The organism is Rosenbergiella metrosideri (assembly GCF_022602565.1).
Taxonomy (GTDB): domain Bacteria; phylum Pseudomonadota; class Gammaproteobacteria; order Enterobacterales; family Enterobacteriaceae; genus Rosenbergiella; species Rosenbergiella metrosideri.
This window is the reverse complement of record NZ_JALBCV010000014.1, coordinates 1-57,671: the sequence shown is the minus strand read 5'-3', so window position 1 is coordinate 57,671 and position 57,671 is coordinate 1. Positions and strand designations below refer to the sequence as shown.

Here is a 57,671-nt window from a genome sequence, read left to right as displayed (position 1 = left end):
GAAGTTGTGGAGCAATGCACATCGCCTGTATAAAGGCCTTGCTGACCTTGGCTACAAGCTTGGTGAGCGAGTAAGCCCAGTCGTCCCTGTAATGATTGACTCTAAAGAAGCGGGACTTGAGATGTGGCGAGCTTTGGTCGAGAAGGGGGTCTATGTCAATCTGGTCCTACCACCTGCCGCACCTTTCGGTATGACGCTATTGCGTTGTAGCGTCAATGCAGCACACAGTGATGAGCAAATCGATGCCATGATTCGTGCTTTTGCAGAACTGAAAGCGTAACACGTTGCCGTAATTCTAAAGGCTTAGAATTACGGCAGTTTTATTCCCTCAGTGGTTTCCTGCCTCTTGTGCCACCAAATCGTGAAGTAATTGGATCACATGGCTTACCTCTGCATCCGTCATCGGACCGTCTTTCTGCCAGCGTACCTTACCTTGTTTATCCGTCACTATGATTGTTGATGATGCCGCGGGGAGTTGCCAAAGCGCTTTTCCTCTGCCGTCATTGTCGATAACAAATTGCGCCCAAGGGTACTTGCGCTGATTTTTCTCAATTTTTCCCTGTACAAATAACCCTGTCCCGAATAATTCATCATCCGCATTCACTATTGTCACTGGCTGAAAGTAAGCCGTAGGCAATTGTGCCGCCTTGACTGCTTTAATCATGTCGCCATTTTGCTTCTTGGCAGAACTTCGGCCGGCAATATATTGAATGATTCGTACTTTACCTAACAGCTGTTGGCTGGCCCAAGGTTGATAGGTAATCGTATCGCCATTAAGGATCAGTTGACCTTTATCCGCTACCGATAAAGGTTTGACAGGTTGGCCAATAATAAAATTATTAGCCATTGCGAGGGTAGGGAGCAATGATAGTAATACCGCGACAAATTGACGAGTCATCTTTCTATCCTCTTAGAGAGCCTAATAGGTAATACTCATTATGAGACTCTGACAATTTTCCCTACCAGTTGTTCCAGATATTCCCGGATATGGCTATCTAGAGGCGTAGGCGTTTCATATTCGCGAGCGCCTGACAGTTTATCTGCCACCATGTCATCATGCTTATCCCCCATCAGGCCATTAATATTGGCAAGAAAACGTGAAATGGCATAAACACGAGGCGTATTATTTTCAATAGAGCGCTGTGTATCGAAAAAAGAGACCTGCTGGCTGACAATCTTTCTTATATCGTGGAATTCAGTGCCGGTTACCGTGGGTTTATTAAGCATATCTGCCAATTGACTCATTTGTTGTGAGACGTAGCGTTGGTAACCGGCTTCGTTATCTACCTGTAGATGGTTAAGAGAGCGTTTAACCCAGTTCCAGACTGGACGACTTAATAATAACCGCAGGATTTTACCGTAATGCTGGACGCTTTTTTTATCACCATTCTTAAAGCCATCTTGCAAATGACCTAAGTAGACAGTGGTCGCTTTGAATATTTTCTCAGCGTCGTGGTGACGACTATACAGCCGTTGTGCAAAGCGCAAATGTTTGTAACGTGCACGAATATATTTATATTGTTTACGTTGAGCTTCGGTAAGATCTTGACCGGCTAAAAGTTGCTTGATTAACCCTAGCAACTCTTGGCGAGTGAAGCCTTCCTCCCACAACTGTAAACATAATGCATAATAATCCCGAATATTTTGCTGCGAAGTACCGAGTTCTATCGCGGGTAAATCCGTGGTTTCATTATTAATAACATCGTCTTCGTCGATCGCTAAAAATAAACGATCAACGACCTCTTGAGGATATTTCTTCCAACTCATACTATTCATTTATGCTGTCTCAAGCGGTTTATGATAAATCAGCGAATGTCGCCGACGATAAGCTAAGAGTGTTGGGAAGAGGGTAAGAACAACTTCTGACGATTGCCCGATTAAATACGCAACAGCAGCCCCCTCTACGCCATAGAGGTGGGATAATAACATTAATAAGAGGATATACGATCCCGCAGCAATAATTTGTACGCCTAAATAAACGCGTTGTTTACCCGCCATTAAGAGTAATGACTCTTGGGGGAAGCCCATCATGGAAATAACAATTGCCCCTAACATAATCTGTATCAGGCCGTAAGCTTCCAGATATTTTTGGCCAAAGACAAAAGCAATCACGGACCCTCCTGCTGCGTAAACAATCAACGCAATAATTAAGCCCAATCCTCCTGCAAATAGAGAAGAACGGATCCCTAATAGCCAGGGTTTAGCTGTTCGTGGATCGAGACGCATAATTTCTGGATAAAAACTTTTCTCCAACAATTTAGCGGGCGTTCCGGTTGCATCGAAGAACGTCATAGCGATTTTGAAAAGTCCTGCTGCGCTAGGTCCGATAAAAATCCCAACTAGTAGCGTGCTACAAGAGTTTTGCGCAGCCCAAATAGAGTGAGCGAAGTTGGTTGTCCAGACGAAATTCCAACATCCCGGAATTCGTTTACTCGCTTTAAAGAGGGAAGGTCGCAATGCATTATGCAAGTTATGTCTTTTAAGCTCTTGACGAGCAAACCACCAGAAGAGTGATCCCCCAAAGAGGTTAGCGAGGTACCAAGAGACAACGAAGCCCGCAAAGCCTAGGTTAGCGAAATATGAAATAAGGCTACCAATAGCGATCAATAAAGGTTTGACGGCCTGTTGAATAGCGATAAGGTCGAATCTATCTAAGGTCCTTAAGATACCCGTTGGGGTAGAGGAGGCCATCGACGGTATCAGCGTACAGTAGAGTAGTGCGAGCTTAAAAGAGGTTGCATCCAAGCCTAAGGAGTCTGATAAGAAAGGAAGCAGCAGCATACCGCCGGCGATCGCTACGACGCTACTAGCAATATCCAGCCCAAATGAGAAAGAGACGACATCACGCAGACGCTGTTGATGACCATTGGTATGTGCGGGAGCACCATATTGTACGACAAACTGCCAGGTTTGAAACTTCACAAAATCGCTGATGGCTTTGGTATAAGACTGAATGACGACCAAGGTCCCAAACATGTGGGGGGTCATGCCTTTACCTGCACAGGAGAGGGCTAAGAGTCCGAGTAGTGCACTGACTACATTTCCTGAGAGTAAATAGACGCTGTTTCGAAGAATAGTGCGGAAAGCACCGTCTGAAAACCAATTTTTCATTAAGACCAACTCTAAGACAGTATTAAATAGCGATTAGGTATGGCTTCTTCAGGCCAATCTAACAAGGTGGATTATTCGCAACGCTGATGGCGGAGGGATCCCAATTGGAAATGAAGGCGTGATGCATGCCTTTTTACCATGCACTTAAGTATTATTTCAGTGTCATAAAGACCTTGTTGCTTCAATTTCGACTGCAGCATGATAAAGCATTCACGGAGTATTGTTAAGCTTCCCTATTGTTGATCAGGGCGGCAGCGGCCCAGAGAGCCTCTATTGAGGCTGGGAACGTAAGAAAAAGGTAAGCGGAAAATCAACGCCGTCTATCGATCATTTTTTATTCTTGTAACAGTATAATTCTTAAGTTAGACGGCTCATTGATTCGCTATGTGTTAACATCCATGGATCCGTCAACCTTTCCTCAAGCTAGAGGGCTGAGGAGAGGCGAATAGAAAATTACTCGTAATAAGAGCGTACTGCGGGGTTAAGTTAGGTTATGTATCTGTTTGAGCGTTATGTCATGAAAGAAACGCGCAACGTCGTCTTGATGATTGTCGGTTTCTTAATCTTTATATTCACTATTTATTCCGCTCAACGTTACCTCACTGACGCGGCGAATGGTACTCTCGCGCTTAAAGCGGTGTTTGTTATTGTCTTTTATAAGGCTTTAATTGCGTTAGAGATGCTACTGCCGATCGGGCTCTACGTAGCCACGGCCATTTCATTAGGACAACTTTATAGTGATTCGGAGATCACCGCAGCACAGGCGGCAGGTATCTCGCCATTACGCCTCTATCGCGGCATTCTATTACTTGCGATACCCGTCGGAACCGCTTGTGCATTACTTTCTATGTATGGCAGACCCTGGGCTTACGCGCATATCGATCAATTGATGCAGCAATCGCAATCTAGTTTCGATGTCAGCCACTTACAAGCCAATAAATTTAATATCGAGGATAATGGCACCATGGTTCACGCCCAGACCATTACGCCAACCGATAATCATATCCAGAATACGTTTATCTACACCACTGATAAAGGTGTGACGAAAGTGTTCCGCTCGGAAGTAGGGAGCATCGATAATACTCGCCCGCAGGCTCCTATTGCTCACCTACAATCTGGTTCAGCCTATACCTTCGAACACGGCTCGAATAACGATAGCCAACAAACTTATCGTAATTTAGCGATTAATTTAAAGCCAGCGGCTGATGACGAAGAAGTTCGGAGTAAAGCGAAATCGATGAAGATGTTGGACCAGTCGCATGACTTATCTGATATTGCCGAGCGACAATGGCGTCAGACGCGTGGACTCAATGCGGTATTGATGACTCTACTGGCAATCCCGCTGAGTCGGGTCAGGCCACGTCAGGGCCGTTTTTCAGTACTGCTGCCGCTTGCCTTAGTATTTATTGTGATCTTTTTCGCCGGCAATATCTGTCGGACTCTGGTGAGTAACGGGATGCTACCGCCGATTATCGGGGTATGGTTAGTGTCTTGGGTTATGCTAGTTGGCATCCTTTACTTCTGGGTCAAAGACTCTTCACTATTAAAGAAGTGGTTTAAATGAATATCTTCTCGCGTTATTTAATTCGCCATTTATTTATCGGTTATTTGGCGGCGGCGCTCCTGCTTGTTCCGCTCTTCACGCTGTTTGATTTTATCTCAGAATTGGAAGATGTCTCGGCGACTTATAGTTGGGGTCAAGCGTTATGGGTCGTTACCTTACTTATCCCTCGCTGCCTCGTTAACTTAAGCCCGTTTATCGCCCTATTGGGGGGGATTGTTGGCTTGGGGAATATGTCAAAAAATATGGAGCTCACGGCTATACGTTGTGCGGGCTTCTCCATTTTTCGCATAGCGATAGTGGTACTTATTTCTGGCGTGATGTTCACGGCGTCCTTGGCAGTGGTTGACGAGTGGGTCGCTTCCCCATTACAGCAGCAAGCACAAGTGCGTAAAGAGACGGCTTTAGCAGAAAGCCAAGACAGCGACCCTGAAACCAAGACAATCTGGGGTCAGCAAGGTGAAGAGTTCGTTCGCATCGATCACCTCGATAGAAATGGGCAGCCACAAAATATTGAGATCTTCGACTATAACCGTGATTTAACGCTTAACAATTATCTGTTTGCCGAGTCGGCGACATACGGTGAGGACAACACTTGGGCCTTGCATAATGTGAAGCACACCCAATGGCAAGGCGACAGTCAGTCAACCGAACAGCAAGCGACAATGGCTTGGCATTCCATCTTTAACAGTAATAACTTAAAGCAGCTCCAACTATCGAGTGATAGCTATTCCATTCCGCAACTAAAAAATTATATTCACTATTTAAAGGAGACTGCGCAGCCTTCAATGGAGTACCGTTCTGCGTTGTGGCAAAAGCTGGGACGACCTATTTTAGTCTTAGCGATGGTGTTGCTCATTATCCCCTTCACTTTCGTGAACGCCCGAGATTCGGGAATGGGTAACCGGTTATCCTTAGGGGTCATTATTGGACTGGTCACTTATATCATTTATCAGATATGTATTAACTTGGGATTAATATTCTCAATCACTCCGATAATCGCCGTGGTTGTGCCCCCTATCCTGATGTTGGTGACATCAATGGCTTTAGTCTATCGTTTCAACAAAAAGAAATAAGCGAAGACTGTTAGCCAGGAGCTGGAGTTTATACTGTGTCGCCTCACTGTATTAGGTAGTGAGGCTCTTTTTAGTAATGTCAGTTATCCCTTCATTTTTACTCGAATATCGAATTCTTAACCACTCTGTAGCTTCATTTGCTCAATGCATAGCGGTGATTGACGAAACTGACCAAGTTCTCCGCTGATCACCTTCCTCGATAATAACTGTACCGAAAAGGTCTTTACCTCCACCGTCATCATGACCGTTTTTTAGTGAACTGGCTTGCTAGTCTGCTTGTAGTATCATCTTGTGAAGTATTAATGACGCTAGCGTGAATAGCTTATCGCACAATTAAAGCCATTTTATTAAGGATTCCATTAAAACCGGCTAGTTAAACAAATAGAGAAAGGTGAGTACCTTGTCAGCCATCGATAACACTGACATTGATGTCATGTCTACCGTCTCATTATCCTTTCAGGTTTAGATCAAAATGCCGAACTGCTGATAGAAATCGAACTCTACAGGCTTTTGATACTCTAGGCGCCTATTTATCCACTCAAACCGGGATAGTGATAGATAATTGTGCTGCGGAACTCTTCCCAACTTAGGCAGTCAATATTGCAGAAAAGTAAACTATCTCTCGTTTCCTTTAAATAAAATCATAATTCCCTTTCTGCCAAAAATAAATCGCATCACGCTTCAAGTTGCTTATTTATAAGTAATAAATAGTACATTCCAATTTGGAAAATCTGTTTTTACTGATACTAGGTTGACCGTTTTTTTATATTTGAATATATTGCAATTCATTTTTAGATAAATGTCAGGAATAAAATAAATGAAGTTTTACCTTAAGGATTTTTGGATTTTTATTTCCATCGCAGAAACCAAAAGCCTTTCGAAGACCGCATCGCAAATGGGAATGAGTGTTTCATCAATAAGCAAGAGACTAACGCGTCTCGAAAGTTATTTGCAAATAACCTTATTTGAACGAACCACACGTAGTATCAAATTGTCACCTATGGGAGAAATTGCTTATGAGAAGTCGCTATTAATTACTGAGGAATTTCAACGATTCATTGATGAGTTGAAGTCATCAAAATCAACGCTGAAGATATCTACACCTCATCGGTTTATTGAGTCATTCTTGATTGATTGGTGTTATGAGTACTGTAAAAATAAAAGGAGTATTGATATATCAGTCATCGAGTCAAAAGAAAACATGGATAGTTTGGATATTGATGAGCTATTTATTACAAATAGAAAGTCAGGTTATCCGTTGGCAATACATAGGCAACTTCACCCAGTGAAAAGAGTTATTTGCTGTCGTGCCGATATGGAGAATGTTACTGATATTAAAGTGCCTGATGATTTAAGAAAACTTCCAACTATATATTTTATAGCGAACGAAGGTGAGCATGATATTGAATTAGTAAAAAAGGGAGATTCTTATACCTTCGCTAATGATGGATTACACCTATCGTCAATAGAGGAATCATTAAAGATGGTTTTAGACAAGGGATGCGTGCTTGTGGGTATTCCTTTAATTCATGTTCGTCAATTAGTGAAAATGAATAAAATTAAAGTGATATTGAGCGAGTGGGAAATGAAAGAACTTAACTATTATCTGGTGTGGAAGGATAGACCTTACTTTAAGAATGAGCTTGCGGAATTTCTAAAGTATATAGAATATAAATGGAAAGAGGAATGTGGAGTTTATTAGTACGTGTTTAATAGAGTGGTTATGAATTTCATTAAATGATTTTACCTTTCGTCTTTAGTGTTTTTCTTTTCAGGAAAAACTAATTTTCCATAATAGGACTTTTATTAGAAGTTGGTATTGAGTATATTACTGTAAAACACACTACTTCAAGTCCATTTTCTATGATCAGTAAAGTTATTAACTCTATGGGATACTGAAAAAGATCCGTTACCGACTTAGTAGTCGTAATGTATTTTTATTTGCTAGCGGTTCTGCATTCGTAAATGGTCTCTTGCTCATCAATATTAGTTTTGACAACCTTGTGCAATGCTATTGGTTATTTTACGTCATCACTCGATATTGTTATTGAGTAGTTAATAATTTTAATTTTGGTAGTGTCAACAGAATATAGATTTTTTTGATGAGTTAACGTGACGGAAGTAGAGCACGCGATTTATCGCGTACTCTCAATAACTTCCTAATAATTAATAATTTGGCGCTATTATTTTAAATAAAAGGTTTCAATATGAAATTAAATAGGCTATTGGCAACAATTGCTTTCACTTGTCTTTTTCTTGTACAGGTCAATTCGGCTTCATGTGCGATGTATATCTATCCTATGGAGGTAGCGATAGGTATGAAAGGGGTTTCACAGATAAAAGTTATCTCTCAAGATAATGATGTTCAGTTTATTAAAGTCAATTTGAAAAAAATTGTTCAACCTGGCACAGCTCAGGAACATGAGGAAAGTAGCGATAATACAAGTGCAGCGGGGCTTGTGATCACTCCTGAGAAAATTGCCCTTGCTGCCTCAAGCCAGAGGGTAGTAAGGCTTGTTTCAATCTTTCCGCCGAAAAAAGAAACAACCTGGCGAGCTTACTTTGAAAGTGTCAATGAAGCTAATTTGATTCCCTTACCAGGGAGTGACAGAAATTTATCTAAAACAGCAAATCTTGGCGTCAATGTTGTGTGGGGCGCACTTATTCATGTTGCGCCAGAAAAGGTCATCACGAGTCTGAAAATAGTCGACGAAACTGGAAAGGTGTCTAACGAGGGGACAATCAGGATTGCAATTGATGAATTAGGCATTTGCGATAAATCAGGCGAGTGCCAGTGGAAAAAGATATCCTCTACTGTATATCCAGATACAGTCGTTACTCTTAAGGGAATCTCTTTCGATAAGAATAAAGAATACCACATAAAATATAATAATTGGATAACAGGAAAGAATGAAGAGCTAACACTAGCTAAATAAATAATAGGGTAGAAATTCGATCTCCTTACAATGAAAATTTCATATTATTGAAACGTTATTTTTCATTATAGGGAGAGAACAAAATTAATATGACTATCGTCATACTATATCACCATTTTTAAATGGTGTACTTTCGAACGCCCTAAAAAGGGCATAACATTAATGGAATGTAACATGAAAAATAAAATTAAAGCTATTTCTATTGTCAGTGTTCTTGTAGCAGCATTTAGTGTGAGTGCTGCACAGCGAGATATTACTGTTAATGCTGAAATAGATCCAACAGTTGATATTACACTTGCCGATGGTTCACCTTTACCGACAACGGCAACGATGCAGTATCTTCCAGGAAAAGGGTTAGCTGATTATTCGCAGCAAGTCAAACTCTGGTCTAACACCACTGACAGGGATCTCCTTGTGAGTTTGGTCAATACTCCATCACTTACAGATAATAATGGTACTAATGCTATTCCATTAAAAGTGACACTTAATGGGAATGCGTTATCCACTACATCAAAGACACTGACTTTCGCAAGTACATTTCCGAATGGTGTCGCAAATGGATCTTCAGTAATGCCCCTGGTTATCTCCCAGGAAAATCCTAACGCGATCACTACATCAGGAAGTTACTCTGGTGTTGTAAGTATCGTGGTTGCTCAGGCTGCCGCCGCTAACCCATAACATCTATGTATGGCAGGGGGATCCCTGCCATTAGAAAATGCTTGTATTAGGCTAATAATGAATAGACGATTTCTACTGTTTTCTTTATTTGTAAGCATTTTGTCATTCTCTACATCGATATGTGCATCTCTTCGTATTCCTAAGGGATTTGAAGAACTCGCAGAGGGACAAACGATTCTTAGTGATGTCTCTATTTATGGCGAATCTTTGGGGATTTTCAAAATCTCAGTGGATCTTGAAAATATCCATTTCATTGAACCTAATAAAATAATCAATGCAATTTTAAAAAAGTATCCAGACAGTCATAATCTTAAGGGGATGTTGTCGAAATACTTTGATGGGACTTTTCATCGGAATAGTCAATTATCTTGTAGCAGTAATGGTGATCAGCCAGGTTGTGATTTTATAGATACAGATAATGTCGATATTATTTATGATGAGGACAATGCTAGAGTTAATGTTTTTATTTCAGATAAGTACATTACATCACAAATAAAAGACAAAACATATTATGCAGTCAATGCTGAGAGCCATAATGCTTTCATTCATCAGCAAAATATAAACTTTGTTGCGGATAAAAATTATCAATCCGCATCAATTCAAGGGAATGGAACTTTAGGGATAATTGAGGATGGTTATTTAAATGTCGATTGGAGTTTTCAAGGGCAACGTTCAAAAAGTAAGAGAAAAAATGATATATTTGTTAACAATGCTTACGTTAGGAGGGATTTATTTAAAAGATTCTATCTGCAAGCTGGCATCATGGATTCAAAAGATATTTTTAGTAATATTGGCGGTAATATTAATCTCAGCCAGCTACCATTGGGTAAAATACGCGGGTTTAGAGCGGGTTCCACGCTTGCTTGGGTCAATGTTAATAAAGTAAATACGGGAACTCCTATAAATATATTTCTCTCTCATGAAGCAAGAGTCGATGCTTATAGGGGAGAACAGTTACTTTCATCATTTTATTTAAAAGCGGGCGCTCAAGCACTGGATACCCGGTCGTTACCACAAGGAAGCTATACTATAAGTTTGAAGGTTTACGAAAACAACCAATTGGTGAGAACTGAGACCGTTCCTTATACTGGCTTAGGAGAACTGACCTCTAGGACATTACAGTGGTTCATTCAAGGTGGGGTACCAGACAATGAAGGCTATGTAGGAAGTAAAACTGATAAACATCAGGATGATAAAGTATTCCAGGCTGGAATAAGGTTACCTGTGATGAACAATGTAGCGCTTACTTCAGGCGTAGCTTATTTCAATTCAGCGAATTTCTGGGAAAGTGCTGTTGATTGGTCACACGGATTCGACATGGGATGGGTTGATGGTGTGATGACCTCAAGGGTGAGTTATTTGCACGGTAGTGAAGGATCTCGAGGTACCATTCAGCAGCTCAATTACAATGATGGATTTTCACTTAGTTTTTATCGTAGCGAGATGAAAGCGACTGACTGTGATAATCAGGGAGTTAACCGATACAGTATCAACGGTTGTTATAAAAGTACTAACATCATGTTATCTGTACCGTTAGACAACTGGTATGCCACACTGGGCTTCTCAACAAGTATGAATAAGGGCCGTTATATCACGCGTCAAGATATGGTCGATTACGACCCAAATTATTCTTTTGGGGTACCATGGGAGACCGTTTATCAGTCTTATTCAAAAAGTAGTACTTGGCAGGCGGGGCTTACCCGAACCGCAAACATCAGTGGTCTAAATATCACGACAAGTCTTAATGCTTTTTTACGTAATGATAGTTCCTATAATGCTCAGGATAAGGGCATGTTTGTAACACTATCGTTATCGACTAATACTCACGATATTGAAGGCAACCGCGGGACTTTCTCGGCCAGTTCGAATGTACAAACGAGTAAGAGAGCAGGTAATGCGATTAGCTATAATATTGCATCCAGCCAGTATAGTGATGATACAGGCGAAAATGAGAAAGGTATTTCAATAAATGGTATCAATACAGATACGATTACCTCTTCACTGTATGGACGAGCAGGCGGGCAGTATGGCGCAGGGGCAGTGACTATTAGTGATACTCTTAATAAAACAGGAGGGGGGAATATTATCAATGGAAGTGGTAATTATAGTTCCTCTTTTATTTTGGATAGGGAGGGGCTAACAGTTGGTCGTTGGGGAGATGGTACGGCATCTTCAGCGATAACAATAAATGTTAATCAAGGCGATACTTCAGATAGTTCGAAGGTTAATGTCTCGGTGGATACGAGTGGTCAAAGCGAGGTCAAAGGAAATAGTCGAGCATTATTTACAGTTCCTGGTTACCGTGAAAGTCAGGTCAATGTTGATGAATCAACGTTAGCTAGTGGTGGTGTCAGCAGTGAAATAAAATCGGGTACAGGCGTAAGAAAAATTTTCATGACGCCAGGGAAAGTTTATAACCGCGATGTGAAGATCGAATCACATTATACCTGGATGGCTCATCTTCTTGATGAGACAGGAAACGCCGTTGAGGAGGTTATCCCACTCAATGTCATATCGTGGGCTCCCCTAGGCAATGGTTTAGTGACCTTTGAAACGACACAAAAAATGAAAATGCTTTATGTCATGAAAAACAATGCTTATTTGCAATGCGGAATGAAGGTCAGCAAGATGAGGGACGTTATTCGGTATGTTGGAGAAACGACGTGCAAAAGTATCAATTTTGCCAGTTTGCCTTCTGCAGAAAAAAAGCAGGCTACTATCATGACAGCAAAAGCAAAGAGCAATACAAGCTTGACCGTTATGAACAATTAGTCCTCTGCTATAGATTTATTTCATATTGTATGAAGGGGAGAGCAGAATAATAATTGGTAAGTCTAAATTATGAATGTCATGGTCGATGACCATCGTAAAGATATAATTAAAAATATGTCGGAGATGAATGATTCAATTGATAAGGATATCAAATCATCACTCCGGGGATGTCCTTTAAGTTAAAGTGGTGGGAGGTCAATGTTTTGAGGGGAAATACGAAGCATTATTCATTATTTTTGGAGTGCGGTAGGGTAGTTAAAATAATAAACCTTATTTTTTTGGTATTGTTTTTTTTATTTTCATATAAAGTTGAAGCATCTCAGTATGTTGCAAGTATAAAGTATGATCTATCTGCTGTGCCTCAAAAATGGCAAGAAGGTGATTTTATAACAAGATATCCTGTTTCTCAATATAGACTGATCAGTTGTAATTCTACAAGTGATACAGAAAATGGAGCATGCCCCGTAGAAGGTGTCTACGGTCCTAGAATTTCGCGCTCATCCCCTCTCAGTACTTGGGGGCAAATTAAGTTAGCGATGCATGAGAAAAATACGCATCAGAACATAGTTGTGAATATTGCAGCACTTCGTTGGAGTCTTGGGTGTGTTGATAGATACCCATGGGATATTGCTGAATGTCAACTTTCTCAATATGATCCAGCGATTAAAGTTGGTTTGGATGGGGAAACCCTAAAAAATATTCCAGTAGGGATTTGGGAAGGTAACCTTGTATTGAATCAGCGTGACTATAAGTTTCCCAGTAATATTGTTGAAAAGATCTATTGGAAACTTACGGTGGAGGTGACTGACTCTTCAAAACAAATGATATATTTTCCTGCGTTTCCAACTTCTGATCCGCATGTTGATTTAAACTTAACTTATCGACCAGGAAGTAGGAGCAATGACAGTGTAAGTGGGACTGCTAGCCTCGATATGTGTCTATACGATGGTGGGACCTCAGCAAAAATGGTACAATTACAATTCCTAGATGATAGTAGAAGTTTAATAGGTAAAGATCCTGAATTATTTTCAGTTTACCGGGATGGCGCTGATAAAAATAAAATTGACAATACTATCAATTATAAGCTTCAAGTACTCAACCCGACAACTGGAGTTCTTGATCAGGTGTCAAATGGGAAAGCTTTCGTTTGGAAAGGTGCCAACGCAAGAAATATTCAACGAAATGTAGTTCTACCAGGTATACCAGGAGTATCACTCTGCTTACCCGCACCTTTAAAGTTTATCACGCCAGTATTTGATTACTCTGGCAAAAATGCAGGCCATTATACTGGGGTATTAAAAGTAATCTATTCGATTTCTACACACTAGAAAACATTTCGAAAGTATAATCTCCATTCAAAATAGAAAGGATTGTTTTTTGAATGGACTTAACTAAATAAAGTTTGTCCTCTTGTTGGTAATATTGTCCTGGAGGGGTTGTAATGTCTGCAAAGTTATTTTATTCATTGGTCTAACTAATCGTTTTTTTCAAACATATCCTCTTTGGTTTGATTGGGGATTTATTTTATAAGTCTGCTTTATAAAAGGGCAAGTAAATTGATGCGTGAATTATTTATTTTGGCTTAGACTATAATTAATCTACAGGTCGTCGGATATAATAATTTAGCGGTTGCTTACATTAATCAAAATTTATTTACTACTTTTTTGCTGGCTATTGAATGTCTGTAATCGCTTAATTGATAAAATAAGATTTTTTGACCTTTGTGATTTAAGGGGGGGGTGAAAATTAATAACTATAAGCCAATAAAATCCTTACCGCGCCCCCCTTACTTTCATTGCTACCTGATAATAATATAGGAATTATTCATCAGTATACTTTATTCAATTCTCGACATCACCTCGCAATCCATTGTTTCTCAATATAATCACGAAAAGCAATAAACAGCGGTGAGTAAATTTTTCTAGGCCGCCAAACTAAGTAAACGGGGACTTGCTCTAATGCCCATTCTGGCATCAATATGACAAGTTTAGCCTGTTTTGCATAATCAGATTTCAGCCAGCCCGGTGTGCCCAGTGTAATTCCTTTTCCCTCAATGCATAAATTGATCAAAGATAAATGATTATTCGAAGAAAGGGCGCTGTTATTGATATTATCAATCTCGTAACATTCTTCTCCTTTACTGAATTTAAATGTGGTGCCGAATCCGTTATGGCGTAAATTGAAGATATTGTGCTGTGAAAGGTCATTAGGGTGAAGAGGACGGCCGTAATTATCGATATATTCTTGAGTAGCAATCAGGGCAACTTTTAGCCCTGGTAACTCTCGATAAACAATGTTCTCATTTTCAGGTTTGCCGCTACGTAAGATAAGATTATCGAGATCTGGCACATCTTGGCTAAGCTCTGAGCTTTCTCTTGCATCTAATTGAATTTGAGTCCCTGGCCACATTTCCATAAACTCTTGCGCCCAGCGATTGGCTAAAAATTCAGCAAGGATTACAGGGACACTTAATTTTAACATCCCCCTTATCTGTTTTTGAGGGTTTCTTAGCTCTTCGAGTAACTCTTGAAATAACTCTGTAATCTCTAACGCTTTATTGTAGGCTAATCTTCCAGCAATCGTCAGTTCAATGCCGTGAGTGTCGCGCACTAGCAGATTTGTGCATGTGTAATCTTCAAGCTTGGAGATAATTTTACTGACGGCTCCAGCGGTCATATTCAATTCTTTGGCTGCAACGGAGAGACTTCCAGCATCAACCGTTCTAATAAAAACAAGCCAATCGCGTAAACCTTTATTTTTAGGACTATCCATTTGGGACGTTTCTTGTTAAGAACAGGTTCTACTAATGATAGTTAAATTTATATAATATTTCATAATCGTATATCCCTATAGTAAGCATCATGTCAGCAGTAGATACGCGAATGACTCTTCGCTACCGTGAAGGGGGCAGCGTTCACCTGCTGTGGAATGATCAAATCGTGATAACTTTGAGTGACGACTCTGGCAGAAAAATTGATGAAGCTTGTGGTGAATACGACAATCGTCTCGTTATATTGCGAACTGTCAAGCCATCTAGATGGGGAGGGCTGGCTAAGGACTTATCAGTCAACGGGCTTAACGGGAGACGCCAAACCCGGCTGGTATCCTATTCTATTACTTCCCCTAAGACGAGATACGTTGATTTAAGTTGAGTTTAAAAGAGAGTGCTCCGACCACTAGCATTAGCAACATAATAAGAGAGAAAGAGCTCGATAATGAGCTTAAATGTGCAATGTAACCGATAATAGCCGGCCCGCTTAACACGCCAAGATAGCCCAAGGTAGTCATTGCAGGGACAGCCACTGCTTGTGGCATCACTTTTTGTTCGCCCACAACGGAGAACATTATGGGGACAATATTGGCACAGCCAGCCCCTATCAACGCATAACCACTTAGAGAGAGGTACCAAAGTGGGATAAAAGTCACCATTGCCAGTCCTAATGCAGCGGTTATCGCACCGATGACAACGACCTTAAAACGCCCGATATGTTTAATAACTTTATCCCCCGTTAGCCGAGCAAGTGTCATTGCCACGGCAAAACAGGTATAGCCCAATCCACCCAAGGTCTCTGGCATTCCAGTAACTTGCGTGAGATAAACAGCACTCCAGTCCAATACCGTCCCTTCAGTCAAAAATACCGAAAAACAAACAATACCAAGCAATAATACAATACCACGAGGCATAGCAAAGGCTGGGCCTGCTTTTGGATTGGCATAAGGCAATATGCCTGGATAGCTTAAGAGAGTGAGAATTCCTACACAGAGTATGATGACGAAGGTGGCGAGCATTACTGGAATTCCGAATGCTAAGAGAAACGTCATCATTCCCGCCCCAGCGATGCCTCCGATGCTGTAAAATCCATGAAAGCCAGACATTAAGGGAATAGAGGACTCTTTTTCAACCAGGATCGCTTGAATATTCATTGCACAGTCAGTCATACCGACGCCGATGCCAAAGATGAGCAAAACCAGCCCCAATAGAATAGGCTGAGTGATTACCGACAAGAGCGGGACTATTAATATAATCAAGCCAATGGCGGCAATAATCACCTTACGACAACCAAACCGACTGGTGAGTGCTCCAGTCGTTGGCATGGTGATGAGTGCGCCAATACCTAAACATAGTAATAGTGAACCGAGAGTCGCATCACTAATGCTAGTGTTAGCTCGAGCATAGGGGACGATAACCGCCCACGTCGCTGTCACGAATCCTGATATAAAAAAGACTAAACGTGTTGCTAGTTGTGAGGAGTTCCCTCGTTTTTCCTTGGCCATATGACATCCTATTCCGTCGTGTATGATGCGTTGAGCTTAATACTGAATTCACGAAGTGTAAAAAAGTGATCAGTTACCGAGGTGAGAAACAACGGGATGATTATCATTATCAGTACCAAGATTTCTTAAGCCTTTAGACTATTTTTCTACGTTAGAATGCGCATTGCTCGACAGATTGGGTTACAGGACAGGAAAAGCTGCGCTGAGCTTGCACATTGGACGAAAGCGACGCCTTAAGCCGGGAAGTGTTCACGGAAGAATGAATCGTTATCTGAAGAATGAGTAGCCAAAAAAGTGATCGTCCCCAGAGAGGTGCAAAAGTAAAATTTACTCTTGCACCCGGTAATCAATAGAATACTGATAAAATCATCGAGACAAGTCTGAGTCAGTAGCATAGAGGTTGCCAACTGTGGGAATGAGTGACAACCTCTTTACAATAAGATGATATCTGAATATTTGGTATCATAATTTTTCAGTACTTGAATAATTTTATTTAGCCGTTGTCTATTAACGGTGCGTGTTTTTCTTAAAATATTCCTACGATGAGTATAGGTAGTGCTTTTTTTACAGTTCATTATTTGAGAAATTGTAGAGATACTATTCCCTTTTGCTAACAGCTTAATTATTTTCATTTCATGGAAGGTGAGTTGTTCAAGCTCTGTTGGTAGGATAGCTTTCATTTTATTAAGATGGATAAATTCCCTTCTACTTCGTTGTGCAATTTTAAGGATATAAGATAGCAACGTCTTTATTTCGGATAGAAGAAGGTTTTTTGTACAGAAAATAATGATTATGGGAAATGGAGGGTGTTCAGATTTTTTTTCTTTATAATCAATTACTGCCACCCCCTTATGAAATGATATAATTTTGTCTTGTTCTGTCGTTGCGTCGACTTGCTTACCGAAATAATTATCTCGCTTTTTTTTTACGTCATTAATGAGACAGGTCATTCCCAGGTTATAAAATTGATTTTCTGTACAAACTGAAATGGCTGGCATAGGTATCTCCTTATATCAAATCAGTGGGTAAGAACAAAGCAGGCGATCGGGCCTGCAATGTTCGCGCTATAGTTGTTAAGCGACAACGAATTGCTATCGATATGTAGGGTTTTAGTTTGATATATTTACGTTGTATAAAATATTGAATTAATATCGAATAACACTTCTAATCATTAACCCATCTGTGGCGTAAAACTATTAATCACCTGCACATAATGTTTTCGCTGATATTCCGTGAATTGATCTTCAGATACTAGAGTGAAGATTATCAATTCCCGATTAAACGGATTGTGCACAGTATCTTCTGGCAGACGCATTATCGATTGAATTTGTTTTTTGGTCTTTCCTTCATACAGATAGCGGTTAGCCACCTGAACAATCGGGATTTTTGCGGGGCCAATTTCATGTTCGAGTAACTTTCCTTCAATGTTGAAACCAGGAAGTTTATGACGTAGCGTTTCCATTTCCTCTTCACACCAGGCGGTAACGTCTTTTCCTTCAGGTAGCAACACACGGTTGATGACGATTTGATACTCTTTCCCTTCATCGTCGCGAAACATCAGTAAATTGACACTTCTGTCCAACACTGGACGAGGAGTTAAAAAGTTACCTTCGTACATGTGATATTCGTAGAGGCTATTACTCATAGGGTCGTAAACTCCTTAGCTATTTCTGCAGAGGGCAGGATGATGACGTCTACTCGACGGTTTTCCTGGCGCCCCTGCACATTGTCGTTAGGGGCGATTGGCTCATCTGCACCTGCACTTTGGGTAATCAATAGGGAGGGATCGATGCCGTGCTCTGTCAGCCACTGTGCTACCGCCTCGGCGCGCCGAGCCGCTATTATGTCATTCACTCGCTTACTCCCGGAGTTGTCTGCGTGTCCAGTGATCACAATTTTCTGCTGTGGATGAGAGCGAATGAGTTCTATTATCGGTGCTAGCTGACGGCTAGCCTGAGGTAATAACGTTGAACTACCGGAGTCGAATAGATGATCGTGCCACTGCGGCGTACTATAGATCGGTAGCGTTGACAGGAGGGCTATACGCTGATTGATTGCAGTAAGAGATTTGGCGCAGGGTGATAGCCCCCACAGGCGTATTTCGGGGACCTCGGTACAGGGTGACCAGCCTGTGTAAAGTGCCTGCAGTTGCGCAATACGTCTTTGTAATCTTACAGCAGAAAGGTTGTCTAACGGTTCCAGAATATGCTGTATCTTAAGGCGAAACGCTTGTTGTTGCCGATGAATTGAAAGAGTGGTGATGAGGAGCGAAGCCGCCAGTATTATCGTGACTAGTAACTGGCTCCATCGTAGAGCATTGACCCTTTTTTCCACGCGAGGCCGTTCGCGCTGATAACTAGGCGCTGATTTCAGTTCGATCATTGGAAGTGAAGGTTCAGCGGTGCGCGTACTCAACGCAGGTAACAGTCCATAGCGCTGGGCTAACCAAGACGACCATGCGCCATGGCGATGGAACCCACTACTGCAATCACACAGCAACAGTTGGTTTAGCCGCAGCGAAGTAGGAAAAAATATGCGTGTCAAACACTGGGTGATCCCGCTCTTTGTCAACCAGGCAAACAGCTGTTTACCTAGGACGGCGCGTTGGACATCTTGCGGGGTAGCGGGTGGCGTGCTATCGATTTGCGCACTGAGCTGACTCAGGGCTTTTTCAGGACTCAATGCCTGCTGGGGATCAATCGCGAGGTTACCCAGCCAGGTTTCCGTAACGTGTTGGCTTTCGCAGCCGACACGACTGAGACGGGCGTAGACAGCAAGTACCGCTGGTAAAGAATAGTGTGTAAGAACCGTAGTGAACTCTTGTTCCCATTGAGAAATCTTTATTTTTATCTGTTCAGCACTATCTTCAGCATCTGGAAGGAGAGGAAAAAATACTACGGCACGCGCCTTGGGTGAAACTTGTCCGATCTTCTTAAGGCGTAGCGCAAGCGTTTTAGCATCGTTCGCTAGAAGCCATACGAGTGTGTGATTGAATCGACTGTCATCCCCGTTACCATATTGTCTAAACCACTTTGCAGCATAGGGCCCCACGATCAGCATAACCGGTTTCTCCACTGCGGCCAATCTTGGTAAGAGGGGAGGAGTGTCCGTATTAGGAGGTTTCGCGAGTATGCTATAGCCATGTAGGCTGACTAGAATGAGGGCCAATAAGATCATCACCGGCATTACAAGCCATTCCTTTTGTAAAGCGGGCAGTAGCGACAGTGCAAAGCAAAGTAGAAAAGCTGAAGTGATGACGAATAGAGAGAAGCGTAGCCAAATCCTGCGCATGGAAAATCCTTAATAAAGATAGAAATAACAGCTAAGCCAGACCGCAAAAAGACAGGTGAGGATAGGAATGAACGCCTTAGCGGTCCAAAACACATCGTGCCAGAGCAAAGTGCTTTTATGATCTGTCGTGGCAATGTCGTCCTGTGAAAGCGTCGCAGGGGAAGATGACGAGTCTGCGGCGATAAGAGGATGTTGACCGGAGCCCCTTGGCGTTTGCGGGTAGGGAAATGAAGACAGACAAAATAGTTTACCTACCGCTACGGTGAGTTCCCCTCGGGTCTGCTGAGCCAGCAGGTCAGCATGTTGCTCGGTAAAAAAGCAATCATCACCCGGGCCGTAGAATAAAAGCTCAAGCTCATAACCTTGCCAGCTCAATCCCTCCTGCTGCAGATTCCGCTGGGTAGTGAGATCGAGGGCATGACAGCTTAAACGACACAGGGCATCGATAACATCGTCACTATATCCCTTTTGCTTTAAGTCAGTGCACAAGAGGTCGATACGCACTTTCAGTTGATACTGATATTCCATCAATGAGGGAATAATGGCGGGGAGTGAAACCAGCGCGCAGGTGGCAATAATTTCGTCGAAAATCGTTAAATATTTCACCAGCTTTTCTCCAGTACATCATCCCACTCGTACCGGTCAGTAAAGGCGCAGATACGGACTGTTTGGGCATCGGCACAGCTCAGCGTATCAAAGCGTAGCTTAAGCTGTCTGGATTGCTGACCATCATTGGTGAAGAGTTGGCAAAAGGCTGCTGGAGAATAGCGACGTAACATTATTGGGCGCTTCGCCTGGCTATAGACCCCAACGTGCCACCACACAACGTCATTACGCGTTAGGTTGATTTCATCTTGGCTCAACATGAGGGTTTTATTATGAAAGAAACGTAAACTTTGCACCCATTTCTGATGGTCGTCGGGAAGATCCTCGAACCAGCTGACTTTCTCTGTTCCCCATACATCCGGATGAACACGCTGCCCAATAAGGTCGATACCAATTCGGTACTGAAACTCCAGCAGCGAACGTTGACGTCCCAGCCCCCATGGTTGGGAAAAGGTTTCTGCAGCGTCTGTGTTGAGCAGGCGTCGAACGTGCAACGTCGACGCTTGATTGCGTTGCCACCAGACGGTATCAATCAGCCCTTTTTCTTTCGCTTCGTTTGAGTGATCATCCCATACTTTCGGTGCATTTTGGCGTTGGTAATAATGCCAGAGGATAATCCGATGTACCGTCCAGACGTCGTAACCATGCGTCCAGGCACGCATTGCACGATTGAACTCTTCCCCGATAAAGAAAATAGCTGGATCATTAGGGACACGGGTGACGAAGTGACCGTCAGCAAAAATAAAACCGCCAGCAATATAGCCGCTCCGAGTGGGGGCGTCGGCTTTAAATTGGGTAGAATGTTGAGCGACGATACCTTCTTTACTGAAATCGTTGAAGACCAGACGCGATAGATAATCTTTGCGATCTTCGTCGTGACCTGGCGTGTAAGCTGGAGGGTAGCAGGAAAGCACAGGTTTTGAACTCTGACTACGCAAGCTTTCAAGCATGGTGATCATCGCCGTATCCCAGCCAATGATAAAGCGGCAGTGCGAGTCAATCTGTAGTAAATAGCGTTCTTGTTGATAACATTGGTCTACTTGATAGCGTGCCCAGCACGCACCCTCACTTTTTAAATAGTTAACAGCGATAACCTTGAGCAATACCCCCCTGTAGCGGAATTGATAAAACTGCTCTGATTGACTCACCAATGTTAGCCCGGCATTGAGGAAGGATTGGATATCGCCGTTGTCCTGCCAGCAGATCACAATGTGTAAATTCTCTGGCTTCTCCGCGCCGTGAATCAGACTATGCAAGGTGGGGCACAGCTCTGGGTCACGGTAGCTGGCGATATTCACGAATATAGTACTATCTGAAGTTTTCATCCGTTTATTGACTGCTTTGACGAGGGTTAATTGATCTGGAAAGTAATTTCAGCATGAGCGGTAAAATCCCCCACTGCGGGTAAAAGGGTGGGGGAGGCGCGTAATAACGTGGCACTCCAGTTGAATTGTGCAGCGTTGTTGTTTTGGACGCTGTACTTAGATTCAGAGGACGTACCATCCACGTTCATTGTCTTACCTTGACTGTCGGTAATCCCAATCTTGAGCCTGTCTGTATTGCCTGCGGCATCGGTTACAGTAATGTACTTGTTATCCGATGTACGCTGGCGAGCATTGATACTTGCGATGGCATTGTAAGTACCGAAATCGGTCTGGCACTGAAGTGTGAAATGTAGGTCACGTTTGATGCCATTGTTGAGCGTGGTTTCTGTAATGCTGCCGAATGGCACATCTTTTATGGATTGGTCGGTTTTACATACAGGCGTACTTACAATAGTCACCCCGCCGAGATTAACGGTAAAAGCTCTGTTATCACCTGGGGTGTCGCTGTTAATCCATTGGGTGATGAAGGCGACCGTTGGAGGAAGAACGACTTCCCCCTGTGGGTCATGCAGTTTAAGCTGGGCGTTCCTCTTGTAAATTTGCACCTCGAAAGACGTGTTTTTAGTAAACACGATATAGGGGCTATCTGGGTTCACTTGTAGCGTTCTAGGCATGGATGGGAAATAGCCGGTTGCACCTTTTGAGGTGAGGGAAGGTAAAATTGAAAGACCGGTATCGCCCACCGCAAAGGTGTTGTTAGAAAGATCCGTGAGGCCAGTCGTATTAAGTGTTTTACCGTAAAGATAGGTGGGAATTTTATTACAGTCGTAATAGACGTCGTTAAAGGTGTTTGCGGCAACACTCATTTTACCGATGAGCGTACCAGCAGCGGCATCTGCATCAATATTAAACGTTTTTGCTGGCAGAGTAAGGAAAATAGGAAAGCCAGGTATAGAAAGCGATTCGAAACCATCTTTGATAAAGGGACAGTCAGCCAAGCACGGCTGAAGTAAAATAAAATTGCAGGTAATAAACAGTTTAGAAATTAGTCGCATTCTGCTATGTCCTGTAAAGATTTTAAATTAGCGATAAGTTCGGCGGGTAAGATATCCAACAGCTCAATAAAACTTTTGCCGACGGTATGTGCAGTGAGGCTCAGGAGTAAAATTGCGGGAGAGCTAGGCTCCTTCTCGCTGAACCAGCTACGTAGTTGTTCCAGTCGACGTAAGGCTTCCCGCCGATCGCTGATAACCGCAGCGGATGGTGTTGTTATTACTGTTTTTTCTACCGATAAAGGCCGTGGATCTGCTGATGGCAGAGGATTAGGGGGGGGCGACGACGCGTTCGGTGGCTCCACGTGGCACGTAGGGAGGGGCGTCTCTGACTGAACTGGCTGATCGTTTTCTAAGGGGGCGATAGCTGTATTGCTGGAAAAAAACACTAGCAGCGAGGTCAACGCCGAGAAATCGGGGGCATCATCGCCCAAGCTGTGATCAAGAATTGCCTTGAGTTCGCGTAACTTTTCAGCGGCGTGTTGCAGAGAAACGATGGAAGGATCGTTATGCAACGTTTCTAAAATCGCTTTTACCGTCACTTCGCTCTGCGTATCCTCATCAGCCGGACCACTAAGCGCTCGTTCAACGTCCCTTAAGGTGAGTTGTAAACCCTTCGCTTTAGGAAGTGGCTCAAGGCGTAGGTCGGCTAAATAACCTTCGTGTGAGCTCAATTCAGCAAAAGCATTAGCGCGTAGGATGGGTACATACTCTCCCTCATCCATGGGTAAGGGATGAAAATCTTGAGGCCATTGCGTAATCAAGTGAAGGAGAGCATTTAGCCCTTCATTGACCGCCGATAAGCCGATACTGTGTAACCGACAGCGCATTAAGATAATAACTAGCCGTACATCCTTACTTTTTAACAAGAGTGTGCGTGCTTCACGTTCAACCTCAGCCCATTTGATGGGATCGATAGCCTCGACAAAATCACCATATTCGGCCCCAAGTCGAGGCTGAAGCTGTCCTTGGAGCATGATAAATGCTGGATCATATTCGAGACTTTCCCCACAGGGGGGGGAATCATTTGTCGGCTCTAGCAGCGGCAAATACCACTCCGGGCAGGGGTAAGTTAAGTTCGGCAACATATTGCTCCTGTCTCAAAAAAGAAAAGTGATGGTTAGGCCCAGCGGGACTGTGCTTCGGGATCGAAACTCATGCCTGCCAGCGCAGTAGATGTATCGCTGCGTGTTAGCCAGCTGGTGTAACCCAGTTGGTGCGTCTCACCGAGAGATGCATAAGGCACTTCTTCAGCGGATAACACCAAGCTGACTTCCCAGGCATATTCGAAGCCCACGAAATTTCTTACCCATTCACGCAGTACCGGTAAATCCTCGCCGGTTGGGCTGAAGCACCGATACTGTTCTAGACTAAGGGGCCCGAAAATAAGCTGAAATTTATGCTGCCTATCAACGACCATGCTGCCTAAAATTGCACCATCTCCTAAGCTGGATGAGCCATTCATAATGCCGAGCTGGGAACGATCTGCATTTTCTAGGCTGATCCACTGACTGGCGAATTCCTGTATCTGTACGGGGACATCGAAGTAATAGTGAAGTGCACCAATCAGGCCTTCAGGGTTACGTGACTCACGAATTAGATGGGCAGCAGAGGAGAGTCGTGGATGCAACGGCAGCGCGCTGTCGAGCAGTTCTTGAGGATCAAGGCCAGCCAAACTGCCAACATAAAATGAGAAACGTTCATCATGAGGGCGATCAAGAGAAGCCGTATCCTGAGAGACGAACCATGCACGCCAAAATTGTGCGAGGGCGCGGTGATGGAAGATATCGACAAAGGCATTTAGCGTATCATCATGTGACTCTGATCGAGTATAGGCCAGCTCGGTGAGATGGAGTGGCATGGCTCCCTGGGGGCCCCATATACCTAGGCCGAAAAGTTCGATATCGGTCTTGTCAGCCGTCTGGCTAAGAGACGCTATTTCGCGGGGCGCAAAATTCATATGCGCTTTTTGGCTTAGGCGAAAGTTTTCTTGTGTCGGCAAGCGAGCGCTTCCTGGTACGGGCCTTTCTGGAGACTGTGCCGCAAGCTTCCGAAGTAGCGGGATGAAGCCATTCTGGATACTCTGATCATCCTCGGCGCAGTGAGTCATAGGCTTTTGGTCGAGAGAGCTGTTATCACGCACAGTCACAAGATACCTCGCTGTCCCGGACGTGCCTGCCATTGTCCTATCACCCCACGCTGCATGGAGCGTAATTCTGTTTCAGTAAAAACATTTATCGCAGCGTGTCGAGCAAGATAATTTTCCATAATCATGCCAAAAAGATATGGGCTGATACCGGAAAAACTCTCTTCATCGATGGTCAATTCGCAGCGTACCCCTCGACCGTAAATGAGTAATCCTTTCCCAGGAAGGCGACGGACCACTGGCGTACTGTGACAGCCCACCAGTGCCTCTATTTGCTTGATTGATTCGTTATCTGAATCGCTAACAAAAAGACGCAAAATATTACGCAGCGAAGCACCCCCTTCGTGATGGGGCATATCTGATAGAGGTAGGTAGTTAAAGCTGAGCTGCCGAATGAGTCGCCAAGCCGATTCGCCTTGAGCAAACGGTGATCGGGGAGCACTGGGTTGAAAGATAAATCGAGCACCTTCAACTGGCGCTGAATCTGGCATACTCAAGGAAAAATTACCGTCAGCTAAGATTAAACGGGGCAAATCTCGATTAGTAATCAGCGCCTCAATTGATAAGTAGCGGATATTGTCTTGCCAGGGGGCCTCTTTCTGATCTACCAGTGAAACAAAAACCTCCGTACCAGAATAAGGAGTTCGAGTTGCGTACTTACGCGCATTACTGTTGGTTTGGCGTGGCTTGCGTAGCGTAGAGAAATATCGGCCAAAGTTACCTTGGGCACTATGACGTGTTTGATAGAGCGGGTTGAAAACCACCTCGCTACTATTTTCTGCTTGCTGACCAAATACTTTGCGAATTGAATGAACCTCGAAATCGAGAGGTCGGCTGCGGTCTGGCGTGGCGTGAAATTCGTTTGAGCGTTGATTAATTTCAAGCTTGTCTAAGCGTCTGGAAAACAGGTTGATGACCGGCGTACAGTGCAGCAAGAAGCGGGACGCGGAAATGTGCTCCGTCAGATGTGAGGCATTACGGTTTAACAGAATAATGATCTCTGCTTCTGAGGTGTGGTTGTGGATCAGTCCGTCTGTCAGCTGCGTCAGAGAAAAGAAATAAAAGCGTTTACGACAGGAGAAGTACTCTTGTACCAAATTATGACCATGGAACATATTCCAGGCGGCGGGAAGAAGATTATGTCCGGACGATAGTCCTTCAAAGGCCAATGGATTGCGGCTAACAATACTGTCAGTCATATTATCTCCGCGACCTGAGCGGACGATCATCGCGACTTGTCCAGCGTGGAGTAATTCAAAAATGTGCGAAACAATTCGCTCATCACCATCAATATAGAGTGGTAGACGCTCCAGCCCGTTGAGTTGGGAAAAAGTAATATCATCAGGTAATGAGAGCTTAATTCTTAACGCACTTTTCAAGGGAGCCAACGGAATGTTGTACCGCTCCAAGTGGGGCATATCGGGGGGTAAAGAGGTTAACCTAGCATCCGTAATTTCTAGTGGCCAAAGCTGAACCTCTTGACCACTTCGGAATTCACAGCGAGTGACTTCTCCAGCTGGGATTGGAGTATAGAACGCACTGTCCCGCGGGACTGAATATCCTCGCGTGAGATCCCCTTCTTTTAAGTTCGGTTTGAGCTGAATTACCCCCATTGAAGGAACCGGTGCGGTGTAATTAGGATAGATAATATCAAGCAACCGTTGGGTAAAGCGGGGAAATTCTGAATCGAGCTTAAGTTGAGTCCGCGCGGACATGAAACAGAATGCTTCGATTAAGCGTTCTACAAAGGGATCGGCGACGTCAATACCATGCATGCCGAGGCGTCCGGCAATTTTAGGATGCTTTTCGGCAAACTCATTTGCCATCTCACGCATGAATGTCAATTCTGTATTGTAGCTGTCTAAGAATTTTTGATCCATGTAGGCCCCGAATATTAAAAGAGTGTTTTAAAAAAATGAGTATCCGGAGGATGAGTGCATGATGGAAATAATCAATTCAGCAGTGATCTTATAATTTTAAGTTTTTTAATAATCCTCGGTAATGACGAGTATAGTATGCGATGTTAGAGGTTTAAATAGCTATTTAGTCAATTCTTTATTTACCAAAGGGAATTAATTCCTCTGACTCACTTTATTTTAGGTTGAATTATGTTGGTGGTTTTAATTTTAAGTCGCATAAAAGAATAGGGTGAAAAAATATTCATCAATTTATGATTGGATGATGAAAAAAGAAACCGCAATGCAGGTAACCTACTATTTTATATGGTTTATATTTGTTTTTTTCTTGAGGTCTATCGATAAGTGGAAATGATAAATAAAGGGTTAATAGAGTTATTTATATTTTCCTAATGAGAAAATAGTTTTCAACCAAAATGACGCTATTACTCTCGATGAATTATTAATTATTTTTCGCATTAAGAAATAATGAATATTATTTTACTTTGTGAAAATAGGATTTTTATTAAAATATGTTATTGTTGTGGTGAGTTTTGCTTTATTTTTCTATTCGATATGCATTAGAGTTAATAACAGATTAAACAGAGAATAATATTATAAGTAGGAAAGAGAGACGTGGCTATCCAGAGGAAAGACCTATTTAATAAACTCAATAAAACACTTTTTTCATCGATAGAAAGTGCTGCTGGCCTGTGTAAATTACGTGGTAACCCGAATATTGAGCTTGTTCACTGGGTCAATCAGCTTTGGTTTGGGGGCAATAATGATCTCCAACATATCGTTACGTTTTTCGAGCTTGATGCTGAGGTGATTGAACGCGGTCTGGCAACAAGTCTAGCGGCGCTCCCTTCAGGTGCGGAATCAATTAATGATTTCTCCTGGCAGATAGAACTGGCGATCGAAAGAGCCTGGATATGTGCAAGCCTTGAGTGTCTACAACATCGTATTCGAAGCGTACATCTTTTTTTAGCGATGCTTTCGCACAGCGAACTGCGACGTGAACTGCTGAAGATTATTCCTGCACTAGGGCGTATCAACCCTCATGTCCTGCAAGCCAACCTAAAAGAGATCACTGCTGGTTCGGATGAAGAATCTGAAATTCAAGGTGATAGAACGCTCGAATCTGGTAAGGACGTTGACCTGCTCAAAAAAACAGAGGGTGACGCGCTAGCAAAATATACCACCGATTTGACTGAACTGGCTCGACAAGGCGACATCGATCCGGTGCTGGGACGTGATAGCGAAATTGCCAGTATGGCGGATATTTTATTGCGACGGCGACAAAATAACCCACTGCTGACTGGTGAAGCAGGGGTAGGGAAGACTGCTGTAGTCGAGGGGCTGGCACAGGCGATAACCTCGGGCCTTGTTCCTCCGGCATTGCGTGACGTCCGTTTACTCTCATTAGACGTTATGGCTCTTTCAGCAGGTGCTAGCATGAAAGGGGAGTTCGAAGCCCGGCTTAAAATTGTCTTAGATGAAGCGATTGCTTCTGAGCAGCCCGTAGTGTTGTTCATCGATGAAGTGCATACCTTGATCGGTGCGGGTGGAAATGCAGGGACTGGTGATGCTGCTAATCTATTGAAACCTGCGCTGGCCCGCGGTCAGCTGCGGACAATTGGTGCAACGACTTGGAGTGAGTTCAAACGGCATATTGAAAAAGATCCAGCACTGACACGACGTTTTCAAGTCCTGCAGATCGATGAGCCAGATGAGCAACAAGCAATTGCCATGTTGCACAGCCTTATCCCCTCGTTGGAGAAACATCATGGCGTCTGGATAATGGAAGAGGCGACACAAGCCGCTGTTACACTCTCACAGCGCTACATTCCTGCTAGGCAGTTACCGGATAAAGCCATCAGCTTATTGGATACCGCCTGTGCGCGCGTAGCTATCGCCCAGTTCTCCCCACCTAAGCAGCTTAACACCCTGCGATGGCAGTACCAAAGTGGTCAAACAGCGTTGTCATTGCTGGAAAAAGCCGGACAACTCGGAAAAGCTCAAAGCGAGCGTCAAGAGCAGCTCACAGCTGAACTGCTAGAGCTTGAAAGTAAGATAGCGGAACTTACTGAACGGTGGCGTACTGAACAACAGGCTACGGAAAGCATCATCGCACTGCGTCAGCAGATCATGGAGAGGAGTTCAGAAGATGATGCTCTGGAGAGCGAGGCGCTTCGTCAGCAGTTAATTGCAGAAGAGGATCGATTGAGTCAATTGCGACAGGAAGAGCATCTTGTCCATGCAGAGGTCAATGAAGACCTTATAGCAAGTATTGTCAGCGATTGGACCGCGATTCCGGTTGGACAAATGCTGAAAGATGATGTGCAGAAAGTCATGACATTACCGCAGCGTCTTAGTGAGCGTGTTATTGGTCAGGAAGCGTCACTTTCTCAACTCAGCGAGATCATCATGACGGGAAGAGCAGGACTGGCTGATCCGTGCAAACCGCTGGGCGTATTCATGCTGGTAGGTCCTTCAGGCGTGGGTAAGACTGAAACTGCGCTGGCGATCGTAGACAGTTTATATGGTGGCAAGCAAAACTTGATCACTATTAATATGAGTGAATTCCAAGAAGCGCACACTATCTCCTCACTCAAGGGATCGCCCCCCGGCTATGTTGGCTATGGCAATGGTGGAGTATTGACTGAAGCAGTACGTAAGAAACCTTACAGTGTGGTGCTCCTTGATGAAATTGAAAAAGCTCACCCAGATGTGCATGAGCTTTTCTATCAGGTGTTTGACAAAGGGGAGATGGAAGACGGTGAAGGGCGCAAAATAGATTTTAAAAATACCATATTGTTACTGACGAGCAATATTGGTAGTGAGATGATCATGCAGCAATGTGCTGAGATTGAAAAATGCCAAAACATTGAGACGTTATTAAACAATCTCAAACCTGAGTTACTCAATGTTTTCCCTGCCGCCTTTTTAGGGAGGTTGACTGTTATTCCATATTTACCTTTGCAAATGGAATCTCTTAAAAAGATTGTTGAACTCTCTTTGAATAAGATTAGTCAACGATTACATACACAATATCAAGCAACATTGGTTTACAGTGCTGCAGTAGTACAACAGGTCATTGATGAATGTGGCATCTCAGATGCTGGAGGCCGTGCGCTTATTCGTTTTATCGAACAGAAAATAATGCCATTGTTGAGTAAGACAATATTAAAGAGGCAGGTTGATATAGCTGGCTCGACGGTAAAGCTGACCTTTTCCTCAGGTAAGTTTGTTGTAAAAATAGCGAAGTGAAATTAATTATAATGAAAAGATCAAAGGCATCAAATTCACGATGCAAATGATATCGTTTTATAAATATTTAATTGATACCAAGGTAACAGATTGTCATTTAGGCAATGAAAAGTATTGAAAACAGCTGCAATAAGGATATTGGTTGTTGTTTAGGCTTGTTTTTCAATATGGTTAAATGTGACTAATTCAAAGGATAGCAAAATGAATTCTAAACTACGTATATTATGTTTCTTACCTTTTATAATGACCTCTGGTGCCTATGCAGCTTCTGCGGGAACAGTTGAATTCAGTGGTCAAGTTATTTCGGGTACCTGTACCGTGGTAAATGGCGATGTGAACAAAACGGTTACTCTTCCCAAAGTTTCAATCGAAAATTTAGGCACTGCTGGGAAAACAGCGGGTTCTCACGTTTTCACGATTGATGTCGAGAATTGTGCCACAGCGATTACAGGGGTTACTGCACACTTTGAAGCCATCAATGGAACAACTGGCTATGATGTACAGACCAATAACCTGATCAACGATGTTCAGACCGATTCCAAAGCAACGCCTCCTGTCAAAGCAGCCGAAAATGTCCAAATTAGACTTTTTGATAAAGGGGGAACTAAACAAGTCCAAGTTGGTGGCACTGATGGCGCTTTTGTAGCAGTTAATTCTAGTAGTCATAGTGCTAAGTTGGAATATGTTGCTGCCTATTACGCGACGGGCCAAGCAACGGACGGAACAATCCACGCGAAAGTCGCTTATACGCTCGCTTACAATTAAGATTTTATGATAGCAGGGTGCGTATTCAGACAAAAAGATGAGAATACGCACCTTTATTATTGAGTAAAAGTTATATATGTATATCTACGGGACCCTTTATGTTCAAAACTTTATCAGCTTGTATTATTTTTTTTCTGACTATACAAAATAGTTGGGCAGGGATGTCCATTGTAGGTACACGTATTATTTACCCAGGAAATGAAAAAGAAATCAGTATTCGTACAAAGAACAAAACGAATCAGCCTATTCTTTCACAAGTATGGATTGACGATGGTTCAAGTAATGAAGATATTGATAAAAACAAAATCCCATTTATTGTGACGCCGCCTATTTTTAGAGTTGAGCCTAATAGCGGCCAAAGTTTAAAAATGATTTATAACGGAATGAGCTTACCCCAGGATAAGGAGTCGGTGTTCTGGTTTAATCTTCTGGAGATCCCACCAGTGGATACTAGTGGGACAAAACAAAAGCTTGATATAGCTTTCCGTACACGTATTAAAATATTTTACCGTCCGGCTTCTGTCGCTAAGTTAAGGCTATCTGATATTAGTACCCTTCTGCATTGGTCTATTATTAAAGATGCATCGCGCGGTTTAGGGTTTCGTGTGGAAAATACTGGTCCTTTTTATTTCTCATTTAATGATTCAACGGTTTTTGTCAATGATAAACCCATTGTTATGAAAATGGACATGGTTGCTCCTAAAAGTCATGAGGATTTCTTTCCCGATCAAAAAATAACAACATTCACACGATTGAAATATAGTTTTATTAATGATTTGGGTGCCAATGTAAATAAGGAATTACTCTGGAATGACATGAAGGGGACACAGTCTCAATAGGTCTTCTACCTATATTCATATCTTCTACATTACTCACTGTCCTATATATAGGCCGTCAAACGATTAAGTGAAATATAAAAGTGATGATGAACCTTACAGCGGCTAAAAATGGTAGGTGCAACACTGTCAATGTGACAAATCCTATAGTGATTGCTGTTGCGTTGCTTTTTTGTTGTGATGCTGAATCTAATCCTGAAACTGCTTATAACAAGGTCGAAGAAATCAATTTTAATGCCGACTTTGTTCATGGTGGGAACATTGATCTCTCTAAATTTCGGAGAGGTAACCCTGTCCCACCCGGTGTGTATGATGTTTCGGTAAAGGTCAATGGTGAAAGCCGGGGACAAAATAAGATTACATTTCGTCTGCAAAAGGGCGATGGAAATGCGGTTGCTTGTCTGTCGCGTGAGCAATTAACGTTGCTTGGGATAAGGTTGGTACAGGAAAGAAGCTTTGCTGACGCTTGCGCGCCTATCCACGCTTGGATAGATCAAGCGCAGAGTTACTATAATAGCTCAGATTTCACGCTAAATCTGCAGATACCACAGGTGAATCTGACTTATGTGCCTCGTGGCTATATTGATCCGTCACGGTGGCAGCAAGGCATCACTGCGGGTTTCATCGATTACAATGCGAATGTTTATTCACAATTGCAAGATCATACGAAAGATTCTAATCGCGCCACGGCGAATTTTGCCTTTAACGCGGGGATAAACTTAGCTGGCTGGCGATTGAGAAAGCGTTTCAATACTGGTCTAGGCCATGATACCCACTGGCAGAATCTTTACGGCTATGCCGCGCACGATGTCACGGCATTAAAAAGTGAGGTTCAACTTGGGGATGTGAACACCAGTGGAGAGCTATTCAACAGCTTCGGTCTGCGTGGTGCGGTTTTGCGTACCGACCCACGGATGTTACCCGACTCCCAGAATAACTATGCGCCGTTAATCACAGGCATTGCAGAAACTAATGCAAAAGTCACTGTGATGCAGCGTGGGGTCGCGATCTATGAGACAGTTGTTCCCCCAGGCCCTTTTGTTCTCAGAGATATTAGTGGATTAGGATACGGTGGTGATCTTCAGTTGGTGATAAAGGAAGCCGACGGTCGTGAGCGCATCCAGATTATCCCTTTTTCTTCACCCCCCCTCATATTACAAAAGGGAATAAGTCAATTTTCTGTTTCTGTCGGTCAGCTAAAAGATGCACATATTAGGCATCGCCCGCGCGTAGTTCAGGGTATTTATCGCTATGGTGCTTTCAGCAACTGGACGCTATACGGCGGTTTACAGTTGAGTGAGAAGTATCGTGCACTGGGCGTTGGTAATGCTGTTAACACACCATTTGGTGGCATAACCTTTGATGTAATACACGCTGAGAGCCAGCCGTTGCCTAATTCGCAGGCCTCAGGTAATAGCTACCAGCTACAATTTATGCGCTTCTTTAGCAGATCTCAGACAACCTTATCCCTGGCCGCCTATCGTTACTCATCGGCAGGTTTTTACACGATTAGCGAAGCGAATAGAGAAGATAATTCAAGTCAAAAAAGCACAACCGATACCGATTATCGTACGCGTCGTCGCCTCAGCGCCACGTTAAGTCAGCGTGTTACTGATCGGATCTCGCTCGATTTCAATGGAACTTATTATACCTATTGGTCGCATCGGTCGCCTTCTCGACAATATCTGTTACGGCTTAATCATAATCTTGGATCGTTTAGCTACAGCCTGAGCACTACTCGCTCGAAGACCCGTATGGGTAAAGAAGATAAGCAATATATTCTCTCGCTGTCGGTGCCGCTAGGGCATCCGACCCCTACCTCGCAGCCGCTGTTTAACGCTCTATACGGCACAGTCACGCACGGTGAAGGGGGATCTACTCAAGTGCAGACCATGGCAAGTGGTTCTCAAGGACAGCAAAGTGAATTGTCCTACGGCATTGCTTCCAGTATGAACCAAGACCCTGCCGCCAAACGTACCTCAATGCTAAACGGTTATATCAATTATGAAACACCGTTGGGTCAATACGGTGCAACCGCCACAGTTGACAGTAAGAATAATAATCAATTCTCGCTTTCTGCAAATGGCAGCTTGGTGGCTCATCGTGGTGGGATTACGGCTGGGCCTGTCGTGGGTGACCAACCATTCGCCATCATTGAAGCTGATGGTGCCAAGGGAGCGAAAGTAAACAACGGCTATGGTGCCCGGATCAATCGTTGGGGCTATGCGATTGTGCCTTCACTGACTCCTTACCGAGAGAATAGTGTCTCGATTGGGTTGCGTGATCTCCCTGATACGGTGGATGTCATGGAAAACGAAAAAACTGTTATCCCTCGGCAGGGCGCAGCAGTATTAGTAAAAATGAAAACCTCAATGGGCCAAGCGATGATTCTGACGGTAAAAGATCGTGACGGTCAGTTTCTGCCGATTGGGGTAGAGATGTTGTCCACAGAAGGCGATAGCCAAGGAATTATCGGTCAGGGAGGACAAGCTTATATTCGTGGATGGAAATATGACCACCAGCCCCTCTATGCCGAGGTGGCAGGATCGAAATTGCGTTGTGTTCCACACAGCGCACCGTCAACGATAACCGGTACTAACATGATCAAAATGGAGGCGATATGTCAGCCCCAGTAATCGTCAGAGTGCGTTCCGCTATTTTGCTACTTTCACTTGTTAATGCCTCGGTTAATGCGACCTCCCCCTCGTGTAAAGGGAGTTGTGATATTCAAGTGAATTTTTCGGGGCGTTTTGAAATGGAGACTTGCCAAATCAGTATTGATAATCGAAGTGCGAATGAAATTGTTGCACTTCCTGTTATCTCAAGTTCCTTGTTACAGCGCGCAGGGGATGAGGCCGGTTCGAAATCGTTTCAAGTGATTCTAAAGCATTGTCCAGCAGCCGTTACAGTTGGTGTCCATTTTGTTTCCGTTGCCTCGACGCAAGTTGATCCTGCGACTGGCAATATTAAAAACAGCACTGTCGCGGGAATGAGTCCCGAAGCCCAGCTGCGCCTTAGAAATAGTGCAGGTGTACAGATGTTGCTGAACGATAGTACCAGCATACAGGACTATGCCATCCCGCAAAGCGGAGGAGATGTGACGCATGGTTTTAATGTTTCTTATTTTGCTAAAACTCCAGTCACTCCGGGCAAAGTCTCAGCGAGTGCGGGTATCGAAATGATTTACAAATAGAGTCGAAGGCGGGTTTCCCGTTATCTGATTCTGTATTTACAGTCCCGGCAGGTCATTCTGTCGGCAATTCAACAACAAAAGGAAGAAAGGGTGAGTAAAGACAGCTCGCAGAAATTTATTTCTCGTAATCGCGCCCCACGGGTGCAGATTGAATATGACGTGGAAGTTTACGGTTCAGAAAAAAAGGTAGAACTCCCATTTGTCATGGGTGTTCTGGCTGATCTATCCGGTAAACCGGTAGAGCCACTACCTTCGGTCGCTGATCGTCAGTTCTTGGATATCGATATTGATAACTTCGATGAAAGAATGAAAGCCATGCGTCCAAGAGCTGCGTTCGCGGTGCCTAATACGTTGACAGGTGAAGGTCAGCTAATGGTCGATATGACGTTTGAGAGCATGAACGAATTCGCACCGGATGCGATTGCTAAAAAAGTCGACTCACTCTCACAGCTATTAGAAGCTCGTACACAGTTAGCGAATCTTCAGACCTATATGGATGGTAAAGCGGGCGCAGAAGAGCTGGTAATGAATTTGTTAAAAGATAATGCATTGCTACAGGCTCTGGCCGCAGAACCAAAGAAAAAAAATGATGCTGCTGAAATGCCACAAGAAGATTAGTTGAGAGGGATATATGTCAGAAGCTGAAAAAGAAACCTGGCAGCAGACGGCTGCAAAAGATGTTGCCTTTGATGATTTTAATCACTTATTAACCAAAGAGTTTAAAGCAAAGTCTGAGCAGACTAAATCGGCGGTTGAAGGTGCGGTCAAAACGCTGGCTCAGCAGGCGCTAGCAAATAGCGTTACCGTCTCTGACGACGCTTATAAAAGTATCGCATCGATTATTGCCGAAATTGACCGTAAGCTTTCTGAGCAAATCAACCTGATTTTGCATCATAGCGAATTTCAGACGCTCGAAAGTGCGTGGCGGGGTCTCCATCATTTGGTGAATAACACTGAGACTGATGAGAAACTTAAATTGCGGTTTATGGACATCTCGAAAGACGAACTACGTCGCAGTATGAAACGCTATCGTGGTATTGCGTGGGATCAGAGTCCTCTGTTCAAAAAAGTTTATGAAGCAGAATATGGCCAGTTAGGCGGAGAACCTTATGGCTGCCTTGTTGCAGACTATTTCTTTGATCACACTGCGCCCGATGTTGACTTGTTAACCTCGATCAGCAAAGTTGCTGCGTCAGCACATGTGCCGTTTATCGCCGGGGCATCTCCTAGCGTGTTACAGATGGAGTCATGGCAGGAGCTGTCTAATCCGCGTGATTTAACCAAAATCTTTACTCAGAATCTTGAATACGCAGCATGGAATGCATTGCGTCAGTCTGAGGATTCACGTTACATCGGTTTGGTGATGCCACGTTTTCTGGCGCGTCTACCTTATGGCATAAATACTAATCCCGTTGATAGTTTCCATTTTGAAGAAACAACCGATGGATCCGATCACAGTAAATATGTCTGGTCGAATGCCGCCTATGCTATGGCAGTGAATATCAACCGTTCTTTTAAAGACTACGGCTGGTGTACGCTCATTCGGGGGGTGGAAAGCGGCGGAGTGGTGGACGGTTTACCCTGTCATACCTTCCCAACCGATGACGGTGGCGTAGACATGAAATGTCCAACGGAAATTGCTATTTCTGACCGCCGAGAAGCAGAGCTGGGTAAAAATGGATTTATACCACTGGTGCATCGTAAAAATAGCACTCATGCTGCCTTTATTGGTGCACAGTCGCTGCAAAAGCCAATGGAGTATTATGATCCTGATGCAACCGCAAACTCGAACCTGTCAGCGCGCTTACCTTACCTCTTCGCTTGCTCACGTTTTGCACATTATTTGAAATGTATCGTGCGAGACAAAATTGGCTCATTTAAAGAGCGCGAAGAGATGCAGCGTTGGCTTAACGATTGGCTAATGAACTATGTTGATGGCGATCCGGCTAATTCTTCTATACAGACCAAGGCTCGCCGTCCACTTGCGGCTGCAGAAGTCATGATTGAAGATGTTGAAGGGAATCCCGGATATTACCAAGCTAAGTTCTTTTTACGTCCACATTTTCAGTTGGAGGGATTAACTGTTTCACTACGCATGGTAGCTAAATTACCTTCCGTTAAAAATGTGACCTAATTTATTTTTGATTTACCCATAGCAATATCGCTATTTATCGAGTTCCCTTAATTATTGAGGAGAGCTTCTTACGTCCCGTATTTTTTATATGTGATTATTAAACGCAGGAGAATAAAATGTCACAAGATATGTTTATTAAAATTGATGGTATCGAAGGTGAGTCATTAGATACAGAGCACAAGAATGAAATTCAAGTGCTTTCTTGGAATTGGGATGTGTCTCAACGTTCAAATATGCATAGTGGTTCTGGTGGTGGATCGGGTAAAGCTAGCGTTTCTGATTTCTGTTTTGAACACTACACTGATAAAGCAAGTCCAAATTTACTGAGCTATTGCCTTTCGGGTAAGCACATCAAAAATATCAAGTTCGTTATCCGTAAAGCGGGCGGAGATCCTCTTACTTATTTAACTATCACTTTTACTGATGTGATTATTACGGGTGTTGATATGGGCGGCTGTGCTGAAGATGAGGCTCGTCCGCGTGAGCGCGTTCGCTTCTCCTTTACCAAAATGTCTAACGAATACGTAATGCAGAATGCTGAAGGACATAAGTCAGGCGTTATTTCTGCGACTTACGATATTAAAGCCAATCAATTGGGGTAATCCTCGCTTTTAAATAGCCTGCTGCGCTGCCGATGCAGCAGGTTTATTAGGGTGAAATAGTGACGAATTCGATTTTTAATTTTATTAAGCAGGGGGGCGTTCTCTGCTTACTTTTATGCTTGGGCGCATGCTCATCTTCAGTCCCAGAAGCCCCCTTGGCAGAAAGGTTTGTCGTTGAACTGCAGGCTGGTGATGATATTAATCAGAACGAACAGGGGCAGGCTAATCCGTTAAGCGTGACTCTTTTTCAACTAAAACAAACGGACGCATTCGTAAATAGTGATTATTTCGCTCTGGTTGAAACGCCTTCATCAGAACTAAAAGCGCAAAGTAGTAAAGCTGGATCTTATATCCTCAAACCGGGAGAGCGTCAGCGCATTATTCTAACGGTAAGAGAAGGGGTTAATTATATCGGTGTGGTAAGTGGTTATCGAAATATATCGCACTCAACTTGGCGAACAGTATTTCCATTACCGAAAAAACCACCCAAGAAATGGTACTCATTTTTTTGGTCAGATAATAAAACAACGCTGTCTTCTGTCACGGTTTATATGGACAGACAAGCGACGACAATCCGGAAGGGAACAATAGAAAGTGAGAACAAATAAAGTCGTATGGAGTGAAGGCCTCTTTTTGCGACCACAGCTCTTTCAGCAGCAGGAGCGCTATCTTGAATATTATGCTCACAAGCGCGCATCAACCATTACCCCATTTTATTGGGGATTTTCGCATTACGAAATAGATCACGAAGCACTCTCTTACGGTAAATTGGTGCTTCGATCGGGCTGGGGTGTCTTGCCCGATGGTACCCCCTTTGATATTCCGGGTCATGCCAGCAGCCCTGAACCGTTAACGATTACCGCTGAGCATCTCAATAAGGTGATCTATTTGGCCGTACCGTTGCGTCTCGATAATACCGATGAGACGATTTTCGATGACGCTGATCACAGCTCACTGGCCCGTTTTTGTGCTTTTGAAACGGAGTTGAGCGACACAAATGTTATTCGCCAGGGACCGAAACCCGTACAGTTGGCTTCACTACGGCTAGCACTCGTTTCTGAAAGCGAGATGACAGCTTCATGGATTGGATTGCCACTAGTGCGCGTGCGTGCAATTCAACCCGATGGAAGCATACTGCTTCATACCGAAGATTATGTTCCCCCGGTCACTGCTTGTGCAGCGAACCCATTATTAGTGGAATGGCTCACGCATCTTAACGCATTGGTTAAGATGCGTGCGGAAACATTGGCTGCCAGACTTTCGAACAGTGATGGGCGGGCAAGTGCCAGTGCTGAGATCGTCGATTATTTACTACTACAGATATTTAATAAGTATGAAACGGTACTGGATCATCTTCGCCATATTCCTGAATTGGCGCCGATAGCCTTTTACGAATCGCTGGCAACTTTCGCCAGCGAGCTCTCTACTTTTGTGCGAACTAAGACGCGTCGTCCGCGTGCGATTCCCGGTTATAATCATGCTGATCTTTACGCCTCGCTTCGTCCTTTGGTAGACGATATTCACGAAATGCTTAATCAGATTCTGGTGCGCGCTGGGCAGACAATTCCTCTTGAATTACGGGGGAATGGGGTGTGGTCGGCGAGTATGTTGCCGCGTGAATTGCTTGGTTTTTCAGGATTGGTGCTCGCTGTTCATGCGCAGATGCCGCTCGACGTGCTACGTCACCAGTTCGCGCTTCAGGCTAAGCTTAGTGCACCGACTCAGCTCCATGATCTTGTGCGTTCGCATTTGCCAGGCTTGACCCTACGAGCGTTGCCTGTGCCACCAAGACAGATTCCCTATAGTGCCGGCTATGTCTATTTTGAGTTAATTACTAGCGGTCCATTCTGGGACAAAATTGCCGCAACGGGAGCCTTGGCCCTGCATGTTGCTGGCGACTTTGCTGAGCTTAAAATCGAACTATGGGGTATCAGAGACTAATGAGTGCGAGTAGTGACCTGAACACCATCGAGGACTTTTCCTTCTTAACCGGTGCAGAGAGCGATCAGGCATTAGGGCATTTCCTGCTGGATGACCCTTTATCTGTTGAATCAAGCTCGGCGGAAAAACCGCAAAATACCTCTATTCCTGGTGCGCAGCTGCGTTACGATGCCGCGCAACTTCGTACGGACAGCGTTCAGCAACGGGTTGCTCTGGTCACGGCAGCGCGTGAACCGCTACTAGAAGCCGCTCAACCGCTTCTACGTGTCCTAAGCGAAATGCCGGAAAGCCTCGATAACCGTGAGCAAATGCTGCTATTGAAGGAAGGATTGAAAGCTGAAATCTCTCTATTCGGTGTCGTGTGTGATGAGGTGGATATCTCATGGAAGAAAATGGCCATCGTGCGTTTCTGCCTGTGTACAGCGCTTGATGAGGCTGCGGTGGCAAGAGCATGGGGACAGGAATATGGCTGGGCTCACAACAATCTTCTGAACCATTTCGAAGGTGACAGCGATGGTGGAGATAAATTTTTCCTGTTAGTGGGTCGTCTTTCCATGACGCCGCATGAATATGCCGACGTACTAGAAATTCTGTTACGTATCCTCGGACTCGGCTTTGAAGGTCGTTATAGCATTGTTGAAAACGGTGAACGTCAGCTGACTAAAATTCGCCAGCGTATGCTTACGTTATTGCAAAGTACCCGAGACAGTATCCCATTAGCACTAGCTTCACATGGTCTACCTCGTCGCAACGACAAAAAACGCCGCCTGGGGATTATTCCGGTACGTGTATCGCTGCTACTGACGTTAGTAGTGTGTAGTGGTTGCTTCATTGGGTGGAAATACCTACTGCTCAAGCCGGAAAGCCAAGTGTTACTGAGGATGAATGCATTACAACAGTCCCCGCAAAGCGCTATACCCGCAACTAATGCTCTTCGCCTGAGCGATTTATTGAAAGACGAAATTGCTCAGCAGCTTCTTCATGTCAAGGAGCAGGCACATCAGGGCATCATTACCCTACCAGGTGATACCAATTTCGCCGTCGGGGCAACGGAAATCCTCCCTGAGAGGGTTGAATTACTGCTGAAGATTGCCCACTCGGTCCAACAACTTAACGGTAACGTGCGCATTGTTGGCTATACCGATTCGATGCCAATCAATCGTCCTGGCGTCCCCAACAACCAAGTATTGTCAGAAAAGCGTGCAGAGAGCGTGGCACAGGTTTTTCTGAAAGCCGGGTTATCAAAAGCGGATATTCAATATTCGGGGATGGGCGCTCGCAATCCTGTCTCTAGTAATCGTAGCTCAGTTGGGCGTGCTCAGAACCGCCGTGTCGATATCTTTGTAAATTATTAATGGATACACCATGTCAGTATTAAATCGTTTTTTTTCAAGGGGGATCTGGCTTCGGGTGTTACTGATCACACTTTGTCTGTTACTGATCATCGCCTGCTGGTTGCTCGGCCCTTGGCTGGGATTTGGTGAGGCTAGGCCACTTGAATCGGTCTCTTCACGCATTGTCATCGTCGTCATGTTGGTTTTCATCATGGTGGCATACTGGCTGCGCTTACCACTTTTTATATCGCTGACCCTGATGATGCTGGCGCTCATCTGGATTACAGGTCCGTGGTTGTTGATCGGTAAAAGCTATCCACTGAAGCTATCAGGTCATCGTCTACTGCTGATGGCTTTCGTGGCGTTCGCGGCGCTGGCTTATGGTGTCTGGCGTTTTTTACAGGCACTGGCGCGCAACCCCGAACTGCTAAGTCGGTGGCTAAAAAAAACGTCCTCAACGCAGAAGAATATCGCGCAAGCCAATACGGCTATCCACACGGCCGTGACTCGGGGCATGCAATATATGCGTCAGATACAGCAGGTGATCCCTCGCTGGCAGCGTTTTCTGGGCCTACGACGCGCCACGCTTCCGTGGTTTTTAGTGTTAGGCCCAACGTCGGCAGGTAAGACCGCACTACTGTTGTCCTCCGGTCAAGATTTCCCCTTACCGGAGCAATTGTCACGTAAAAACAGTGAAACGGTACCCACCGATAGTTGTGAATGCCTGTTTACTAACCAAGCTGTTTTCATTGACACGGCGGGTCGGTTCGTTAGTGAAACGCATGACGCGCATGAGGAGTGGAAGAGTCTGCTGTCTGCGCTGAAAAAAAATCGCCCTACCCAAGGGGTTAATGGGGCGATTGTCGCACTATCGGTTGAGGATATTCTGCACAAAACCCACTCCGAACGTCTGGCTATGGCTGCAGCACTGCGTGGAAGGATCGGCGAAGCCCGTGAAAAGCTCGGCGTGCGTTTTCCCGTTTATGTGATTGTCACAAAACTCGACCTGCTTAGCGGCTTTACAGATTTTTTCCGTAATCTAACGCTCGCGGAAAGGGAACAACTTTGGGGAGTCACACTCGACTGGGAAAATGCGTTACCGCACGCCTCTCAAAATCTTAATCATCAGTTAAAACAGGAATTTGACCTGTTGTATCATCGTCTGAGCAGCGCGGTTTATCTGCGCCAGCAGGAGGAGTATGACGTGGGTGATCGCAAGCGATTGTATGCTTTTCCCGACGATTTTTCCCAGCTTGCTAGCGTAGTTAATGAGATGGTCAATAATATCTTCTTTGCCTCACGGTATGACGAGACTGACGTTTTTTCTACACTACGTGGTGTCTATTTCACGAGTAGTTGTCAGCCACAGCGCTTTTCATTGTTCAATAATAAAACGCTTTTACAACGCTGGTATCAGTTGGTCAATACGGGAAAGTTGTCTGCTTTGCCTGCTGATAAACGTTCGCTCAGTGAAGATCAGGCGCTTCTCAGCGAAAATGCTTGGAGTAAACACTACTTCCTGACGCAACTTTTCGGCGAAGTCATCGGCTGCGATGGTGATTTGGTCCGCCATAACGTACAGCAGCATGCAGCTAACCGTCTGAAAAATCTGTTTGGGCATCTTGCCTGCTGGGGAGTAGCGGTAGGGCTTATGCTCGCACTGGATACCAGTTATAAGCTCAACCATGACTATCTCACTACGTTAGATAAAAAAGTTAGCCAGATGGCGCTTCAGCTAGCTAACTATACGGATGAAAAGGCTGAAACTAAGTTAATGCCTCTACTCAGTACAACACAGGGGCTTGCTAAATATCCTGGACTTAACCTCACCGATCCAGATCTAGCATGGCGTTATGGTCTTTATACCGGATATACCCTCACTGCAGGGACTGATTCGCTCTACCACCACGTATTAAAACACTATCTGCTCCCTGAACTGGTTAAAAACGCACATGATGATTTACAGCTTGCGCTGAAAGCCTCCGACGATCAGCGTGTCTGGATGGCATTGAAAAGTTATCTAATGTTAACCCGCCACACCGTGGGGGATTACGCCTGGCTGGCTAGTTACTTAAGTCATCGTTGGCTACAAAGCCGTAGATTTAGCGGTGTGGAAGATATTGAACCTCTGCAGCACTATCTGAACGATCTGTTCACTCTACAAGCATGGCAAAAACCGCTGCCACCTGCAGATGACACCTTGATTGCACAGGCGCGGGCGCGGCTGCGGGAAAAGGATGAAAGCGCGCGGCTTTTGCAGCGTATAGAACATGATAGTGAAAAAATAGCCCCCGCGAATCTAACGTTGCGGGCGATAACGGGTACTGAGTCCCCGCAACTTTTTTACCTGAGTGATAACGAACTCAATCAGCAGGGAATTCCTGGGTTTTATACACGAGCCGGTTGGGAACGGGTGGTTAAAAAAAAAATGCTGACATCCCTACTGTCGTTACAGCGTGAAGATAGCTGGGTGATAGGTGAAAAGGCAGGACTAAAAAGTCTGTCGGATCTCCACAACCGAGTGTTGACTCAATATCTGAAAAACTACGCTGCCTATTGGCAGCGCTTTCTCGATAACTTACGGCTGATCTCACTGGAGGAACCGGCTGATGAGGAGAATGATGTATCGCTCAACATTGGGTTATTACGCACAATGATTAGTGAACACTCTCCTTTAACCGCCGTTTTCCATCGTGTCGTCAACGAGACAACGCTGAGCACTAGTTCCTTATCGGGAAACCATGAATTGAGTCATGAGGTAAACAAAGGATTTATCGATCGGGCCCTGATCAAACAGCTGCTGGACGATCGATTTGCTGGTCTACGTATCTTCGTATTAGGAGAAAACAGGAAACAGGATGCGCCGACAGACCTGCTGCAGACTCAGGAAAGCGGTTTTAATGGCGTATTAATGTTACTTCGCGATCAGTACACGCGTTTTGTGATCTATAACAGTGCCTTTGCCAATATAAACGGTCAGCAGATGGCGATGGACAATGCAAAAATGGGAGCCCAAGAAGCGACTTGGCCCACTGCGGTCAGAAAGGTGGTCTCCCCGCTGCTGTCAGCGACTTTTAGTAAAGTACAGCAGCGAGATATTGCGCGCAGTACTGAGGCGATTCGTGACGGACTAGGGGAGATCTGTCGTCGTCATTTTCAGGGGCGTTATCCCTTTGCTGACAGCAAACGTGAAGTTTCTGTCGCAGATTTTGTCAGGTTTTTTGCACCGGGGGGCATGGTTGACAGCTGGTTCAAGGATAACTTGGCAGAAAAAGTTGATACTTCTCGTTACCCATGGCGTTTTAAAGGGACTAGCAATGTTGAGGGGCTTGCTTTCTTTGAGCAGGCAGCCACGATTAAAGCGTTATTCTTTTCTGGCGGGGATAATCAAAAACCGGCACTGAGTTTCTCTGCCAGTGTGCGCTCTCTCGCGCCTGAGGTCAGGGAGTTTATTCTGAGTTTCAATGGCGAAACACTAAAATATGCTCACGGCCCACTCTCGGTACAAGCACTGTACTGGTCAGCTGTGCGTCAGGGGAGTGATATCAGTATGACGCTGCGAGAGGATCAAGCAAGCGCATTGCCTGATTCGCATTGGCAAGGACCTTGGGCGCTTCTGCACTGGCTGGACGCGGCCGAAACCATTCGTGATACCCCTGAGGGTAATCTGTTACTGCAGTGGGGGATTGGGAAAAAGCGCGTCGAACTGCAGCTGGACGGACTGGCGGTCGATGGGGCAATGCCGGGCGATATACTTCGTGACTTCCGCTGCCCTGAGACGGGGACACAGGATGAGGTCATATGATTAGGCGCTTATTCTTTCCTGTACGAATTACCGTATGGCTGAGTGGTCCTTCACCCTCAATGCGCCTAAAACCCTGGCATTATCGCCGTGCGCGGAACATCGTTGAACGTCTTAATGCGTTAATCATGCGCCAGCCTCTACCGCTGGTCGATGCTCGAGAGCTCAATAATTACCCCTGGTGTTTCGTCATGCCTGAAAATGAGAAATCGAATAATTCCTATATCTTAGGGGCTTTTTTGCCGCCGGTATCACCCGATGTTGGCGTATCTCAGCTACTGTACGTGCGCACTAGCCATCGGCGCATTCTCCGGCAGTTAGTCTCTCCAATCGGTTTACCATTCTGGCTTGCCCGGCTGCTATTATCTCTGCTGCACGGCGGCGCAAGCACATTACAGCGAAAGGAAATTCACGAAGCCTGTCATCTGCTTTCACGCACGAGGTATGTTCAGGTCAACGGTAAACTCAGTGACTGGCTGCCTTCGCAATCCCTTTTGTTTAGTCAGCTGTGCTGTGTCCGTTGTGAGGCGGATGAGTGGCTAAACGAACAACACGGTGTTCGCCATATGCCGTGGCGTAACTGGCCTTGCTGTACGGCCAGCGATATGTCTGTCTGGTTATGGCGTCAAAGCCGCTTCGGCCGGATGCTCGATTCCCAAATAATCAGAACCGGACATCCCATTGATGAAGTGCGATAGTTGCACTTTGCGATATTAACAGGTTAGTAGGTAACACTATGTCGCGAACAATTATGTTGCATAGCTCAGCGATGCCCAGGCTAATGAACCAGCCTGCGCTAGTGCTGACAAAACTCGAAGGTGAAGAAGCGTTCTCAACGCTCTACACCTACACACTGACGGTGAAAACACCCGACGATCCTGATATTCCTTGGCAAGCCGCTTCAAATATTGATTTGAAAGCGTTGATTGGTAAGGAAATGACAATCACTATTGAGCTAGATGGCAATGGGTTAGGCACGTCGCGTGGAAAGGGGAAAAGTACTCGAGAAATCTCCGGACTGGTTGAAAAAGCACGCTATGTGGGCCGAGATGCCGCGCAAGCTATGTATGAGATTATTTTACGTCCATGGCTTTTTCTTGCCGAGCTGACGACCGACTATAAAATTTTTCAGGCTAAAAATGTCGTAGAAATCATTGATGAGGTGTTGTCCGAATACAATTTTTCTTATGAACGACGTTTGACAGATGTCTACCCTGTGCTCGATTTCCAAGTGCAGTATGGTGAAAGTGATTTCGCTTTCATTCAGCGACTGATGGAAGAGTGGGGAATTTATTGGTTTTTTGAACATCATGAGGCCAAGCATAAGCTAGTTCTTGTCGATCATGTTGGCGCACACCGATACAGTGACAGTCAGGCCTATCAAGTCATTCAATATCTTCCCGAAACCCCAAAGGCTGAGGAAGAATATGTTCGGCAATTAATCCACCAAGAGGCCCTTACAAGTGGTCGCTGGGTCACCAACGATTATGATTTTACCAAATCACGTGCAGATATTTTGGCGATGGACGTCAAACCCCGCAAAACTCACCACAATGATATGGAAATATATCAGTGGCCAGGAGATTACGATCAGCCTGATATAGGGGAAAAACTGGCGCGTGTACGAATTGAAGAACTCGGTGCACAGGGATCTAGGGCCTCGGGGAGTGGCGAGCTACGCGGCCTAGCTTGCGGTATCAATTTTACACTAAAAGGCCATCCAATTAGTAAGGCTAACAGGGAATACATGGTTATTTCCAGCCGGTTCATTGTTCAGGAAACCGAACAGCGCTCACAGCAATGGGATTTTTCGGTTGAATGTGATTTCACCGTTCAGCCAACAACGAAGATCTATCGTCATCCGCAAACCATCGCTAGGCCTCGTACGCACGGTCCTCAAAATGCGATTGTCGTGGGGCCATCGGGAGAAGAGCTTTGGACAGATAGCTATGGTCGCGTAAAGGTGCGCTTTCTGTGGGATCGTTACGGTAAAAATAATGACGGTGATTCTTGCTGGATTCGAGTCAGTCAGGCTTGGGCAGGAAACGGTTTTGGTGGACTTTACATCCCGCGTATCAACCAGGAAGTGATTGTTGATTTTATCAATGGCGACCCTGACAGGCCGTTAATTATTGGTAGTCTTTACAACAATATCACTAGCCCTCCTTGGGATTTGCCGGGTAATGCGACCCAAAGTGGATTAATCAGCCGCACGCTAGGCGGCGGCAAAACGAATTTTAATGGCATTCGTTTTGACGATAAGCCCGGTAAGGAAAGTTACTGGGAACAGGCTGAACGCGATATGTCCCGTCTGACTAAAAATGACGAAAAGCATGTTATCGGCGCTAACTCAGAACTGCATGTTGGTGAAAGCCGTCGTGAAGTTATTGCGCAAGATTTCAACAAGAATGTAGCAGGGATGAGTATCACGTCGATTGGCGCTGCCTCTATGCTAAGCGTTGGAGCGGCGCAAATCTCTTCAATAGTCGGTGCGCGTGCGGTCAACGTGGGGGGAGTTGATAATAAAAATATTGGCGGTGCAAGTCTAGTCAATATCGGAGGCTATCATGCTATGTCAGTAGGTGGGGCGTGGCAGAAAGAGATTGGCGGCGCAGCCTCTCTAATCAGCGGCGGACACCTTGAGTTTGGTACCGGTGGGGAGCTGATTCTGACTGGGAAAGTGATTAAAATTATCGGCAAAGAACGCGTGGTCATCCAGTCTGATTCGGTTGAACTGAATCCCGGTGATGACGATGAATGCGGAGGAGGAGGCGGTGGTGGAGGGCTTGCGGCTTTAACATCTTTGGCTGCACTAATCGCGTTGAAAGGGGCAATTGCCTTACCCCTTCCACTACCTAATTTACCGATCCCCGTGCCAGCACCGACGCCAGCGCCATCGCCAACGCCAACGCCAGCGCCATCGCCAGCACCGACGCCAACGCCGACGCCAGCGCCATCGCCAACGCCATCGCCAGCACCGACGCCAACGCCGACGCCAGCGCCATCGCCAACGCCAACGCCAGCGCCAACGCCAGCGCCATCGCCAACGCCAACGCCAGCGCCATCGCCAGCACCGACGCCAACGCCAACGCCGACGCCAGCGCCATCGCCAACGCCAGCACCGACGCCAACGCCGACGCCAGCGCCATCGCCAACGCCAGCACCGACGCCAACGCCAACGCCAGCGCCATCGCCAACGCCAGCGCCAACGCCATCGCCATCGCCAACGCCAGCACCGACGCCAGCACCGACGCCAACGCCAGCACCGACGCCGACGCCAGCACCAACGCCAGCGCCAACGCCAGCACCGACGCCGACGCCAGCACCGACGCCAACGCCAGCGCCAACGCCAACGCCAGCGCCAACGCCAGCACCAACGCCAACGCCAGCACCGACGCCGACGCCAACGCCAGCACCGACGCCGACGCCAGCGCCATCGCCAACGCCAGCACCAACGCCAACGCCAGCACCGACGCCGACGCCAGCGCCAGTGCCGACAGGAACGTTCAATCCGCCACCCTAATAGGTGGGGATGTCGTTAGAGGTGAAAACTTACACTAGGAGATAATCTATGTTACCAGCAGCAAGAGTAGGGGATATCATTTGCCACGGAGGGGCCATCGCGAGTGGTTCGTGTAATGTCACTATCAATGGACTCCCTGCTGCTATGCTTGCCGCGAGCGCAACAGCATGTGGATTGCACGGCGGCGCGGTCATTGCCAGTGGGTCGGGAACGATCACAATTAATGGCTATCCTGCTGCACGTATGGGTGACTGTACAGCATGTGGGTCCAGTATCGTGACCGGTTCAGATAACGTTTTTATAGGCCAATAATGATGCAATTGTGTATAGACTGGCCACTACCTCGTATAAATGGCGATCCACAGACGGATCGATTGCCTGAACAGACGGGGTACTTCTGTTTGATCAGTGCAACATTTACTACAGCCCTCTCCGGAGGGCTCTATGATGTTTTATATATCGAACGAACCTCGTTTTCAGTTGTGCTGACTTGCCATAGTCAGCGCTATCAATGCCTAGTAAACGATGTAGCGCTGCAGCCTAATGAACCTGTTACGCTTAGGCCAGGTATGATAATTCAGGCCGGCCAATTCCTGTTTAGCGTTAAGGCGATGCAGCGGGACACTGCGCCGGAATCGATGACGAATGAACTCATCGACGTCTCATCGCTCCTGCCTCACGGTGGACACTATACAGGCTGGCATACTGCCAACGGTGAGGGAAACGATTTGCTGGACAACGATGATATTTTGCGACAACTGAACCGCGAATATAAATATTATTTACTATGGGGGGAAGGTGATACATCCGGAAAAGATAAAAATAAACCGCGACAGGATTATGTTCTTAAGAGTGACGATGAGTTGTATCACTGTATTCAACAAGTAAAAAATCAGACGGTTTCTGAATGTGTTTTGAATACCTCAACCCTCGGTAGCCGTATCATTCAGGAGTTAACAGACTCTACCGATATGATTGAACCTGAATGGGAAGAAGAGTCTCCGCCGGATATTCTTTCAGTGCTAGCCCCCGAGCATCTTAAAAGGATCAAACGCAGTGATATTTCAGAACTGACGTACAGTGACCTGCATAAATTGGGACTATACAGTCATCTTTAGTGCAGGGCTATGCTGACTTTCTTGGAGGCATTAATGATAATAAGCAATAAGTCTTACCCACCGTGTTTACTTCAGCGTTTACTGGATGATGAGCCGCGTACTTCCACTGAATCCGCTAGAGGGAAGTTTGATTATGATGAACGTAGAATGCATGCCATCATTAAGGAAAATATTACCGATATTTTGAATACCGTAAACAGTGAGAAAGCGGTAAACAGAGAGCGATATCCTCACCCTGCGGCATCTGTCGTGAATTTTGGTATAGCCGCGATGGTGGGGGAGTATTCCATGGCCCAACGGTGGTGTCAGCATGAACAGCAAATCCGTGAGGCCATTATTCGATTCGAACCCCGGATCGCCGCTGAAACACTGGTAATTGCACTTTTGGGTGATATTCAGTCACCAGCCTGTAATGGAATTATTCACTTTGAAATCAGGGCAATAGTTCAACTAAGTTCATACTCTTTTGGCCTTAGACTTAACGCACATTACGATATCGAGAACGAGTCAGCAGTTATTAAATAAAATGAACTTTTTAATTTTTGCACACGCCAATTCAGCTAGCCCAGTGCGAAGACTCGGTTAGCGGAGTTGTTTATTGACGGAATGTGGGGGCGAATCCAAGAGCTTGGGTAACTGTCTATCAAACGAGTGGATGTGAATACCTCTGGATCGCAGTTGAATTATTAATAACTCAGCAGCGGTTAGTCACTACCGAGGCATTAACCCATCACTGAATGTATAGTACTGTGAGTACCATGAAATAGATGAATACTTATTATGAACGTGACTATTTTTATATTTTTACTCAAATTAGGATAAAAAAACGGATTCATCCCTAGCGAATGCCATAGGGAATTTTTATTTATCATTAGGGAACTTGAATGCTACTATATTATAAATATTAGGAATGATTATGACTGTGTGGATAACTGAAGCAGATGTGCCAGAAATATTATATACCCAATCGAGTGGCTATATAGCTAACAGAGATATGGCTTTTTTTTCGTCACAGCTCGGAATTAAGTCTCTTAGATACAAAAAAATTGGTATTGAAAACGCGTGTCAATCTTTCATTGACGATGAGGTTGAAAATATTCTCTCCCCGATATTGCCGGGTGATATCGTTTTTGTCCAGTTTCCAACCTGGCTGAATTATCAAGTTGAGGATTTTTTAATAGAGAAATTATTATCACTACCAGATGTTAAAGTTTGTCTAATATTGTGGGACGTAATTGCTTGGCTCTTTGATGACAGTGATAGAGATTTTACTAAGGATAGAGAATTTCGATTAATGAATCAATCTCAATTGATTATCTCGCCAAATGAAAAAATGACTGAGCGGCTGGTGAAAGATGGAGGGATAAAAGCAGAAATTATCAGTATGGGACTCTCAGATTATAATTGTGTTAGTCCACCTTCATTCAGGAAGGTTTTTAAAAAAGAACTCACCTTTGTTGGAACACTTAATAAAACTGATTTTTCCCAGTATGATGGAAAATTATTGATTAACTTAATAGGAGATCCTGAGCAACTGACAGCAGAAGAGAATGGAAAAACTAATTTGAATATCATTGGAGAGATACCTAATAGCGCTCTTCCTCGCTACCTTAATGCTGGTTTCGGTTTAGTTTCTTACCATAACAGAGACAAAATCATAGAAAAAAGTTACTTCAGTGGAGCAGAAAGATATGGTCAGTTAAATAATCCTTTGAAACTTTCACTTTATTTAGCCTCTGGGCTTCCTGTTATTGTTGATCGCTGTTCGCCACATGCTGATCGTATTCTTAAAGAAGGATTGGGGTTAGTTATAAATGAGCTAAATGATATTGATGAAGTGGTAGGGGGGATTAATAAATCGCACTACAATGAGATGCTTGAAAATACATGGAAGTACTCAATTAAATTGAGGTCAGGTTTTTTTACTAAAAATGTTATGAGAAAAGCAATACTCTATCTTTCAGACCAAAGTTGATAACCCTAATTTAGAGAGTGATAGGATCAAAGCGAAAGAGTTATTTTTTATCATTTATCATGCGTGATGAGAGGAAGTTAAAAGCCAACACTTTTAAACCACTTTTTGCATAGACTACAGGGATGTTCAGTCCTATCAGCCGATCGCGCTGTGATCGAAGCTTCTTCTGAAAAAATTGTTCTGAAGGTCGAGCCAGCCAGAAAGATTGTATGAAGTTTCGAGTTGCCAAATGCATTATGAAAAAAATTGTTTATAACATATAAAATATTATAATGAAGTTATAAGTAGGAATGATAGCGTTAGGAGAGAAGTAAACACCCTAAGGCCAGACGAGAGTGTAGAAATTTCCGCATAAATTCGTCACCGATAGCAATTGAACATCTACAACTATAAAAATAATAGAATCTATGATAACAGGCATATGTTAGATAAAAATTTTGTCGATTACTATTACTATAGGGTTTTGTGATAAATTCATACGATAATAATCATTACAATACTGTAATTACAACGTCATCGTCGTCAATTTGTCGTATAACAAAATAGAAATAAAATTTGAGGTTGATATCGGTATGAATCACTACTAATTTCATAGCATATGTTGTTGTAGTATAAGCAATACTTGCTTGAATGGTATCGACGATATCAGTGTTCATCGTGTGATTATTGGTACGATGATGTTCAGTGGTAAACTACAGCATTTCACGATAATCTCATGAGTGAATTTTGAAGGCTATGTAAGAAACACGGCACATTATGATGGATATCTATGGTATAAGAGAAACGTTTATATTTTATAAGATAAACACTTCATAGAGTGATATTATAAAGTGAAAAGGCAATTACCGATAAAGGTTTATCATATGGGATGGAAAGATTCATTCAGAGTAAGGGCGTTGATTTGGATTGTAGGATATTTTATCCTCGCTATGATCTCCCTTAAGATAGATGATCCAAGTGATCGGATTTCTGTTGTGTGGTTTGCCAGCGGATTAGCCACGAGTTCTCTGATTTACGAGGAGGTTAATAAATGGCTAATGCTAAGTGTTTTATTTTTAGTTTCGAGATTATTTTTGGATGCGATATTTCAACATGACCTATTAGTATCCATTGTAATTTCAATGATATCTATTTCTTGTGATATTGCTATTGCATACTGCGTAAAAAAATTCAAAAAACAACCTATCCAAATCGGTGTTTTTGTATACTGGCTTATTCCCTTGATCGTAGTGAGTTTACTTTCCGGATTTTTAGTCACATTTTTCTTAAGCCATAAGTATGAAGTTGTTTTCTTCAAGTCGATAATGACATGGTCATTATCTAATATTATTGGCAGTATTATTGTGACAACCATATTGACTGGTATTATCTCTAAAGACTTTAAGACTCTTAGTTTTACTAAGGTTACTCTGTCGTCAATACTTACTATTATCATCGCTATTTTTATTTTCAGTTCTCAACCGGTTAATGAAATAAATGTTGGTGTTGAGTACACGATAGCATGTGTACCAATATTAATGCTTTCTATTATCTATGTAACCTTAGGCTCGAGATGTGCATCGATTTGTTTTACTTTGGTTTGTGTGATTTCAATATACTTTTCGCTTAATGAACGTGGTCCTTTTTTAATCAAGGGGTTATATCATGGAGAGTCCATTAGTGTCATACAATATTACCTCACAAGTATCGCTGTATTGTTAATATTTGTTAAATTACAAGTTATAAACTCCAAAAGAGTCGTTTTCAATATTGAGGAAGAATTCTGCTCTTTTTATATAGATGTAAAAAATAGAGTATTGATATGGGACGAGGCAGGAAAAAAGCATTTAGTTTCGGACGTAAAAAAAATAATACCGAATCTAGACGGTTTATTATCATCCTTTGATGAAGGTCTTAAACAACGACTCAACATAATCTTTGAAAACAAAGAACGTCAGTTAAAAGGCTGTTATCCTACGTATCATGCAAAAATCAATAATCTTGCTTTATCGATTGATGGCAATGAGTTGTATGAGTATATGACAAGTCATGGAGTAATATTAGCAGGGAAACTGTATATATCTAACAGTACAAATAAGGTGTGATTTATATGCTTAAGGTTTCACTTATACTAATGGGAACTAGTTTTGTACGGAAGTGTTCCCCTGTTGTCGGGACTTTGGGTGGAATATGGGCGAGTGTTGGGTTTTATATATTTTTTTTAGGGATGACTTCCGATTTTAATTTTCCAGCTAATCCACTTGTTATCATTTTATTGCTTGAAAGCTTGATTACCTTTACTAAATTATCTTGGTGCGACAGGGGATTGGTCACAATTTACGTTTTTAGAGGGGGGTTTTTCCTTTTTATCTCATTACTAATGTTACTTTCCCATCACATGAGTGATTTATTCATGGCGATAATCTTTGGTATATTTTGTTTTATATCTGGATTATTTTTAATTATCTCTTCGCATGTCGTAAGGTTTCCCCATTGGAAGAGATCGATGCTTTCAGGGATTTTACAAATAGCATTCTCTATTTTTTTGTTTCTACCTTATCCTGAACGTCACGATGGGACTGTTCCCCAATTCATTGGTATGATGATGTTTATCGGAGGGGGGAGATGGCTAATTACTGCGCTGAATTTGAGAAAAGTGGACGATATTTATAGCTTCTTTTCTTTCTTTTCTTCAATTGACTGTTTTATGAATAAGAAAACTAGTGAGGACCTGACTAAATATAATGTGTTCAGCGAGAATAAGTTAACAGTCCACGTTTGGACACCGTCTGGATCATCGAAATCAGAGCCAATTCGTAATCCCCTTATCAACAGATACATCGCGGCAATCGACAAAGAGGGTAATGTCTCTACTGGTCATGCAGCCTTGGAGGTAAATACTGGATTATATATAAGTTTGTATCCAAAGTATGATATAGATAGAACTCCGTCTGAGTTTTTGAATATTGTAAAAGCTATCAAAAATAACGATGTGGAGGGGATATTTAAAGATAGCTATGTATCCGAATCAGCAGCGTGGTGTGGCTCTGATAAAAAAGTTCATTTCGAAAAGATAAATAGATATTGTTTAGATGTATTTTGGGAAGATTATAAAAAAAATACATCTTATAACCTCACATGGAGAAATTGTTCGAGTAGCGTCGCCTATGCACTTGAAGCTGCATTGAATGGCATATGTTATGGAAAATTTTATTGGTACAATTTTATTCTTTTATTTTTCATTCCCGAGTTGTGGATGGCCGCACAACTGAGGAGCCGGGCGTTAAACATGGCATGGACACCGGGACTAACGCTTGATTATGCCAGGTGTTTACATGCTATTTCTAGAAAAATTTCTAATCGGAAATAGATTTCAAAGACCTCTTTGATAAGCGATTGGTGACTGAGTGTACTAGGGGGTAATTTCTCCCCCCATCTCTTACGATGGAGTGGTCATTTCGGTACGCATGACGAACGACAATAAAGATGCTGGAATTATCTAGCCAAGTATCTAAACGATAGCTTGCCAACTCGGGGCCGTTATTTTAATCATAAGGCGGCATTCAATAGCTTGAGAAAAAAAGTGAGGGGCGCGGAGGGTAAATTATTCTTTGGGCTATCCAAACCTATTGCTATAGTTGTTTCTAAGAACGTTAGAGCATGTGACACACCAGCGTATAAATTTTACAGTTTGGACACTTATAATGACCGAGATGATGAAGAGAAAACTCAAGTAATCAGATGGTTACCTGATTTTGGTAGTGAACTGGTCATAGTTGCACCAGGATGGGATAGGCTTCACTTCTCAATATAAAGTTAGAGATAAAAAGGCCCCTAAATTTCTGGGCCATTGAGTAAGGGGAGTATATTCATCATACAATGATATCATTACCTGCCAACCTGTCGAAAATTTATCCCCAATGAAGAGTCCCTTATCTGCGAAAAAATAAAATATTTTCTGTCATTAAAATAATCATTAAGTAGATAGCTTTAAAATTCAATATGGAAGAATTTTTTTAGAAAATAGCCTTACCTAACTTTATTTCATTTGCCCAAATATTCTTATATGACCATTTTTTATTCGATCTACCGATACTAAATATAAATTCTTTATTCGAGCTCTGACAAATTTTCTTTGCTTCAGTGATATTTACTGATAGTAAAATACTTCCAAGGCTAAAATCTTTTATCCTTGAATCAAAACTACCATTATGATCATCAAAATATATCCAATCATTACACTCAGCCTTATAAATCAAATCGTACGCACAGGGCTTCCCATTGAATATTAATACGTTACCAAAAATCATGGGGCGAATGGACTCAATAAAATATGAAAGCGCTTCAACTTCTTCTTCATAATATTGATTATCCCACCGCTCACCCATTAATGAAAGATAGATACTACTTAGCTCACGACTACTAAATGATGCAACAGATAAAACCTCACCACCATTGGAAAGAAATTTTTTTAACTCAGCTTGTCTTTTTTTCTGGCTTTTTTTAGAAAAGCTATCTTTGACAATACAAACAGCCCTACGATTCAGCAGGCCATAATTTGTATTAACAAACTGTTTTTGGTGTTTGATAGACAATGCTTTAGTTTTAACAGGAAGATAACACCCCCCCTTTTCGGGGCATATAGGGAGTATTATGTCTTCAAAAAGGAGCGGTATTTTATTGTAGTGATAACTTAAGTTTGAATTTTTATCAGTAAAATATGCACCTACAACTTCACCATTGACTATTTTATGAAAAAATCGAATTTCATCAGGACTAATCTTTTGAAGAAAATCTAACATAATCGGATGACTACAAACGGAACCTCCAAATTTCTCGTAGGCTCTGCAATAGGTTCTGTAGTCTGACAATTCCCAGCCAGATAATTTTTTTAAAATCATGCCTCTCAGGTCTCCATAACTTTCTGCTAGCAAAAAAAAGATGATAGTCGATTAACAATGCCCTTAAATATTCTTGGTGCTGGGGCACTTAGTGAGCGTTATCGTTGATACGGCCCTTCAATTGTTTATTATTATTTAGCTAACTTTTTACTAAGTGAAAAATGGTATCAAATAATTAATATCTAAAAAATAAACATAGAGTAAATTAAAGTCATCTACTGCTTAATAATCGAAGTAAACTGCCTATATGTTCAGCGTCGATAACCTTTATCGACGCTACTCGTTATCACTCAATTCGTACCACCGACAGTTTCTAGTTCATTCGATTGCAGATTCATATATAACATGATTTCGCACAAATTTTTTGGCTTTATCTTTATCTGGGGCTCTAAAGACTGACAAGCTCTAATTGCTTGATGGTTTTACAATAACCTCTATATCAGGGAAAACAAAGCCTATTCTTTTTGTCATCTCGCGCTGTAAAGCATCCAAAGATCCCACAGGCATCATTTTTACTTTATCTTTAAAAATCTTTATTTCAAAAATCACTACATATCTCCACACTCAGATTGAGTACAAATAATACTGTGTATATATACAGTTTAAATGTCATTGTCTGATGGTAGAGCAAAAATCAGTCACATTGCTATTAAATACAAAAATATAAATAAATTATTACCCCAAAACTAAACGTATAACTATGCTTTATAAGCACTTAGTGGATCGAGGCTCTGACCATTCATCAGGTGTTTTTTGTACAATAAAATAATAATAAACAGTTAGTTAAATTATGATTCTGCATATAATACTCCGTCATATTTGGTGAGATTATTGAGGGAGCAGGATGGGAGTTCGAAAGACATAAAAAAGCCCCAGACCGAATTCTAAGTTTTTTTTCTTACGCTCGGAGCCGCGGCTCTTTTGCGTATCTTTTCATGTCCCATCATCGTCTGGTCGATGTCTGGGTACAGTGTCCAAGTACTTGATTTCTCTAGCTCTGTCCGGTCACTGTCCAACCATGATTGGTGGGCTGGCGGAAATTGATTTAAAATTACAGTGCATTGTTATTAAAGTGTTTTTTCTTAAATTCAATTTTCATTGTATACCTAAACGTATACCAATCTATTTCTATCAAGGGCGAAAGTATGATTGATAAGCTGAATCTTCTAAACATAAAATAAAAAAATTAGTTTTTATGAAAAATCCTACACACTGTTCACCTTTAGAGTTTTCTTTATATTTTTTCATAGCGTTAAAGGGTGAAGGATGGGGTGAAGAGTGAACAATTATTCTACACCTCTGGTGGGAGATGTAATTGATTCGACAATATTAATGGGGTGGGGGCTGTTTATTGTTTAAAGATTAGTTTAATGAAATTTTTAAAAACCGTCCGTTATTTGTATGCTTTCATAGTTTAATAAAGTAATAGATTGAATTTTAATGATACTTTAAGATGATTAGTTCAAAAAAGCCTTCACTATTCTCTAATAGCATACTGAAGGTTCTCTATCTTTAATTATTTATTTGCATTATCTTTATTTTGAATTTACTGCAGTCACTCACAGTGCATA

44 protein-coding genes (1 of these 44 running past the window's edge) are annotated in these 57,671 nt (G+C 43.5%); 28 read left to right on the top strand and 16 right to left on the bottom strand.

Annotation, left to right across the window (positions count from 1 at the left end; all coding sequences use genetic code 11):
* On the top strand, positions 1-280 hold the final stretch of the coding sequence (spt, locus tag MKR94_RS12840) for a serine palmitoyltransferase (RefSeq protein WP_241647255.1). Its footprint begins 893 nt before the window's first position; 280 of the gene's 1,173 nt are visible here — the last part of the coding sequence; its start codon lies beyond the left edge, outside the window; the stop codon is at positions 278-280.
* Positions 281-328: 48 nt separating this feature from the next.
* On the opposite strand, the gene MKR94_RS12835 is transcribed toward spt, so the two are convergent.
* Genes MKR94_RS12835 through MKR94_RS12825 form a run of 3 tightly spaced genes read right to left on the bottom strand, consistent with a single transcriptional unit; the run spans position 329 to position 3,111 of the window.
* On the bottom strand, positions 329-898 hold the full coding sequence (locus tag MKR94_RS12835) for a YtfJ family protein (protein ID WP_241647254.1): 570 nt from the start codon (positions 896-898) through the stop codon (positions 329-331).
* Between the two features lie 38 nt (positions 899-936).
* Positions 937-1,767, bottom strand: a complete 831-nt coding sequence (locus tag MKR94_RS12830) for a hypothetical protein (RefSeq protein WP_241647280.1) — start codon at positions 1,765-1,767, stop codon at positions 937-939.
* A gap of 9 nt (positions 1,768-1,776) precedes the next feature.
* Positions 1,777-3,111 (bottom strand): lipopolysaccharide biosynthesis protein, encoded by a 1,335-nt coding sequence (locus MKR94_RS12825; RefSeq protein WP_241647253.1) that lies wholly within the window; start codon positions 3,109-3,111, stop codon positions 1,777-1,779.
* A gap of 493 nt (positions 3,112-3,604) precedes the next feature.
* On the opposite strand from MKR94_RS12825, the gene lptF reads away from it, so the two are divergent.
* From lptF to MKR94_RS12790, 7 genes are all read left to right on the top strand, one after another.
* Positions 3,605-4,675: an LPS export ABC transporter permease LptF gene (lptF, locus tag MKR94_RS12820; protein WP_241647252.1), complete on the top strand. Its 1,071-nt coding sequence runs from the start codon at positions 3,605-3,607 to the stop codon at positions 4,673-4,675.
* On the top strand, positions 4,672-5,748 hold the full coding sequence (gene lptG, locus MKR94_RS12815; RefSeq protein ID WP_241647251.1) for an LPS export ABC transporter permease LptG: 1,077 nt from the start codon (positions 4,672-4,674) through the stop codon (positions 5,746-5,748). The genes lptF and lptG overlap by 4 nt, the downstream gene beginning before the upstream one ends.
* Positions 5,749-6,565: 817 nt before the next feature.
* Positions 6,566-7,450, top strand: a complete 885-nt coding sequence (locus tag MKR94_RS12810; protein WP_241647250.1) for a LysR family transcriptional regulator — start codon at positions 6,566-6,568, stop codon at positions 7,448-7,450.
* A gap of 505 nt (positions 7,451-7,955) precedes the next feature.
* Positions 7,956-8,684, top strand: coding sequence for a fimbrial protein (locus MKR94_RS12805; protein WP_241647249.1), 729 nt, complete (start codon positions 7,956-7,958; stop codon positions 8,682-8,684).
* Positions 8,685-8,858: 174 nt separating this feature from the next.
* On the top strand, positions 8,859-9,362 hold the full coding sequence (locus tag MKR94_RS12800) for a CS1 type fimbrial major subunit (RefSeq protein WP_241585915.1): 504 nt from the start codon (positions 8,859-8,861) through the stop codon (positions 9,360-9,362).
* Between the two features lie 57 nt (positions 9,363-9,419).
* Positions 9,420-12,134, top strand: coding sequence for a TcfC E-set like domain-containing protein (locus MKR94_RS12795; RefSeq protein ID WP_241647248.1), 2,715 nt, complete (start codon positions 9,420-9,422; stop codon positions 12,132-12,134).
* A gap of 203 nt (positions 12,135-12,337) precedes the next feature.
* Positions 12,338-13,462, top strand: a complete 1,125-nt coding sequence (locus tag MKR94_RS12790; RefSeq protein WP_241585919.1) for a CfaE/CblD family pilus tip adhesin — start codon at positions 12,338-12,340, stop codon at positions 13,460-13,462.
* Between the two features lie 526 nt (positions 13,463-13,988).
* Here MKR94_RS12790 and MKR94_RS12785 read toward each other — a convergent pair.
* The 11 genes from MKR94_RS12785 to tssF form a co-directional block, all read right to left on the bottom strand.
* Complete coding sequence (locus tag MKR94_RS12785) at positions 13,989-14,906, bottom strand: LysR family transcriptional regulator (protein ID WP_241647247.1); 918 nt, start codon at positions 14,904-14,906, stop codon at positions 13,989-13,991.
* A 351-nt stretch (positions 14,907-15,257) separates the two neighbouring features.
* Positions 15,258-16,409: an MFS transporter gene (locus MKR94_RS12780; protein ID WP_241647246.1), complete on the bottom strand. Its 1,152-nt coding sequence runs from the start codon at positions 16,407-16,409 to the stop codon at positions 15,258-15,260.
* A 431-nt stretch (positions 16,410-16,840) separates the two neighbouring features.
* The gene (locus tag MKR94_RS12775) at positions 16,841-17,407 is read right to left on the bottom strand and encodes a helix-turn-helix transcriptional regulator (RefSeq protein ID WP_241647245.1); all 567 of its coding nucleotides are present in this window, start codon (positions 17,405-17,407) and stop codon (positions 16,841-16,843) included.
* 173 nt (positions 17,408-17,580) lie between these two features.
* Complete coding sequence (locus MKR94_RS12770; RefSeq protein ID WP_241585926.1) at positions 17,581-18,054, bottom strand: DcrB-related protein; 474 nt, start codon at positions 18,052-18,054, stop codon at positions 17,581-17,583.
* Positions 18,051-19,700: an OmpA family protein gene (locus MKR94_RS12765; protein ID WP_241647244.1), complete on the bottom strand. Its 1,650-nt coding sequence runs from the start codon at positions 19,698-19,700 to the stop codon at positions 18,051-18,053. The genes MKR94_RS12770 and MKR94_RS12765 overlap by 4 nt, the downstream gene beginning before the upstream one ends.
* 9 nt (positions 19,701-19,709) lie before the next feature.
* Positions 19,710-20,306: a hypothetical protein gene (locus MKR94_RS12760; RefSeq protein WP_241585930.1), complete on the bottom strand. Its 597-nt coding sequence runs from the start codon at positions 20,304-20,306 to the stop codon at positions 19,710-19,712.
* The gene (locus tag MKR94_RS12755; RefSeq protein ID WP_241647243.1) at positions 20,303-21,631 is read right to left on the bottom strand and encodes a GlcNAc-transferase family protein; all 1,329 of its coding nucleotides are present in this window, start codon (positions 21,629-21,631) and stop codon (positions 20,303-20,305) included. Before MKR94_RS12755 ends, MKR94_RS12760 begins: the two co-directional genes overlap by 4 nt.
* A 26-nt stretch (positions 21,632-21,657) precedes the next feature.
* A complete protein-coding gene (locus MKR94_RS12750; RefSeq protein ID WP_241647242.1) occupies positions 21,658-22,686 on the bottom strand; it encodes a fimbrial protein in 1,029 nt (342 codons plus the stop codon).
* Entirely contained in the window at positions 22,677-23,771 is a 1,095-nt protein-coding gene (locus MKR94_RS12745; RefSeq protein WP_241647241.1) for a type VI secretion system protein TssA, read from the bottom strand. The genes MKR94_RS12750 and MKR94_RS12745 overlap by 10 nt, the downstream gene beginning before the upstream one ends.
* 32 nt (positions 23,772-23,803) lie before the next feature.
* Entirely contained in the window at positions 23,804-24,793 is a 990-nt protein-coding gene (gene tssG / locus MKR94_RS12740) for a type VI secretion system baseplate subunit TssG (RefSeq protein WP_241647279.1), read from the bottom strand.
* Between the two features lie 35 nt (positions 24,794-24,828).
* Positions 24,829-26,709, bottom strand: coding sequence for a type VI secretion system baseplate subunit TssF (gene tssF, locus MKR94_RS12735; protein ID WP_241585936.1), 1,881 nt, complete (start codon positions 26,707-26,709; stop codon positions 24,829-24,831).
* 651 nt (positions 26,710-27,360) lie between these two features.
* Between tssF and tssH the strand changes: the two genes are divergently transcribed.
* The 20 genes from tssH to MKR94_RS12635 all read left to right on the top strand — a co-directional run bounded on the left by tssH (position 27,361) and on the right by MKR94_RS12635 (position 54,569).
* A complete protein-coding gene (gene tssH / locus MKR94_RS12730) occupies positions 27,361-29,997 on the top strand; it encodes a type VI secretion system ATPase TssH (protein WP_241647240.1) in 2,637 nt (878 codons plus the stop codon).
* Between the two features lie 201 nt (positions 29,998-30,198).
* Positions 30,199-30,762 carry a fimbrial protein gene (locus MKR94_RS12725; protein ID WP_241647239.1) on the top strand — a complete coding sequence of 188 codons (564 nt, stop codon included), beginning with the start codon at positions 30,199-30,201 and terminating at the stop codon, positions 30,760-30,762.
* Positions 30,763-30,860: 98 nt separating this feature from the next.
* Complete coding sequence (locus MKR94_RS12720) at positions 30,861-31,601, top strand: fimbrial biogenesis chaperone (protein ID WP_241647238.1); 741 nt, start codon at positions 30,861-30,863, stop codon at positions 31,599-31,601.
* A 131-nt stretch (positions 31,602-31,732) separates the two neighbouring features.
* Positions 31,733-34,234, top strand: a complete 2,502-nt coding sequence (locus MKR94_RS12715; RefSeq protein ID WP_241647237.1) for a fimbria/pilus outer membrane usher protein — start codon at positions 31,733-31,735, stop codon at positions 34,232-34,234.
* Positions 34,219-34,791, top strand: coding sequence for a fimbrial protein (locus tag MKR94_RS12710; RefSeq protein WP_241647236.1), 573 nt, complete (start codon positions 34,219-34,221; stop codon positions 34,789-34,791). Before MKR94_RS12715 ends, MKR94_RS12710 begins: the two co-directional genes overlap by 16 nt.
* A gap of 90 nt (positions 34,792-34,881) precedes the next feature.
* Positions 34,882-35,409, top strand: a complete 528-nt coding sequence (gene tssB / locus MKR94_RS12705; protein WP_241585943.1) for a type VI secretion system contractile sheath small subunit — start codon at positions 34,882-34,884, stop codon at positions 35,407-35,409.
* A gap of 13 nt (positions 35,410-35,422) precedes the next feature.
* Positions 35,423-36,925, top strand: coding sequence for a type VI secretion system contractile sheath large subunit (gene tssC / locus MKR94_RS12700; RefSeq protein WP_241647235.1), 1,503 nt, complete (start codon positions 35,423-35,425; stop codon positions 36,923-36,925).
* Between the two features lie 116 nt (positions 36,926-37,041).
* Positions 37,042-37,527 (top strand): Hcp family type VI secretion system effector, encoded by a 486-nt coding sequence (locus MKR94_RS12695; protein WP_241585947.1) that lies wholly within the window; start codon positions 37,042-37,044, stop codon positions 37,525-37,527.
* Positions 37,528-37,586: 59 nt separating this feature from the next.
* A complete protein-coding gene (tssJ, locus tag MKR94_RS12690) occupies positions 37,587-38,135 on the top strand; it encodes a type VI secretion system lipoprotein TssJ (protein WP_241585949.1) in 549 nt (182 codons plus the stop codon).
* Positions 38,122-39,468, top strand: coding sequence for a type VI secretion system baseplate subunit TssK (gene tssK / locus MKR94_RS12685; RefSeq protein ID WP_241585951.1), 1,347 nt, complete (start codon positions 38,122-38,124; stop codon positions 39,466-39,468). Before tssJ ends, tssK begins: the two co-directional genes overlap by 14 nt.
* Positions 39,468-40,823 carry a type IVB secretion system protein IcmH/DotU gene (icmH, locus tag MKR94_RS12680; protein ID WP_241585953.1) on the top strand — a complete coding sequence of 452 codons (1,356 nt, stop codon included), beginning with the start codon at positions 39,468-39,470 and terminating at the stop codon, positions 40,821-40,823. Before tssK ends, icmH begins: the two co-directional genes overlap by 1 nt.
* 10 nt (positions 40,824-40,833) lie before the next feature.
* Positions 40,834-44,607 carry a type VI secretion system membrane subunit TssM gene (tssM, locus tag MKR94_RS12675; RefSeq protein WP_241647234.1) on the top strand — a complete coding sequence of 1,258 codons (3,774 nt, stop codon included), beginning with the start codon at positions 40,834-40,836 and terminating at the stop codon, positions 44,605-44,607.
* Positions 44,604-45,302 carry a hypothetical protein gene (locus tag MKR94_RS12670; protein ID WP_241647233.1) on the top strand — a complete coding sequence of 233 codons (699 nt, stop codon included), beginning with the start codon at positions 44,604-44,606 and terminating at the stop codon, positions 45,300-45,302. Before tssM ends, MKR94_RS12670 begins: the two co-directional genes overlap by 4 nt.
* 71 nt (positions 45,303-45,373) lie before the next feature.
* Positions 45,374-48,127, top strand: a complete 2,754-nt coding sequence (locus MKR94_RS12665; protein WP_241647278.1) for a type VI secretion system Vgr family protein — start codon at positions 45,374-45,376, stop codon at positions 48,125-48,127.
* A 48-nt stretch (positions 48,128-48,175) separates the two neighbouring features.
* Entirely contained in the window at positions 48,176-48,439 is a 264-nt protein-coding gene (locus tag MKR94_RS12660; RefSeq protein ID WP_241585956.1) for a PAAR domain-containing protein, read from the top strand.
* Positions 48,439-49,245 (top strand): TagK domain-containing protein, encoded by an 807-nt coding sequence (locus tag MKR94_RS12655; RefSeq protein ID WP_241585957.1) that lies wholly within the window; start codon positions 48,439-48,441, stop codon positions 49,243-49,245. The genes MKR94_RS12660 and MKR94_RS12655 overlap by 1 nt, the downstream gene beginning before the upstream one ends.
* Before the next feature lie 33 nt (positions 49,246-49,278).
* Positions 49,279-49,770 carry a type VI secretion system baseplate subunit TssE gene (locus tag MKR94_RS12650; RefSeq protein ID WP_241647232.1) on the top strand — a complete coding sequence of 164 codons (492 nt, stop codon included), beginning with the start codon at positions 49,279-49,281 and terminating at the stop codon, positions 49,768-49,770.
* A gap of 391 nt (positions 49,771-50,161) precedes the next feature.
* Entirely contained in the window at positions 50,162-51,220 is a 1,059-nt protein-coding gene (locus MKR94_RS12645; RefSeq protein WP_241647231.1) for a glycosyltransferase, read from the top strand.
* Positions 51,221-52,083: 863 nt separating this feature from the next.
* The gene (locus MKR94_RS12640) at positions 52,084-53,304 is read left to right on the top strand and encodes an MASE1 domain-containing protein (RefSeq protein ID WP_241647230.1); all 1,221 of its coding nucleotides are present in this window, start codon (positions 52,084-52,086) and stop codon (positions 53,302-53,304) included.
* A 5-nt stretch (positions 53,305-53,309) separates the two neighbouring features.
* Entirely contained in the window at positions 53,310-54,569 is a 1,260-nt protein-coding gene (locus MKR94_RS12635; protein ID WP_241585963.1) for an HdeD family acid-resistance protein, read from the top strand.
* Positions 54,570-55,215: 646 nt separating this feature from the next.
* Here MKR94_RS12635 and MKR94_RS12630 read toward each other — a convergent pair.
* Together MKR94_RS12630 and MKR94_RS12625 are read right to left on the bottom strand one after the other, a co-directional pair.
* Complete coding sequence (locus MKR94_RS12630; protein WP_241647229.1) at positions 55,216-56,100, bottom strand: GNAT family protein; 885 nt, start codon at positions 56,098-56,100, stop codon at positions 55,216-55,218.
* A 405-nt stretch (positions 56,101-56,505) separates the two neighbouring features.
* The gene (locus tag MKR94_RS12625) at positions 56,506-56,649 is read right to left on the bottom strand and encodes a DinI-like family protein (protein ID WP_422047526.1); all 144 of its coding nucleotides are present in this window, start codon (positions 56,647-56,649) and stop codon (positions 56,506-56,508) included.
* Positions 56,650-57,671 lie beyond the last annotated feature (1,022 nt).

Coding starts and splice junctions, on each gene's coding strand:
- MKR94_RS12835 (WP_241647254.1), bottom strand. CDS start 898: ATGACTCGTCAATTTGTCGCGGTATTACTATCATTGCTCCCTACCCTC.
- MKR94_RS12830 (WP_241647280.1), bottom strand. CDS start 1,767: ATGAGTTGGAAGAAATATCCTCAAGAGGTCGTTGATCGTTTATTTTTA.
- MKR94_RS12825 (WP_241647253.1), bottom strand. CDS start 3,111: ATGAAAAATTGGTTTTCAGACGGTGCTTTCCGCACTATTCTTCGAAAC.
- lptF (WP_241647252.1), top strand. CDS start 3,605: ATGTATCTGTTTGAGCGTTATGTCATGAAAGAAACGCGCAACGTCGTC.
- lptG (WP_241647251.1), top strand. CDS start 4,672: ATGAATATCTTCTCGCGTTATTTAATTCGCCATTTATTTATCGGTTAT.
- MKR94_RS12810 (WP_241647250.1), top strand. CDS start 6,566: ATGAAGTTTTACCTTAAGGATTTTTGGATTTTTATTTCCATCGCAGAA.
- MKR94_RS12805 (WP_241647249.1), top strand. CDS start 7,956: ATGAAATTAAATAGGCTATTGGCAACAATTGCTTTCACTTGTCTTTTT.
- MKR94_RS12800 (WP_241585915.1), top strand. CDS start 8,859: ATGAAAAATAAAATTAAAGCTATTTCTATTGTCAGTGTTCTTGTAGCA.
- MKR94_RS12795 (WP_241647248.1), top strand. CDS start 9,420: ATGAATAGACGATTTCTACTGTTTTCTTTATTTGTAAGCATTTTGTCA.
- MKR94_RS12785 (WP_241647247.1), bottom strand. CDS start 14,906: ATGGATAGTCCTAAAAATAAAGGTTTACGCGATTGGCTTGTTTTTATT.
- MKR94_RS12780 (WP_241647246.1), bottom strand. CDS start 16,409: ATGGCCAAGGAAAAACGAGGGAACTCCTCACAACTAGCAACACGTTTA.
- MKR94_RS12775 (WP_241647245.1), bottom strand. CDS start 17,407: ATGCCAGCCATTTCAGTTTGTACAGAAAATCAATTTTATAACCTGGGA.
- MKR94_RS12770 (WP_241585926.1), bottom strand. CDS start 18,054: ATGAGTAATAGCCTCTACGAATATCACATGTACGAAGGTAACTTTTTA.
- MKR94_RS12765 (WP_241647244.1), bottom strand. CDS start 19,700: ATGCGCAGGATTTGGCTACGCTTCTCTCTATTCGTCATCACTTCAGCT.
- MKR94_RS12755 (WP_241647243.1), bottom strand. CDS start 21,631: ATGAAAACTTCAGATAGTACTATATTCGTGAATATCGCCAGCTACCGT.
- MKR94_RS12750 (WP_241647242.1), bottom strand. CDS start 22,686: ATGCGACTAATTTCTAAACTGTTTATTACCTGCAATTTTATTTTACTT.
- MKR94_RS12745 (WP_241647241.1), bottom strand. CDS start 23,771: ATGTTGCCGAACTTAACTTACCCCTGCCCGGAGTGGTATTTGCCGCTG.
- tssG (WP_241647279.1), bottom strand. CDS start 24,793: ATGACTCACTGCGCCGAGGATGATCAGAGTATCCAGAATGGCTTCATC.
- tssF (WP_241585936.1), bottom strand. CDS start 26,709: ATGGATCAAAAATTCTTAGACAGCTACAATACAGAATTGACATTCATG.
- MKR94_RS12725 (WP_241647239.1), top strand. CDS start 30,199: ATGAATTCTAAACTACGTATATTATGTTTCTTACCTTTTATAATGACC.
- MKR94_RS12720 (WP_241647238.1), top strand. CDS start 30,861: ATGTTCAAAACTTTATCAGCTTGTATTATTTTTTTTCTGACTATACAA.
- MKR94_RS12710 (WP_241647236.1), top strand. CDS start 34,219: ATGTCAGCCCCAGTAATCGTCAGAGTGCGTTCCGCTATTTTGCTACTT.
- tssC (WP_241647235.1), top strand. CDS start 35,423: ATGTCAGAAGCTGAAAAAGAAACCTGGCAGCAGACGGCTGCAAAAGAT.
- MKR94_RS12695 (WP_241585947.1), top strand. CDS start 37,042: ATGTCACAAGATATGTTTATTAAAATTGATGGTATCGAAGGTGAGTCA.
- icmH (WP_241585953.1), top strand. CDS start 39,468: ATGAGTGCGAGTAGTGACCTGAACACCATCGAGGACTTTTCCTTCTTA.
- tssM (WP_241647234.1), top strand. CDS start 40,834: ATGTCAGTATTAAATCGTTTTTTTTCAAGGGGGATCTGGCTTCGGGTG.
- MKR94_RS12670 (WP_241647233.1), top strand. CDS start 44,604: ATGATTAGGCGCTTATTCTTTCCTGTACGAATTACCGTATGGCTGAGT.
- MKR94_RS12665 (WP_241647278.1), top strand. CDS start 45,374: ATGCCCAGGCTAATGAACCAGCCTGCGCTAGTGCTGACAAAACTCGAA.
- MKR94_RS12660 (WP_241585956.1), top strand. CDS start 48,176: ATGTTACCAGCAGCAAGAGTAGGGGATATCATTTGCCACGGAGGGGCC.
- MKR94_RS12655 (WP_241585957.1), top strand. CDS start 48,439: ATGATGCAATTGTGTATAGACTGGCCACTACCTCGTATAAATGGCGAT.
- MKR94_RS12650 (WP_241647232.1), top strand. CDS start 49,279: ATGATAATAAGCAATAAGTCTTACCCACCGTGTTTACTTCAGCGTTTA.
- MKR94_RS12645 (WP_241647231.1), top strand. CDS start 50,162: ATGACTGTGTGGATAACTGAAGCAGATGTGCCAGAAATATTATATACC.
- MKR94_RS12640 (WP_241647230.1), top strand. CDS start 52,084: ATGGGATGGAAAGATTCATTCAGAGTAAGGGCGTTGATTTGGATTGTA.
- MKR94_RS12635 (WP_241585963.1), top strand. CDS start 53,310: ATGCTTAAGGTTTCACTTATACTAATGGGAACTAGTTTTGTACGGAAG.
- MKR94_RS12630 (WP_241647229.1), bottom strand. CDS start 56,100: ATGATTTTAAAAAAATTATCTGGCTGGGAATTGTCAGACTACAGAACC.